This window comes from Sphingobacteriales bacterium, assembly GCA_016700115.1.
Lineage (GTDB): Bacteria > Bacteroidota > Bacteroidia > Chitinophagales > UBA2359 > UBA2359.
The window spans coordinates 4,556,040-4,613,710 of the sequence record CP064999.1 but is presented as its reverse complement, the minus strand read 5'-3'; the positions used below and the strand labels follow the sequence as shown (position 1 = coordinate 4,613,710).

At 36.9% G+C, this 57,671-nt stretch carries 44 protein-coding genes (2 of these 44 cut by a window edge); 31 read left to right on the top strand and 13 right to left on the bottom strand.

All coding sequences use genetic code 11. The features are described 5' to 3' along the window. The 6 genes from IPM47_16525 to IPM47_16500 form a co-directional block, all read left to right on the top strand. On the top strand, positions 1–1,182 hold the 3' portion of the coding sequence (locus IPM47_16525) for a hypothetical protein (GenBank protein QQS28447.1). 387 nt of this gene lie to the left of the window's left edge; the window shows 1,182 of its 1,569 coding nt (coding positions 388–1,569); its start codon lies off the left edge, out of view; the stop codon is at positions 1,180–1,182. Between the two features lie 318 nt (positions 1,183–1,500). Beyond that, entirely contained in the window at positions 1,501–2,301 is an 801-nt protein-coding gene (locus IPM47_16520) for a hypothetical protein (protein ID QQS28446.1), read from the top strand. 211 nt (positions 2,302–2,512) lie between these two features. Beyond that, positions 2,513–6,118, top strand: a complete 3,606-nt coding sequence (locus IPM47_16515) for a T9SS type A sorting domain-containing protein (protein QQS28445.1) — start codon at positions 2,513–2,515, stop codon at positions 6,116–6,118. Between the two features lie 81 nt (positions 6,119–6,199). Beyond that, positions 6,200–7,117, top strand: coding sequence for a hypothetical protein (locus IPM47_16510; GenBank protein ID QQS28444.1), 918 nt, complete (start codon positions 6,200–6,202; stop codon positions 7,115–7,117). Positions 7,118–7,251: 134 nt separating this feature from the next. Continuing rightward, the gene (locus IPM47_16505) at positions 7,252–7,671 is read left to right on the top strand and encodes an SET domain-containing protein-lysine N-methyltransferase (GenBank protein ID QQS28443.1); all 420 of its coding nucleotides are present in this window, start codon (positions 7,252–7,254) and stop codon (positions 7,669–7,671) included. A 32-nt stretch (positions 7,672–7,703) separates the two neighbouring features. Then, positions 7,704–9,101: an alkaline phosphatase family protein gene (locus IPM47_16500; GenBank protein QQS28442.1), complete on the top strand. Its 1,398-nt coding sequence runs from the start codon at positions 7,704–7,706 to the stop codon at positions 9,099–9,101. 51 nt (positions 9,102–9,152) lie between these two features. Here IPM47_16500 and IPM47_16495 read toward each other — a convergent pair whose 3' ends face one another. The 5 genes from IPM47_16495 to pyrF all read right to left on the bottom strand — a co-directional run bounded on the left by IPM47_16495 (position 9,153) and on the right by pyrF (position 12,908). Further along, a complete protein-coding gene (locus IPM47_16495) occupies positions 9,153–9,980 on the bottom strand; it encodes a hypothetical protein (GenBank protein QQS28441.1) in 828 nt (275 codons plus the stop codon). Between the two features lie 251 nt (positions 9,981–10,231). Further along, positions 10,232–10,381: a hypothetical protein gene (locus IPM47_16490; protein ID QQS28440.1), complete on the bottom strand. Its 150-nt coding sequence runs from the start codon at positions 10,379–10,381 to the stop codon at positions 10,232–10,234. A gap of 122 nt (positions 10,382–10,503) precedes the next feature. Further along, positions 10,504–11,007, bottom strand: a complete 504-nt coding sequence (locus tag IPM47_16485; protein ID QQS31507.1) for an FKBP-type peptidyl-prolyl cis-trans isomerase — start codon at positions 11,005–11,007, stop codon at positions 10,504–10,506. A gap of 17 nt (positions 11,008–11,024) precedes the next feature. Next, positions 11,025–11,438 (bottom strand): hypothetical protein, encoded by a 414-nt coding sequence (locus tag IPM47_16480; GenBank protein QQS31554.1) that lies wholly within the window; start codon positions 11,436–11,438, stop codon positions 11,025–11,027. Positions 11,439–11,504: 66 nt separating this feature from the next. Continuing rightward, entirely contained in the window at positions 11,505–12,908 is a 1,404-nt protein-coding gene (gene pyrF / locus IPM47_16475; GenBank protein ID QQS28439.1) for an orotidine-5'-phosphate decarboxylase, read from the bottom strand. A gap of 857 nt (positions 12,909–13,765) precedes the next feature. Here pyrF and IPM47_16470 point away from each other — a divergent pair. Continuing rightward, positions 13,766–14,155, top strand: coding sequence for a VOC family protein (locus IPM47_16470; protein ID QQS28438.1), 390 nt, complete (start codon positions 13,766–13,768; stop codon positions 14,153–14,155). A 288-nt stretch (positions 14,156–14,443) separates the two neighbouring features. Here IPM47_16470 and IPM47_16465 read toward each other — a convergent pair whose 3' ends face one another. Then, complete coding sequence (locus IPM47_16465; GenBank protein ID QQS28437.1) at positions 14,444–16,723, bottom strand: VWA domain-containing protein; 2,280 nt, start codon at positions 16,721–16,723, stop codon at positions 14,444–14,446. A gap of 221 nt (positions 16,724–16,944) precedes the next feature. Between IPM47_16465 and IPM47_16460 the strand changes: the two genes are divergently transcribed. The 8 genes from IPM47_16460 to msrB all read left to right on the top strand — a co-directional run bounded on the left by IPM47_16460 (position 16,945) and on the right by msrB (position 24,978). Then, complete coding sequence (locus IPM47_16460) at positions 16,945–17,613, top strand: Crp/Fnr family transcriptional regulator (protein QQS28436.1); 669 nt, start codon at positions 16,945–16,947, stop codon at positions 17,611–17,613. 59 nt (positions 17,614–17,672) lie between these two features. Next, entirely contained in the window at positions 17,673–18,494 is an 822-nt protein-coding gene (locus IPM47_16455; GenBank protein QQS28435.1) for a sulfite exporter TauE/SafE family protein, read from the top strand. Positions 18,495–18,641: 147 nt separating this feature from the next. Next, positions 18,642–20,057 (top strand): MBL fold metallo-hydrolase, encoded by a 1,416-nt coding sequence (locus IPM47_16450; GenBank protein QQS28434.1) that lies wholly within the window; start codon positions 18,642–18,644, stop codon positions 20,055–20,057. A gap of 112 nt (positions 20,058–20,169) precedes the next feature. Beyond that, the gene (locus tag IPM47_16445; GenBank protein ID QQS28433.1) at positions 20,170–20,502 is read left to right on the top strand and encodes a rhodanese-like domain-containing protein; all 333 of its coding nucleotides are present in this window, start codon (positions 20,170–20,172) and stop codon (positions 20,500–20,502) included. Positions 20,503–20,731: 229 nt separating this feature from the next. Then, on the top strand, positions 20,732–21,832 hold the full coding sequence (locus tag IPM47_16440; GenBank protein QQS28432.1) for a c-type cytochrome: 1,101 nt from the start codon (positions 20,732–20,734) through the stop codon (positions 21,830–21,832). A 56-nt stretch (positions 21,833–21,888) separates the two neighbouring features. Beyond that, positions 21,889–23,661 carry a 5'-nucleotidase C-terminal domain-containing protein gene (locus IPM47_16435; protein ID QQS28431.1) on the top strand — a complete coding sequence of 591 codons (1,773 nt, stop codon included), beginning with the start codon at positions 21,889–21,891 and terminating at the stop codon, positions 23,659–23,661. Positions 23,662–23,700: 39 nt separating this feature from the next. After that, the gene (locus tag IPM47_16430) at positions 23,701–24,147 is read left to right on the top strand and encodes a DsrE family protein (GenBank protein QQS28430.1); all 447 of its coding nucleotides are present in this window, start codon (positions 23,701–23,703) and stop codon (positions 24,145–24,147) included. A 270-nt stretch (positions 24,148–24,417) separates the two neighbouring features. Next, on the top strand, positions 24,418–24,978 hold the full coding sequence (msrB, locus tag IPM47_16425; GenBank protein ID QQS28429.1) for a peptide-methionine (R)-S-oxide reductase MsrB: 561 nt from the start codon (positions 24,418–24,420) through the stop codon (positions 24,976–24,978). Between the two features lie 39 nt (positions 24,979–25,017). On the opposite strand, the gene dapB is transcribed toward msrB, so the two are convergent. Continuing rightward, positions 25,018–25,746, bottom strand: coding sequence for a 4-hydroxy-tetrahydrodipicolinate reductase (gene dapB / locus IPM47_16420; protein QQS28428.1), 729 nt, complete (start codon positions 25,744–25,746; stop codon positions 25,018–25,020). A gap of 180 nt (positions 25,747–25,926) precedes the next feature. Between dapB and IPM47_16415 the strand changes: the two genes are divergently transcribed. The 3 genes from IPM47_16415 (at position 25,927) to IPM47_16405 (ending at position 30,739) form a co-directional block, all read left to right on the top strand. Beyond that, on the top strand, positions 25,927–26,595 hold the full coding sequence (locus IPM47_16415) for a redoxin domain-containing protein (protein QQS28427.1): 669 nt from the start codon (positions 25,927–25,929) through the stop codon (positions 26,593–26,595). Between the two features lie 238 nt (positions 26,596–26,833). After that, positions 26,834–27,715, top strand: a complete 882-nt coding sequence (gene lipA, locus IPM47_16410) for a lipoyl synthase (GenBank protein ID QQS28426.1) — start codon at positions 26,834–26,836, stop codon at positions 27,713–27,715. 183 nt (positions 27,716–27,898) lie between these two features. Continuing rightward, entirely contained in the window at positions 27,899–30,739 is a 2,841-nt protein-coding gene (locus tag IPM47_16405) for a T9SS type A sorting domain-containing protein (protein QQS28425.1), read from the top strand. 64 nt (positions 30,740–30,803) lie between these two features. Here IPM47_16405 and IPM47_16400 read toward each other — a convergent pair whose 3' ends face one another. After that, on the bottom strand, positions 30,804–31,997 hold the full coding sequence (locus IPM47_16400) for a glycosyltransferase family 4 protein (GenBank protein QQS28424.1): 1,194 nt from the start codon (positions 31,995–31,997) through the stop codon (positions 30,804–30,806). 290 nt (positions 31,998–32,287) lie between these two features. On the opposite strand from IPM47_16400, the gene IPM47_16395 reads away from it, so the two are divergent. The 3 genes from IPM47_16395 (at position 32,288) to IPM47_16385 (ending at position 35,634) form a co-directional block, all read left to right on the top strand. After that, on the top strand, positions 32,288–32,770 hold the full coding sequence (locus IPM47_16395) for a hypothetical protein (GenBank protein QQS28423.1): 483 nt from the start codon (positions 32,288–32,290) through the stop codon (positions 32,768–32,770). A gap of 126 nt (positions 32,771–32,896) precedes the next feature. Beyond that, positions 32,897–35,149, top strand: a complete 2,253-nt coding sequence (locus IPM47_16390; GenBank protein ID QQS28422.1) for a TonB-dependent receptor — start codon at positions 32,897–32,899, stop codon at positions 35,147–35,149. Between the two features lie 89 nt (positions 35,150–35,238). After that, a complete protein-coding gene (locus tag IPM47_16385) occupies positions 35,239–35,634 on the top strand; it encodes a heavy-metal-associated domain-containing protein (protein ID QQS28421.1) in 396 nt (131 codons plus the stop codon). A 137-nt stretch (positions 35,635–35,771) separates the two neighbouring features. Here IPM47_16385 and IPM47_16380 read toward each other — a convergent pair whose 3' ends face one another. Beyond that, complete coding sequence (locus IPM47_16380) at positions 35,772–37,865, bottom strand: alpha-galactosidase (GenBank protein ID QQS28420.1); 2,094 nt, start codon at positions 37,863–37,865, stop codon at positions 35,772–35,774. Between the two features lie 967 nt (positions 37,866–38,832). On the opposite strand from IPM47_16380, the gene IPM47_16375 reads away from it, so the two are divergent. The 7 genes from IPM47_16375 to IPM47_16345 all read left to right on the top strand — a co-directional run bounded on the left by IPM47_16375 (position 38,833) and on the right by IPM47_16345 (position 46,585). Then, a complete protein-coding gene (locus tag IPM47_16375) occupies positions 38,833–39,588 on the top strand; it encodes a hypothetical protein (GenBank protein QQS31506.1) in 756 nt (251 codons plus the stop codon). Positions 39,589–40,628: 1,040 nt separating this feature from the next. Continuing rightward, entirely contained in the window at positions 40,629–40,919 is a 291-nt protein-coding gene (locus tag IPM47_16370; GenBank protein ID QQS28419.1) for a hypothetical protein, read from the top strand. A gap of 187 nt (positions 40,920–41,106) precedes the next feature. After that, entirely contained in the window at positions 41,107–41,784 is a 678-nt protein-coding gene (locus tag IPM47_16365) for a restriction endonuclease (protein QQS28418.1), read from the top strand. Beyond that, positions 41,781–43,553 carry a hypothetical protein gene (locus IPM47_16360; GenBank protein ID QQS28417.1) on the top strand — a complete coding sequence of 591 codons (1,773 nt, stop codon included), beginning with the start codon at positions 41,781–41,783 and terminating at the stop codon, positions 43,551–43,553. Before IPM47_16365 ends, IPM47_16360 begins: the two co-directional genes overlap by 4 nt. Before the next feature lie 145 nt (positions 43,554–43,698). After that, positions 43,699–44,661, top strand: a complete 963-nt coding sequence (locus IPM47_16355; protein QQS28416.1) for a hypothetical protein — start codon at positions 43,699–43,701, stop codon at positions 44,659–44,661. 412 nt (positions 44,662–45,073) lie between these two features. Beyond that, positions 45,074–46,291 (top strand): MFS transporter, encoded by a 1,218-nt coding sequence (locus IPM47_16350; protein QQS28415.1) that lies wholly within the window; start codon positions 45,074–45,076, stop codon positions 46,289–46,291. Between the two features lie 12 nt (positions 46,292–46,303). Continuing rightward, positions 46,304–46,585, top strand: coding sequence for a rhodanese-like domain-containing protein (locus IPM47_16345; GenBank protein QQS28414.1), 282 nt, complete (start codon positions 46,304–46,306; stop codon positions 46,583–46,585). A 439-nt stretch (positions 46,586–47,024) separates the two neighbouring features. On the opposite strand, the gene IPM47_16340 is transcribed toward IPM47_16345, so the two are convergent. Genes IPM47_16340 through IPM47_16330 form a run of 3 tightly spaced genes read right to left on the bottom strand, consistent with a single transcriptional unit; the run spans position 47,025 to position 48,822 of the window. Next, a complete protein-coding gene (locus IPM47_16340; GenBank protein QQS28413.1) occupies positions 47,025–47,471 on the bottom strand; it encodes a hypothetical protein in 447 nt (148 codons plus the stop codon). Then, positions 47,468–48,256: a hypothetical protein gene (locus tag IPM47_16335; GenBank protein ID QQS28412.1), complete on the bottom strand. Its 789-nt coding sequence runs from the start codon at positions 48,254–48,256 to the stop codon at positions 47,468–47,470. Before IPM47_16335 ends, IPM47_16340 begins: the two co-directional genes overlap by 4 nt. A 53-nt stretch (positions 48,257–48,309) precedes the next feature. After that, positions 48,310–48,822: an asparaginase gene (locus IPM47_16330; protein ID QQS28411.1), complete on the bottom strand. Its 513-nt coding sequence runs from the start codon at positions 48,820–48,822 to the stop codon at positions 48,310–48,312. A 361-nt stretch (positions 48,823–49,183) separates the two neighbouring features. On the opposite strand from IPM47_16330, the gene IPM47_16325 reads away from it, so the two are divergent. Further along, entirely contained in the window at positions 49,184–53,671 is a 4,488-nt protein-coding gene (locus tag IPM47_16325; protein QQS28410.1) for a choice-of-anchor J domain-containing protein, read from the top strand. 180 nt (positions 53,672–53,851) lie between these two features. Next, positions 53,852–55,540: a PDZ domain-containing protein gene (locus IPM47_16320; protein ID QQS28409.1), complete on the top strand. Its 1,689-nt coding sequence runs from the start codon at positions 53,852–53,854 to the stop codon at positions 55,538–55,540. A 208-nt stretch (positions 55,541–55,748) separates the two neighbouring features. Here the strand turns inward: IPM47_16320 and IPM47_16315 are convergent, their stop codons facing one another. Continuing rightward, positions 55,749–56,999, bottom strand: a complete 1,251-nt coding sequence (locus IPM47_16315) for an aspartyl protease family protein (protein ID QQS28408.1) — start codon at positions 56,997–56,999, stop codon at positions 55,749–55,751. A 200-nt stretch (positions 57,000–57,199) separates the two neighbouring features. On the opposite strand from IPM47_16315, the gene IPM47_16310 reads away from it, so the two are divergent. After that, positions 57,200–57,671 carry the 5' portion of a thioredoxin family protein gene (locus tag IPM47_16310; protein QQS28407.1) on the top strand. Its footprint extends 98 nt past the window's final position, so the window shows 472 of its 570 coding nt (coding positions 1–472); its start codon is at positions 57,200–57,202; the stop codon falls past the right edge of the window.

Sequence of the window (57,671 nt, the reverse complement as noted above, 5' to 3'; positions counted from 1 at the left end):
GCTCAAATGAACGAACAATGGAGTTTGTTTTGTTACCTGCTATTTGAACAACTTAAAAATTCCGATTTTTTTTCTGCTTTGAATGAAATGTTTTTTAACAGCATTGTTCAAAAAAACATGGAAACTACAAATTTAGTCCGGCACGACATGGAGATGGCAATCTTGCTTAGAACCTTTCACACCAAATGGAGGCAATTGGGCACAGTTGCAAGAAGCGAGAAGCAGATTTCAGAGTTTCACGAACTGATGCAACATCCTTTTTTGCAAGACGAGAATTGTGCTTTAACCAATTTCAGCAAATTGTCATACATTAATATTCATGTGTTGTATCAGGGATTTCTTAACAATACACAGGAAATGCACAATTATCTGATTAAAGGCATCCGGTTATTTGAAGACAATCCTTATTTAATAGAAATAAACCTAAAAGACTATCTTTATTTTTTAGATATGCAGCTGGGAATTCTGATGGGGCTAAGCCGATGGAAAGAATTTGATGTTTGCATTCAAAAACTTGGGCATTTATTAGACAACGAAAGCAATAAGCTTAAAACCGAAGATGCAGCTTTATATCAGAGCGGTTATTATATTTTAAGACTGTTAAGGCATTATAAAACTTGGGACTTAGAAGCAGCGTTAGTTTTTGTCGAACCAATAAAATCCCGCCATGCCTTATTCCCTTTATATAAACACATCATTACCGGTAATTTATTTTTTATTGCACGTTCCTATTTTATGGTAGGGATGTTTGAACAAGCGCTGTCTGAAATTAACGAAGCACTTAATATAGACGAGGTGATTAATTTTTCAGATTATTATGCCGGTTTGCGAATTTTGAATTTACTTACTCATCTTGAATTGCGAAATGAAGCATTGCTCGAATATACATTGCGTTCCACTTACCGGTTTCTTCAGGACAGGCAAAGACTGTTTGTTATCGAAAACCTGTTTTTAAAATTTTTAAAAAAACTACTGAATATTCAGGGTAAGGATAAGATTTTGGTTCTTTACCGGGAGTTTTATGAAAATATTCAAACAGCAATTGACAAAGATCCTAAAGAAATTGCTCCTTTGCGATTGTTTGATTTTAGGTTTTGGCTGGAAAGTAAAATCAAGGAAATTCCAATGAAAGAATTAGCTAAAACCTATAAAAATAATTTTGGCAGCAACATTAGTGATTAAATAAAACTCATTTCTTTTTAAAGGCGGGAATGGGTCTAAATTTTTGATAATTTTCCACACTGGTTTTTTAACTGTATTCTTTAATTATTCGGCATTGAAACCCGTTATATTAAAAGGGTTTAGCTGTTTTAGGTTGCCTCCCAACCTTTAAGTTCAGATGGTTTTTGGTTTGTTTTATGGTTTTACCGGCTGTTATCTTTGTCTTACAAATCAAAATTACCACAAACAAAATCTTTAATTATGAATCAGTTAACTTTCGTTATTATGTTACTTGCAATGTTTACTAACTCTTTTAATCAATTAAATGCACAGACTAAGATGCAAATATTAGCTAATCAAAACGGTTATGCTTTAACTGCAGAACACATACAGATTTATATTGGTTATACTGAACTTTTAACTATGGAATTACTATCTGAAACGGAAAAAAAAGAAATAGAAAACAATTTGATTTCGCTGTTTAACCAATATCCTGCTCAAATTGTCAGTTTTGCTTCAGGTCTTCAAAGCGATTTTGCAACTTTCAGACAGTTGACCGACCCTTCACAAATCGGGTTCGCCTGGGGAGTTATTAAAGGGTATTTTTATCAAAACACCTATTCTTATCCGGACGAACAATTGGCCTATTTTGCAAAACTTGCAAAAGATAGCGCCCCTGTATTGGCATATAATCAGGCAAATAAGGCAGCTTTTACAGAAACAGATTTAGAAGGTTTTTCATATTTAACTGGATTGAACCAATATGGAACTAACGGATTTAATAATTCAGAAATAAAAAATTCTCTTCGCAACGATATTATCACTCAGTTTCCAACTTTGAACCAACAGGCAATTGCGTCTGTGATGTATTATGCCTACTTAGGCACTATGTTAAAAAATGTGATGAGTCAGTTAAATCATACTCAACAGAATCAGCTATTAGCTCAGTTATCCTACACCAAACCGACACAAAGTTCAGATTACGGCAACTTAACATCTAGTGAATACAATAGCTTGATGGATCAAATCATCAGGGAAGGAAATCTGGGACGGCATAATACTATTCAGGATATGAGTGTGGGGGGTTACAAAGAATATTGGTATTCTAAATCGAGTCCTTCTTCAATTTTAGGGTGGTAAATTTACTCCGGAATTACCTCTTTATTCTTAAAGATAACTTATCTATATTAATTATTGTCGGCACTTATCTGCAATTCAGGTAAGTGCTTTTTTTGTCTTAACCATCAATATGCCACCTACCAAAAGGTTTGCGTTTATCAGGACACGCATAAACCAAATTATTATGTACCTTTAATTTTTTTTACCTTCTTCACTTAAGTCCTGTCTTGTTATGAATAACTTTTTACACTTATCAATTTTAAGTTCAGCCCGAAAGTCTTTTGTATGGGCAGTGTTTTTAATTGGATTTTCACTCTTTAACTCCAATATTTTTGCTCAGCGTCAGCCCGGAGACACAGTCGTAGTTCAGACATTTACGTTTAACGATCCCAGCCCTATTGGTTGGGGAGCACCTTATGTCGGAACATTTACTTTTCCCGATGGCTCTGAATCTTATGAAAAAGTGTTGATGTATCAAACCCTGAAATGCAGCCCTTTAACCAATGCAGACCAATATCCCTGTGGTGAATGGGATTATCTGACTTATTTTGTCGTAACAAACCACGATGGACTGTATGATTCAACCTATAAAGTTCAGCCAAATTACACCATCAATGGAAATACGCCAAGCCTTTTACAATATACTACTTCACCAACCTATACAATTTATCGCTCCGAACAAACTGAAGTTGTACATAATAATACCATTTCATTAAATACGGCAACTATTGGTGCCGGAACCGAAAATAACGAACAGGTTTTTGGAACAAGTGTGAGCACCCGCAGGGCACAGTTTGTCTGGAGAGCAAGTGAACTAACTGATGCCGGACTTGAAGCCGGCTTAATTACCGGTATGCAACTTAATCTTAGTGCTTTAGGTGCAGATTTAAACCATCTGACTATCCGGATGAAACATTCTTTTAAAAATCAGCTTACGTCTAATGATTATGAAAAAACTGATTTTGTTGAGGTTTATCGTTTAAACACGACTTTTTCCGCTACTGACTGGCAGGATTTGCAGTTTAGCAATCCTTTTAACTGGAATGGCTCTTCAAATTTGGTCCTTGAATTTTCTTACAGCAATGGGCAAAGCGGTGCAGATAATTCGGTGATGTCAGAAGAAACTGCTTTTTCTTCCGGCATTTACAACAACAGAACTGAGTATTGTCTCGATTTTAAAGGGTCCGATTATATTGATGTGCCTGTATCTGCCATCAGTACATTAAACAACGAAGTAACAATTAGTTTTTGGACTTATGGAAATCCAGATGTTCAACCAAAAAACAACTATAATTTTGAAGGAATTGACGCAGCCGGAAACAGGGTTTTAAACGTGCATTTGCCTTGGAGCAACGGCAATATTTATTGGGATGCCGGAAACAGCGGCTCTGCTTCTTATGACCGAATTGAAAAAGCAGCCCTTCCTTTAGAATATGAAGGACAATGGACTCATTGGGCTTTTACCAAAAATTCCACAACCGGTGTGATGAACATTTACCAAAATGGTATTCTTTGGCATACCGGTTCTGCAAAATTCAGGACTATGGGTGGAATTGACAAATTTTTAATTGGTATAGGAGGAAACACGACTAATCCTGCAGATTATTACAACGGCATGATGAAAGAATTTGCAATTTTTAACAAAGCATTAGATGCATCTTCTATCAGTTCCCTGATGTTTAGGTCTATTGACGATACACATCCAGATTTTGCGAACCTGATAGGGTATTATCCGATGAATGATAACATTGGGAACACTTTAACGGACGTGTCTTATTTTGCAAATCACGCCGTCATGCATGGTTATCCTCAATGGAAAAAAATTAACCCTGTTAATAATGTGTGGAATATCAGCACTACAAATCTTCGCCCCAATATTGTTTATGAACAAGGGGTATATGAGTCGGATTTTAACACTGTTTTTGCCGATGAAATGGAAGAAAACGATTTGTCTTTTATTGTTCTTTACGAAAATTCCGGCAGTTCGGGTATCATACAAGACGATGACCCTAATCATCCAAGCCTGGCAACCAGTTCATTTTATGCCTGGCCTGCTAATATTTATACCTATACTTTTTTAAATGGAGTAAAAGTTGATTCAATATTGGTTAATCCGGATGTAACGATTATCAGAAATGATCATGAATATTACAGCAATACAGTTACCTATGAAATTGGGCGATATATAACTCCCTATGGGATAAACTTAGACCTTGGACCGGACGGTAAACGATGGGTTTTTGATGTAACCGATTACGCTCCTTTGTTGAGAGGTACGGTTGATTTACGAGCCGGCAATAACCAGGAATTACTTGACCTTAAATTTGTATTTATTAAAGGAACCCCACCCCGGGAAGTATTGGGCTTGAAGAAAATTTATAACGATGGCAGCTATGACTATTCGGCAATGTTAACCAATGCGCATTTGCCTCCTGTAACCATCAACTTACCCGAAGAAGCATCAACTTTCAAAATTAAAACGCGTTCCAGCGGACATGGTTTTGGAGCAAATTCTGAAAACTGCGCTGAATTTTGCCCCAAATTTCACAGAATAAGAATTGATGGGGTTCAACAGTTTAACTGGTATCTTTGGAATGAGTGTTCAGATAATTTCGTTTACCCTCAGGGAGGCACCTGGGTCTATGACCGCGCAGGATGGTGCCCCGGAGCTGTAGTTAATTCTTATGAACACGAGTTAACCCCTTTTGTAACCCCCGGTCAACCGGTTAGTATTGATTATGAAATACAAGGCTCAACTATGCCTTACGGGAACTATATAATTTCAGCTCATCTTATCAGTTATGGGCAGCCAAGCTATTCGCTTGATGTATCGGTGGAAGATATTATAAATCCCAGCTTGGACGATATGCATAGCCGTAAAAATCCGATATGTACCAATCCCCGGATAAAAATACGGAATACAGGCGCACAAACTATTACAAGTGTCTTGATTACTTATGGTGTGAAACAATACAGCGATATCGCCCCGACCTTTCCTTGCTACTTCAGATGGACCGGACAACTTGCTTTTATGCAGGAAGCAGAAGTTACTTTGCCTTTATTTAACTGGACTAACCTGAATTCAGAAAATCCAGTTTTTTATGTTGAACTTAGTGAACCCAATTATGCAATCGGAGGAGATCAATACCTCAACAACAACTATTTGGAATCTCCCTTTACGCTTCCTCCTCAATATCAAAGCGGGTTAAGTCTTTATTTCCGCACCAATGCTGTGGCCTATCAAAATGCTTATACCCTGACCAATGATTTGGGGCAAATCGTGTATTCCCGTACCGGTTTGACTAACAACACTACTTATGACGATGTATTTAATCTGCCAAACGGTTGTTACACTCTCCGATTTACCGATGGAGGACAAAACGGAGTCAGTTGGTGGGCAGCTCCAAGTGAAGGCAACGGATGGGTACGTCTTAAAAATCCGGCAGGAGGGTATTATGTGGACTTTGAACCTGATTTCGGAATGGATATTGTCCATCATTTTACGGTTGGCTATGATTTGGGAGGAGAATACAATGGGATTGAATGTGAAAATACCACTTCAGTAGAACCGGAGTTAAATCAGGATGAATTGGCTCATGCGGTGAAGGTTTTTCCCAATCCGACTTCCGAAGGGCAGGTATTTTTAGATCTCAATTTTAACGAGTTTAAAACTTTGGATATACGCGTTTACAATGCATTAGGCCAACTTGTAACTAATCAGCAGGCAACTGTACGCAATCAGGTATTGGAATTACAAATGCCAAAGGCAAAAGGCATGTATTTTATCCAGATAGGAGCAGGTAATCAGGTACATACAGTTAAGATAGGTGTTTTGTAAATTTCCTGAACATTTGAATATTCAGTTAGCAGTCAGTTAAACCGTTTTAAACCAATAAATAGTCCATCCATTTGTTAAAGCATGATAAATAAAAAAAGTTGGGTTTATGCCGGTAAGTTGAAACGGCATACAATTGAGTTGGCGCACGACTTAACTCATCAAAAAGTTTATGTGCGGCTAAACGGAATTCTTCTTTATGAAGAATCTTTACCGGCTCAGCAATCTGAAAAGGCCTTTAACTTTTTTATAGATGATGAACTTTGTGTGTTGAGCATTGAAAAAGTGGGAGATAAATACGCTTACCGTTTTACTTCTCCCGAATATTCGAGCAGTTCAACTGCAAAATTGCGCAAGTGGAAAGACCGCCTGTTGATAGTAGCTATTATTTTCGTTTTTAGCTCAATTTTCGGTGGGTTTGGGGTTCCTTTTATTACCAACATCATTCGGACAAATCAGTTAAACAACAATCTGGAAATGGGTGGGATCGTTACTTCAGTAGATATGGTAAAAGGGGGAGTTATCATTGACGGTGAAAAAGTTTCCCTGTCCTATCAATACCTTGCAGGATTGAAACAAATCAAACAACATCTTGAAATTCCCGCAACGGACAGCAGTTATAGGATGTATGCAAGTTTATTACCTGTAACAGATCAAAGCAGTTTTGAAGTTTTGTATTCGGCAAGCAATCCGGATATTCACCGGTTGCTTTTTCAGCCCTCTGAAAAACAGTTGGCTGTTTTGAAGATAACAGCAAGAAACGCATGTCTTAAATTGGGCAATATTCCGGTTCAGGGTACTCAACAGCAAATGGTATATTGTGATTGTTTGATTCGTTATCTGTTTATTCATCACCGTTTAGAGGGATTAGCAAGAATAATCAAGTCAAGCGAAACTCCTGATTCCAGTCCGGTTTATAACAAGGATACGTTTAAACAATTTATGGATAGTGCATTACAAACTGAACTACAACAGATTTGTATTCGTGCTGCCAACGAATAGTATGGAGTTTCATATAGCCTATTGATTTGACAGTTAAAAATCAACAGATTTAATCAAAACATAACGCTGACTTGTTTTGCTAATCTGATTTTTTTAGCTTCCTTTGTTTGTTCATCTTTTTGTTTTAAAATTTTATGTCCGGAATAATCATTGCTCCAAACTCACTGAGACCAAATATCTATATTGCCAATTCGCCGGGTAAAGGTAGGGGTGTTTTTGCAGCACATGCCATCAAAAAAGGAGAAATCATTGAAGTATGTCCAGTCTTGTTGTCATCAGAAGCCGACAAACTATTTATTGATAAAACAGGCTTGTACGACTATTATTTTATTTGGGGGGAAGAACAAAACATGATTGCTTTGGCTATGGGTTATGGTTCTCTGTATAATCATTCTTATACACCAAATGCCTTTTATGAGGCAGACTATGAACACAATATCCTGACTTTTATTTGCCATAAAAATATTGAAGCTAACGAAGAAATAACCGTTAACTACAATTGTGATGCAGAAGACGATTCCCCGGTTTGGTTCGACAAACAAAAAGAAACATAACTTCCGGTAAAACAGCTATAATAAAACCACACATGTATAAATTTGCCAAAAGAAACTATGATTTTAAGACTTTAGGATTGATTTACAGTTTTTTTGTTTTTTTCATTTTTGCCTCTCAAACCTGTAACGGACAAAACAATCATTTGCTGATATCCGGCCCTATGCCGGGTTATACTGAACACCGCGAAGTTTTGATTTGGTTAGAAGTAAGCACGGAGGTTAACAGCATTGCCATCAAATACTGGAAACAGGATTCCCCTTATTATAAAGCATTAACACAAACTTATGGCGGTGTTTTGGGCAATCAGTTTAATCCGGTTAAAATCAAACTGAAGGGATTAGACATAAACACAACTTATCAATATCAACTTATACTAAACGGGGTTGTTCACAATACTCCTTATCCTTTGTTGTTTTCCACGCGAAAACTATGGGAGTGGCGGGAAGATCCACCTGATTTTTCGTTTATTTTTGGTTCTTGTGCCTATATCAACGATGAACCTTATGACAGACCCGGACAACCTTATGGGCAATCTACGGATATTTTCAGAACAATGACTCAACATCGCTCTGAATTCATGCTTTGGGTAGGCGATAATGTTTATTTGCGGGAAGCAGACTGGAGTTCTGAATACGGGATCAAGTACCGATACCAACATGTGAGAAAACTGCCAGAATTGCAGCCCTTTTTATCATCAAGACCTAATTTTGCTATATGGGATGACCATGATTTTGGACCAAATGATTCAAACGTAACTTACAATTTAAAAGATATCAGTCTTCAGGCTTTTACCGATTATTGGGGAAATAAAACTTTTGGTGAAGCCGAAAACAAAGGCATTTACAGCAGTTTCGTCTGGGGAGATGCCGAATTTTTCCTGCTCGACAACCGCTATTATCGTTGGCCGGAAAAATATCCAAACGCATCGGAAAACAAAAACTATTTAGGAAATCAACAAATGGACTGGCTAACCTGTTCATTGTTAACTTCAAATGCCAGATTTAAATTCATAGTTTCCGGAAGCCAAATGCTCAATCCAATCAATGATTATGAATGTTTTGTACATTATGAAAAAGAATACCGGCAATTGATGTCCTTTATCGAGGATAACCAAATAAACGGGGTTTTATTTTTGAGCGGCGACAGACATTTAACCGAAATTATCAAAATTGAACGTTCCAAATCTTATCCGTTGTATGATATTACAAGTTCACCGCTAACTTCCCGGCCATTTGCCACCATAAACAACCATAAAGAAGGCAATAACCCCAACAGAGTTCCCGGCACATTAGTTGCCGAACAAAACTTTGTAGAAATTGCCTTTAAGGGCACACCTGCAGAACGCAAACTGATTATTTCCTGCTATAACGACAAAGCAGAATTAAAATGGACTCAGGAGATTAAGGCTTCTGAATTAATGGCCAAATAGGACAAGTTTTGAAAAGGATCTGATCTGAAAATTCGAAGGGAAAAGAATTTTCTACCAGCGTTTCCCTAAGTTTAAACGCAGATAGAGATTGGTAAACACAAATGAGTTTTGCTCTTCAATCATAATCGGTACCCGGGATACTTTTAAATCTCCGTCATTGTTTTTGACCAAACCGGCATGAATATTTACCATTGCACCGACTTCAATTGACTTTACCATTTCATAAAACTTCGCCCAATCAAAATTAAAACCTCCTTTGAGTTGGATACCGGGGAAAATATTGATTTCATTCCAACCATAGGTAATACCCGATGCTCCATAAATCAAACCGTTGTTTAAAAACCAGGAGGCGTTTTCTTCGGTATATTTTTCGTTACGGGTAATCAAATTACCGACTTCATTTACATCATAAATCAACTCTAAGTAATAAGGTTTGACAATGCCCAATGAAGGCCCGTAAGAATAAAACCAGGAAACCTGCACCCCATTGCGCTGCCCTTTATTGGTAATTGTGTGCATAGTTCCAAAATTGAGATTGATGGTATAAAAGCTATTTTTCTTGCCATAAATATAACCCCTTGCCGAATTACGCCCTGATGCAAAAGGGCTTTGCTGTCGCCGCTCTTTGGGGTGTTTGATATTCATGATTTCTACTTCGATAAATTTTTTCTTGTAAATATTATTGATGCGTACAAAATTTGCAGATGCTCCAAAACCATGAGTATGCGCTTTTAACCCGACACTAAATTCCCTTTTAAATACAATATCGTCCGAAGTAAGCGGAGTCGAGCCGACAATTGGCTCCTGACCATAAACTCGTATTGTGCTAAAGACGGCTACTATTAAAAACAGCTTGAATGACCGGATTACTATTTTCATGGGTAAGGTTTTTATTAGAGGTTGGGTAGAAAATGGCAGAACAATAATAATCATAAATTGCGAAACTGCAACTAAAACGTATGTCAGGTAAACATTGTTTTAAAGAACTTTAATCTTTATCCGGCTAATAATGACCTGCTTTTACCAAATTGAAAGAAACAACATAGGTTTCAAACAATCAAAAAGCGGTCATCTAATTATAGTTGACCGCTTTTTTAAATAGAAATTCGAACGAATGATACTCGAAAGAGTTAGTTCTTATACTCGCGTACTTTACCTTCTTTCTGAACAGGTTCCTGCGTTTTTTGTGCTTTTTTGTTTTTTGAACAACTCACACTACCCACCAACATCATAAACGCTAAAAGAAACGTAAACACCTGTGTAACCTTAATTTTTTTCATGAAAATTGATTGTGTTTGATAAGATAATATAATGAAGAAATAATCTGCCAATTTAAAGTGCAAGCTAATAACGGAAGCTGAAATTCAATAGTATGTCTGCGATTCTATTTTAACAATAAACTTTACTTCACTTCCAACAACTCGACATCAAACCGCAAAATACTGTTTCCTGGAATGGGTCCCATAGTACGGGAACCATAAGCCAAAGCTGCCGGAATAATCAATACGCCCTTACCGCCTTCTTTAAACAGGGGTATTCCTTCCTGCCAACCTTTGATAACACCATTCAGCGGAAAACTAAGGGGTTCATTGCGGTCATAGGAAGAGTCAAAAACTTTTCCATCAAGCAAACAGCCTTTGTAATGAACTTTTACCGTTGAGTTGATATCGGGATTTTTGCCGGTTCCTTCATTTTCTATATAATAATATAGGCCTGATTCGGTTCTCAAAGCTTTGCCTTTAATGTCTGATTTATCCAAATAGGCGAGTATCGCAGCTTCCTGTTCTCGTTTATCTGCAGGTTGAGTTTCTTCGGCCTTTTTGGCAACAGGTTGAGGATTATCCATCAACTCCAACAATTCAAGGTCAAATCGCAAAACAGAATTTGCCGGAATATTATCTCCCATAGCCCGTTGTCCGTAAGCTAATTCAGATGGAATAAGTAAAGTGCCTTTAGTGCCTTCATTAAAAAACATAAGGCCTTCACGCCATCCTTTGACAACCATGGAAAGTGTAAATTCGATGGCTCGTCCCCGGTCATACGACGAGTCGAAAACTGTTCCATCCAACAATGAGCCTTTGTAATGAACTTTGAATTTTTATCGGCATCTGCCGGCTTACCTTCGCCTTTTTGTTCTATATGATAGTACAATCCGGTTTCAGTTTTAGTGAACTTTTTTGTAAGTTTGTTTTTTTTGAGATAATTTTTTATAAGATCATTGTCAATTTCTGCTTGAGTTTTTTCTTTGCCTTTTTGAGCAAAAACCTGTTGCGGTGAAAAAGTGGCTAATAACATGAAAATTGCAAGCAAAAAACTCAATAACTGTTCAGATTTCATTGGTTTGAAGATTTAATTAGTTTTAAACTGAAAAAAATAAGCAAAATAACGGTGATAGCTGCAAATTTATTCTGCAATCTGTTGTAAATACGCCTGCCATCCTGCCTCTTTATATAAAACAGCGGCTTGTTCGGGATTGGTATGTTTATAGATTCCCCTGCCTACAATTATAAAATCGGCACCTCGCTGAGTAAATGCTACTCTGGGACTATTATAAGTTTGACCAAGATGGTCATCTTTGGCTGCAAGGTGAACGCCCGGGGTAAACTGAAGTAATCCCGCATCGGTACTGATTGGTTGTTGAGCTACATAGCCGATAACAATATCTTTATTGGCCTCTCCAATCTTGGTGGCTTTTTGAATATAATTCTCGTCCGTCAATGTGTCGGCGGTTGACATTTGCGCAATGATAACCAAACCTTTGTCTTCCATCAACCCGGTTTCTTTGAGAGCTATTATACTGCTTCCTCCGGCAACAACATGAACCGTCAATACGTCAGCCCATAACGGAAGATTAAACAAACCGGCAGCAAACTGTTTTTGTACTGTATTGCCAATATCGGCAAATTTCCGGTCTTCAAACAAAAGGAAATCATGTTCCTTTGCAATTTGTTTCAGTTCATTAATGGTAGCTTGTGTAAAATCGGGCAATATGTCCACATGTGTTTTTAACATGCAAATATGCGGACCTGTCTGACGGGCAATGTTAATTAACTCCTCTGCGGTGTCCACATCTGCAGACAAAATCAGGTTGCTTTGCTTGGATTCCGCTATTTGCAACAACCGTTTGCTGACCGGTAGCCGGCAAAGTTCAATGCGTTTCTTGTAAGAGATAGACTTTCGGGGTATTTCTTTTTTGACCGGTAAATCGGTGGTTACATTTTCTTTCACAAAATTGAGAGAGCTTTCATAGGCATCCTTATCAATTTTCCCTGCTTGGAGCAAAACGTCAAAAATTTCCTGAATATTAAACAAAGTGTGTACCGTATAACCCATTCTTGCTAAAATATCGGTTCCTCCTTGTTTTCTGTCAACAATCGCAATAGCATGTTGAACTACCAAGCCCTCATTTTCTAACGCTTCAATTGTTTCAAGTATGCTGATACCACTTGTAACGATGTCTTCAACAACCACACAAGTTGCGCCTGTCTTAAAATCTCCTTCTACTATTTTTTTTGTACCATGTTCTTTGCGGTCTTTTCTTTTTACCACCAAAGGCGCATCATGAGTGATGGCAACCCCGGTTGCAAAAGACAAAGCTGCATAAGGAACCCCGCATAAATAATCAAATGCAATATCCTCTAATAAATGAGAAAGTTTAGCACAAATTACCCTCATCAGGCTTGGGTAAGAAACAATTTTTCTAAAATCGAGATAAAAGGGCGACATAATACCTGTGCGAAGTTGAAACTGACCAAACTGCACCGCATTGATGTCATACAATCGCAAAATGAGATTCCGGTTGTTCATAAATTTTTATAGAAGTGGTTTTGATTGGGCAAAAATAGTTAAAATAACCAACCTATGGGTTGATACAGCGGCCAATTCATCCTTTATATACCCAATAGTTTTATAAACAACCAAAGGCAAAAGCGTAATTTGAGTTTTTTTTGTTGATTTTCACGTACTATTTTCTTTATTTTACACGGCTGAAAATTTTTCAAGCATAAGTTCCTGAACTGTTTTAGTTTTTTCGATGGGGTTCGTTTTTATCCCAACATTCCTTAAATTGTAACACTGGAATTAAGAGTAAAAATGGAAAAAAGTACGCCAAAAAGTTTCCATTGAAAAGGTTTTTAAAACAGGTTTTTTCTTTAAACCTCAATTTTTATTCCAAAATTTGAGGTTCTTCTTATTGAAATTTTGATTTCAAAGTTTTTTTTGCAATTTTTCCGGGGGAAATGTATTTTTTACTGATTTAGATTGACTTTCTCCTCAAAACAACTTTAATTTCATTAACTTTAATTGTGATTTTAAACCTGCAAAAATTTATTTTCTCTTTTAAAAAGACAATTTATTTGGCTAAGCTTAACTTTTTTCTCTTTTCATTATTAAACTATTTTTAGAGCGAATTGGCATTAGCAGGGCTAAAAGCTCGAATTGGTCGTTGTTTTTTAATTTACCCCCCTTTTTTTTATTTGAGGGTGGTGTCTTTTAGATTACCTACCTAAATAAGTGATGAAAAAACTAACCGGAGTTTTTAAAAAACAACTGAAACACACTTTGTTTATAAATAAAATTCAAGGACAATGTATAAAATTAATTTCTTTGTTCTGATTTGGTTGTTTTTAGTTTAAATTGTTTTATAATTGTCAATAAATAAGATAATGAACGGGCAACTTCACCATGTAGAAATCTATGTTTCTGACCTTAACAAATCTAAGAAATTTTGGGCTTGGCTGTTGACCCAAAAGTTAAACTATGTTCTTTATCAGGAATGGGATCAAGGCGTTAGTTTCAGGCAAAATGACACTTATCTTGTTTTTGTTCAGACAGAAGATCAATACCAGGATATTCACTACCACAGAAAACGCACCGGACTAAATCATCTCGCTTTTTATGGTGAATCAAAACAGTTTGTGGATCAATTGACTGATGAATTAAGAGAGAGAGGGGTAACAATTTTATATGCTGACAGACATCCTCATGCTGAACAATACTACGCTGTTTTTTTTGAAGACCCCGATAGAATAAAAGTAGAAGTTGTTGCTGAATGAAGGACTGTATTTTAATGGCATGAATAGAATTGCGATTTAAGAAACCTAAATATTATATTATTCCGGCAAACCAAATTTTGTAAGTTGATTTATACGGCTAAATAATATTTTTGTCATTGCTTACATACATATTCTGAACCAAATCTTTTAAACTGCTATCCCGATTTTTTTTAGCAATGTTTAGGGGAAAAACCAAACCTGCCCTGAGTAAAAAATCAAGGGCAGGTTTTGTTGTTTAATTTTCAAAAAAGTCAATCTTTAACATTACTGAAATCTATGACATTCGGGTTATTCATAAACATCATAGACAACACCATTGTTATAAAACTGAACATTTCTTCCTAAGGCCATAAATTCAGATGTTTCAGGTTGGTTTTTAAGTAAATCAAAATATTCTTTAGAACCGAACTGAATACGGGTTACTTTTGCTTTAGAATGAATATAAACATCTGAATCGATCCATTGGTTAAGTTCCGTCTGATAGATGGCCCTTCCCTGAATATTCCGGTATTGATTGGCAACGCTTGTGTTGTAGTCATCTTCAGAGGTTTGTTGATTCATCCGGCTTTGACCTTGCCGGGTTTGGTCTATATTGTCAGCTTTTGATAGGTTTTGAACTTCCTGACTTGAACGAACACTTCCGGCACCTTCACTTTGTTGCATATCGGAGTATTCTTTTTTAGACTCACCGTTTTGAAATGATTTAGGAACCTTTCTTAAATGAGGCATAGGATCTTCGGGTCTTGGAGGACGAATGGTTTGGGCATTGTCTTCTAAAATTAAATAGCTGGTATAAGGAGTAACAATACCGTATTTTTTGGCAAGTTCAACAACTTCACCAATAAGTTCTTTGTCTTCACCATGCAATCTGATTTGGTCTAATAAGTAACCAACAGCACGGGCAGCCCAAAGAGGGGGTATAAATTCGTGGTCAGTATGATTTTCGGGAAGGACAATGTCATACGTAAAAGATTGCGTTTCACCATTCACCTTACCCTTGATAGTAACCGAAGACTTTTGGTTGGCTATTAACTTATAGCGTCCCATCACAGTAAGCGAGGTCCCTTTAAATAAATCTCCCAAATCTTTTGGGTAAGTATCGTAAACAGAAAGATTTCTGCCAAAAGTAAGTTGAAGGTCAGTCAGAACAGGTGAACTGATTTTTGTGTAAAAATTCGAAATTTTAACTTCTATATCTTCCGAAGGCAGAATATAACTGCGATATGCATGGGTGGCTTCCGTTATTTTATCGAGTAGGTGGGTATTGAGGTCTTCACCAATTCCAAAAGTGAAAATTCTGGTATTTGCAGCATTTGTTTTTTGCACTTTTTTTAATAATTCATCTTCATTGGTGATGCCAACGGTAGGTTTTCCGTCTGTAATAAATACAATAAAATATGGCCGGTTGTCTTTAGTTTTAACACTCAAAGCTTTTTCAAGTGCTTCATCAATATTGGTCCCACCAATGGGTTTCAGGTTTTCGATAAATTTTAGTGCATCAGAAATATTGTTTTTGTTGGCAGTTTCCAGGTCATCAAACAAACTTCGGGCTTCGGTCGAAAATCGAACTATATTAAAACGGTCGTCAGAATTTAGGTTGTTAACACAAAAAGATAAGGCTTCTTTTGCTTTATCGAGTTTTTCACCTGCCATACTTCCGGAAACATCCAACACAAAACTAATGTCTTTAGGGATTACTTTTTCATCATTTGTTTCAACTCCCGGACTAATATTGAGCAGGAAAAAGCCATCATCACGGCTGTTTTTATAGGTCAGGGCTGTTATTCCGATATCGTCTGTAGCTTCGCTGAAATAGAGTTTAAAATCAGTATTGGGACTCAGGTTTTTTGCTTCGTATCCAATCCTGGCTTCTTTGTTTCCTTTTCGGATAATTTCAGTTTCGTGGGTCGGACAATATATTGTTTTTAGATCTTCATCCGTTTTCAATGTTACTTCTAAACCGAGGTTATGAATAGGTTTAGCTGCATGTTTTGAGGTATTTAAGGGGTAAGTATATTCTGTAGTTCCATCTTCTTTTTTTAGAATTTCAGAGTAAGAAATTTTAATCCTTAGTTCGCTATTGGGTTCAACAGGAAACACACGAACTTTGAACAAATCGTGTCTGCTATATTCGAGAAGTGCAGGATCTCGCATACTTCGGACAATATCTTCGTAAATTTGAAGGGCTTTTTTAGCATCGAGCAATTCGGCATGAGTTTCTTTTCCATTGATAAACATCGAAAAATCGGCAATAACACCGGCTGAAGGAATAGGAAATAAAAAATAGCCCTCTAACCGGTTTCCTGATGGATTGTAAAAAACCTGATCTATAAAAGTCAATGCAGTTTGACCGGTTATTTTTATTTCTGCATTTTCCGATTTTACCTCTAATTGAAAAGGTGTAAAGTTGATGGGTGGTAAAGGTCGGGGTCTCGGCATAATTTCAGGATTGCCATTGATAAAAGGTTGCCATTGACTTCCTTCAGGCGCTACAATCATAAATCCACCGGCAAAAACTCCAACAGTGGATAAAAGACAAAGTACTAAAACATGAATTGTGAGTTTCATAAAGAAGAGATTTTGGAATTTAGAATGATTGAGGAGGCAAAGCAAAAATTTCTGATTGAGGTATCTTGCTTTATTCAGCTAAAGTTGATTTTATGGATGCTGATATGAACAAACAGGGTGTCTGACCTATTTTGTTTTTAAAAGTTTATTTTTATATTTTGTAAAATATTTCTTAAATTGTAGCATATTTAAGTGTTTTCAAATTAAAACAATTTTATACAATGACAAGTAACTTAAACTCCATAAACATTAAGGAAAATTTGAAAAATCTTTTTCCTGAGTTTGACGAACAACTACTCGACTTTATTTCTAAAAATGCAATGATACGTTCTGTTGAAACAGGAAAACAATTGATTCAACCGGGACAGTATTTCCGGTCTGTAATTCTTGTATTGTCTGGAAAGGTAAAAGTTTACAGACATGACGACGAAGGGAATGAGTTTTTCATGTATTACATCGAACCGGGTTCTGCTTGTGCATTGTCTATGGTATGTGCTGCCCGAAATTTGATGAGTGATGTGGAAGCTGTTGCGACCGATGAAACACAATTAGCCATGATACCTATTGAACTTATGGATAGTCTGGTAAAAAACTATAAGACTTGGTATTATTTTGTATTAGAAACCTATCGCAATCGTTTTGGCGAATTGCTTCAGGTTATTGATAGCATTGCCTTTAAGGCTATGGACGAAAGGGTAGAATTTTATCTAAAACGCCAACTGAGCAGCACCCGATCTTATACCTTAAACATTACCCATGAACAGATTGCAACCGACCTGAATTCTTCGAGAGTGGTAATTTCTCGGTTACTAAAAAAAATGGAACAGGATAAAAAACTGCAATTGTTCAGAAATTCAATCGAAATGAGCAGCAAGTTTTACCCTCTGTAACTATTGCTACATAAATGCCATAGATAGCTTCCTAACTTTGCGCTCTAATTTGTAAACTTATGGAAATTTTAGGCTATCTGGCTTCTGCCATCATCGGCATTTCTTTAGGGCTTATCGGAGGGGGTGGTTCTATTCTAACGGTTCCTGTTTTGGTATATTTGTTACATGTAGATACCGTACTTGCAACTGCATATTCCTTATTTATAGTTGGTACTACCAGTTTAGTGGGGGTAATTCCAAAATATAGACAAGGCTTGGTTAGTATCCGAACAGCCGCAATTTTCGGTATTCCGTCTATTGCATCCGTCTATGCCACCAGAAAATTCTTAGTTCCGGCAATTCCCGATAGTTTATTCCAAATCGGGGGGTTAGAAATTACGAAAGCCATTTTTATCATGGTTCTGTTTGCTGTCTTAATGGTCGTTGCTTCAATTACCATGATCCGTGAAAAAAGGAAAAAAGACGAAAACGGAAACAACATTCCGGTTAACGACACAGTTGCCAATTTACAGTTCAACTATCCGGTCATTATATTAGAAGGCATCGTTGTTGGTGTTTTAACCGGAATGGTTGGTGCAGGGGGTGGATTTTTAATTATACCTGCTTTGGTCTTACTGACCAAACTCCCTATGAAAACTGCGGTTGGCACCTCGCTACTTATCATTGCCGCAAAATCGTTGATAGGTTTTACCGGTGATTTGGGACATTATGCCATAGATTGGAAAATGCTATTGATAGTTACTGCTATTGCGGTTATCGGGATTTTTATCGGCAGTTCATTGTCCAAAAAAATAGATGGCACAAAACTGAAAAAATCATTCGGTTGGTTTGTACTCGTCATGGGTTTTTACATTCTGGTGAAAGAGATTTTTTTCGGGTAAATTTCTATATGTAACTAAAGTAACCGATTGAAACTCTCAACTGTCGTAATTTTGTATCGTGATGTTGAAGACAACAAAATATCCTTCCCTCACAACCATTTTCAAATTTAACCAAATTTATTATTTAATTCTCAAAGCATTTTATTCATGAAAGTTGAACAAATTTATACGGGTTGCCTTGCTCAGGGAGCATATTATGTGGAGTCTGATGGCGAAGCCATTATCATAGATCCATTACGCGAGGTAAAACCTTATATTGAACGGGCAGAAAAAAATGGGGCAAAAATTAAGTATGTATTAGAAACTCATTTTCACGCTGATTTTGTTTCAGGCCATATTGACTTAGCCAAACAAACCGGTGCCACAATCGTGTACGGACCAACAGCAAAACCAAATTTTAAAGCGCATATAGCCTCAGACGGTGAGGTTTTAAAAGTCGGTAAAGTTTCGGTAAAAGTATTACATACTCCCGGACATACTATGGAATCGAGTTGCTTTTTGTTAATAGATGAAAACGGAAAAGAACATGCCGTTTTTACGGGCGATACTTTATTTATCAATGATGTTGGAAGACCTGACCTGGCTCAAAAAGGAGAAATCACTCAAGAAGTACTTGCAGGGTATTTGTTTGACTCTCTTCGTTCAAAAATTATGACCTTGCCTGACCATGTAATCATTTATCCCGGTCACGGAGCCGGTTCAGCCTGTGGAAAAAACATGAGCAAAGAAACTGAAGATATTATCGGAAGACAAAAAATGGTAAATTATGCCCTTCGTGCCGATATGACCAAAGATGAATTTGTAAATGAAGTAATCACCGGTTTGATGCCGCCTCCCGGCTATTTCCCGCTTAACGCCAAAATGAACAAAGAAGGTTATGACAGTATAGACGAAGTATTGCAGAGAGGATGTCAGGCCTTAAGTCCGGATGCTTTTGAAGCGGCAGCCAACGAAACGGAAGCCTTATTACTCGATACAAGATTGCCACAGGATTTTGCAAAAGGATTTATTCCCAACAGTATTAATATTGGAATTGATGGAAATTTTGCCCCTTGGGTTGGTGCATTAATTCCGGATATTAAACAGCAAATTCTCATTATTGCTGAATCGGGTAGGGAAGAAGAAGTGGTTACCCGTCTTGCCCGTGTGGGATATGATTATACGATTGGTTATTTGGAAGGTGGCTATGAAGCATGGGAAAAAGCAGGTAAAGAAACTGACCATATCAGAACAATTTCAGTGGATGAGTTCGCAAAAGAACACAAGGCTAACCCTAATATCAATGTCCTTGATGTTCGGAAATACAGTGAATTTGAATCTGAACATATCGTAGGTGCTGTAAATACTCCACTCGATTTTGTGAATGATGCCATGTATGCCGTTAACAGGGACAAAACTTATTATGTACATTGTGCAGGTGGTTACAGGTCTATGATTTTCAATTCAATACTACGGGCCAGAGGTTATGACAATCTAATTGACGTACAGGGTGGCATGAAAGCCATTCGTGAAAGTGGAGAATTTGTAGTAACAGACTATGTGGAACCTGTTACCATGTTGTGATTTATTGATTTAATCATCTCTTTTAATTGCAAAAGCACTTAATTCTGATTTTAGTTGGATAACGTGCTTTTGCTTTTTTAACTCAATTTTTCAACCTGAAATTTAAATATACATGTTAGACTTTTTTAAACATATCTTCGCTAAAGCCGAATATGACTTAGATGGTGAAGATTTTTATAAAAAATTTTTGGAAGATGGCGGGAATGCCGTGCTTTTAGATGTTCGCACACAAAACGAATATGCAATGGGCACAATTAAGGGCTCTAAAAACATTGATTTTTATTCCAACACCTTTCAGGACAAAATCAACGCTTTGGATAAAAACAAAACTTACTATGTTTTTTGCAGAAGCGGAAACAGAAGCGGAAAAGCATGTCAACTGATGACAGACAAAGGTATGAAAGCCTTTAACTTAGACGGAGGTATCGGTGCTTGGCCGGGATAATTCTTTAAAGAAGAAATTTTGACATAGTTAAAAAGATTGGAGTGTCCCCGGGGTTATAGTCTTATTATTAACAATAGTTAGATTATTTATTCCGGGGATTTTTTTGAAAATTGAGATTGTATTATTTTGTGCAAAATTTTTATTTAAAGACTTTATTTGGTGTGAATTTTACTGATTCATACATTTCATTTTCGGAAAATTAACATCAAATAACATTTAAATACCGGTCATGAGAAACAGCCAAAAAACAGAAAAAACGCTTTTGGACATTATAGAAAGCATTCAAACGCTGGCTGTTTGGGTGACAGTTACACTTTTATTTATAGTTGTTTTCCTGTTGTCAGGAGCAGTTACCGGAGATTTTTGGATGCTTAAATCTGTTCCAAAACTCACTGCTTCAAATAAAATTGATTCACAGGTTAGTTTACCACCAATCCCCCCTATAAAGGTAAAAAATAAGTGGGTAGCTCCTGATTTCAGTACTGTTCCCAATACAGAAAAAGGCCGCTTGATTGCTTACGGAAGATGTTTGATTTGTAACACTTCAGAATATCTTGGACCTCAGGGAAGCGTGAGTCAAATGTCAAACGGAATGAATTGCCAAAACTGCCATTTAGAGGCAGGCACCAAAATTTTAGGGAATAATTACAGCGGTGTTGCTTCAACGTATCCGAAATTCCGGCCACGATCCGGAACTATAGAAAATATTGAAAAAAGGGTGAACGATTGTTTTGAACGAAGTCTGAACGGTAAAGCCCTTGATAGTTTAAACCGGGAAATGCGGGCAATTGTTGCTTATATTGAATGGGTCGGAAAAGAAGTACCTGTCGATTCACTTCCCGGTGGAGTTGGATTATATAATGTTCCTTATTTAGACCGTCCGGCAAGTCCTGAAAAAGGTCAGTTAGTGTATATTCAAAAATGCCAGATTTGTCATCAACCTGATGGAGAGGGACAGTTAAATCCGGATGGTCGCACCTATCTTTACCCTCCTTTATGGGGAAAGAATAGTTATAATATCGGGGCAGGATTGTTCAGGCTTTCCCGGTTTGCAGGCTATGTTAAAGTCAATATGCCACTGGGTGCAACCTACTCTGCGCCTCAACTCTCAGATGAAGAAGCCTGGGATGTTGCAGCTTTTGTCAATTCTCAGCCCAGACCTGATAGAGATTTAAGTCAGGATTGGCCAAAAATATCAGCAAAACCAATTGATCATCCATTTGGCCCATTTGATGACGGATTTTCTGAAAAACAACATAAATACGGCCCTTATCAACAAATAGCCGATGCCCGAAAAAACAAAAAAGAACTTAATTCAACTAAAAAGTAATTGCGAATCCGATTTTTTAACCAAGCCGATTGATTGGCTAATTTCTATTAATAAAAATGTTACATAATCCTAATTCTTCGTGTTCATGCCGGAACTGTACCAATGAAAACTCCGAAAGTTATTCTGATTTTAAAATACATCGCCGAAATTTCCTGAGAACTTCTGTTATTAGTGGTTTGGGTTTGATAGCTTCTCCTTTGATTGCTTCTGCCGGTACGGGTGATGCTTCTCATCTTGCTGAAATTACCCGAAATAATGCAGTTAAAAGAGCCAAAGCACAGCATATCACCATTTTGAATACTTCTGATATTCACGCCCAACTGTTTACCCACGATGAGTTTTTTTGGGAAAATGGAAAACCCGTTTACAGAAAACGAGGCGGGATGGATGTGTTAAAAACTATGATTGACACACTTCGAAATGAAAACCCGGCCAATACCATCGTCATTGATGGTGGCGATTGTTTTCAGGGTGGCGGAGTAGCAGCCCTTTCTGAAGGACAGGCAATTGTTCCTCTAATCAACCATATTGGCTATGACCTTATGCTGCCCGGCAACTGGGAAGTTGTCTATGGAAAAGAAATGATGCGCAAAGATTTGGGGGGGTATCATGCAGATAAAATTTGTGCCAATATGTATCATGATACCAATGATGATTTGAACGGAGACCTGATTTTCCCTCCATATTGGACTAAAATGGTCGGAGGTGTTAAAATAGGTTTTATAGGCTATAACGACCCTTTGACACCTAAGCGTCAATCTCCCGCTTATAGTGCAGGTATCCGTTTTACCAAACCCGAAACCAATGTTGCCAAATATATCAAAATACTCCGTGATTATGAGCGATGCACAATGGTGTTTTTAGTAACTCACATGGGGCTAGCTCAACAAGTTGACTTGGCTAATAAACCCGAAGTAGAAGGTGCCGCCTATATTTTAGGTGCAGACACACATGAACGAGTGAGAAATCCTATTCAGGGGAAATATTCAAAAGTTACCGAACCCGGAGCTTTTGGTTCTTTCATTGCACGGCTGGATGTAGTCATTGAAGAGGGTATTGTCAAAGACCACAATTACCAATTGTTAGATGTTGATCCAGAAAGGTACAAACCCGATGAATCAATGACTCGATTGATGAATCAGGTCAGCGAACCATATCGAAAAGAACTTGAAACAGTAATTGGTCAAACTAAAACTACATTAGTGCGCTATTATGTTGTTGAAACTAACATGGATAATCTCATCACAGATGCCATTGCTTGGAAATTCAAACCGGATATAGCTGTTTCCAATGGGTTCCGTTTTTGCCCCCCTTTGGTTCCCGATTCTAAAACAGGAAAGGCGGATATTACGAATGATTATCTTTGGAGTATGTTACCGGTTAATTCCGAGGTGAAAAAGGGTATGGCAACCGGCAAACAAATCTGGGATTGGTTGGAAAAAGAATTACATAACGTTTTTGCCAAAGATCCTGCTAAACGTTTCGGGGGTTGGGTTGTACGATTTAAGGGGATGGAAGTAAATTTTACCATGTATAATGAATTTGGAAAACGGTTGAATTGGGTTAAAATAGGTGGGAAGTCCCTAAACCTCGAAAAATCTTATTCTATTGTTGCTTGCGAGCGTGAGGGAGATCCGGACGATACGCTATGCAGGCTTGAAAAAGTGCAAAATCCACAAAAATTAAATACTTTTCTGCACGATGTTATAAGGGAGTATTTAAAAAAGTATTCGCCGGTTTCTCCCAAAATCGAAAACCGGTGTACTGTTACTGATGCACCTAACAATGTGTTGTCGCAATTAGAAGGTTACGATTATGAATTCAGATAATCAGGCACTGAATATTTACTAACTTCAAATACATTGGTTATGAGACAAGTCTTTTTTTTGGTCGCAAGTCTTTTTTTTACTTTGGTTAAGTTTTCTGAACCGGTTTATGCTCAGGAAAAATCACAGGCAATTGATAAAACAAAATACAAAATAGTTTTTCAGGTTACCAGCGACGACACATTGGTGCATAAAATGGTGGTCCGTCAAGTTAACAACACTCTACAAGCAGCACCCAACACACAAATTGAAGTTGTCTGTTTTGGACCGGGAATAAGTATATTGGTAGCTTCAAAAACAAAGTTTGAAGAGAAAATCAATGAGCTTGTCAAAAAGGATGTTAAGTTTATGGCCTGCGAAAACACGATGAAAGAACGAAAGATCGAAAAAAAAGACATCATTAAATCAGCGGGTTTTGTGCCGGTAGCGATACTATATATAGTTAAAAAGCAGAAACAAGGATGGGGATATATCAAAGCAGGTTTTTAGATGATTCGTTTAATTCATGGTTCAAGATTATTTGTTTGGTTAGTTTTCATGAAATATAGCTAATCACAGAAAAATATACACTTCCGTTAATATTAAAGTGTGCAGTATTTTACTTACACTAAGCAAATAATAATTCAGGGAAGTCGTTTGAATCAAATAATGTGTCTGGAATTACGATGAGTTTGTCGGTAGAATTATTGTATTCCACATATTTATGAAATCCTGTTTCTGAATAGATTGTTAAATTTTGCCCACAAAAACTTTAATTCCATGAGTCTTACCAAAAAACTGCCGATATGGGTGATTTCCGGCATTATAATTTTAAATGTTTTTAGTTGTACTTCGAATAAAAGCATCAATAATCAGAATGAATCTAAAATTGAGACTAAATCAGATTCAACAACCGCCCAACGAAAACTACCATTTGAAAAGGTAGTGAAATCTGATGCTGAATGGAAAGCGCAACTTACAGATATGCAGTATTATGTAACCTGTCAAAGAGGGACTGAGCCTGCATTCAAAAACGAATTTTACGACCATAAAGAAGAAGGCACTTATTATTGCATAAAGTGTAATCTTCCTTTGTTTTCTTCTTCTCAAAAATATGACTCAGGAACCGGTTGGCCGAGTTTTTGGAAACCCCTTGAATCTGTTCATATTACCAACGTTGAGGATAACACAATGGGGATTGCAATGACGGAGGTAATTTGTTCACGATGTAATGCACATTTAGGACATCTGTTTAGCGATGGTCCTGAACCCACAGGATTGAGATACTGCATCAACTCGGCTTCATTAAAATTTGAAAAAGTGCCCCAATCAAACCGTTAGATTCTTTTAGCTTTCTAATCAATGCAGGCATTGTCAATCTCATAAATCCAAAACATCCCGCATAGTAAAAACTCCTTTTTTACCCATAGACCATTCAGCAGCCTTTATTGCTCCAATGGCAAAACCATAACGACTGTGGGCAGTATGTTTTAATTCAATACTATCTACTTCAGAATGATATGCAACAAGATGAGTCCCTTTTACCTCATCTTTCCGGTATGAAACAACAGGCAATTCTTCCGGTTTTTCTGTATCATGATTAATCCATTTTTTAAAACTTGGAATTGCTTCTAATATGGCTTCAGCCAACGTTATTGCCGTACCGCTTGGCGAATCTATTTTGTGAATATGATGGGTTTCTTCAATTCCTGGCCTGTATTGGATATGATTGGACATCAGTTTTGCAAGAATACGGTTGACTTCAAAAAAAATGTTGACACCCACACTAAAATTTGAAGCATAAACCAAAGTTCCCTTATAAACTTCGCACTGTTTTTTTACCGCTTCCAATTTATCTAACCAGCCGGTAGTTCCAATGATGACCGGTATGCCTGCTTCAAAACAACTTAAAATGTTTTCAGTTGCTGCTGAGGGTACACTAAAATCAATAGCAACATCCATTTTTTTCAGGTTATTGTAATAATCCGGAGTTTTTCTGTTAGATTGTGTAATCCTCATTCCGATTTCGTGTTGGCCGGCAAACTCTTTCTCGATAATTTCATCAATAGCTTTTCCCATTTTTCCATAACCTAACAGTGCTATTTTCATGTTTTTGAATTATTAAAATGTAGATAAACAGAAATTCAGACAAAACTAAAAAATCTGTTTTGATGATTACAGCATCACAAGTTATAAAAGGTTAAAAAACAAGAACTGTAAACCATTTTTACCTGAAACTGTTTTTAAATCAATTGCACAAAAATTTTTACATCTTTCAATCCTTTAACTATGAGATTTTTATTTGTTCCAGTGTTCAGTTTCTTGTTTGTTTTACTCACATCTTGTATGGGAAATGCTCAAAATGCCACTGATGTAATAGAACAACCCAAGCCGCCTGTTGCTGCTACTATTACATCATTACAAATAGGCGATCAGGCTCCATTGCAAGAACATAACATGACTGATGTGTCGGGAGCCGACGTGTCAATCAAAAGCTCAAAATTAGAAAATGGACTTTTAGTTATTTTTTCCTGCAATACTTGTCCTTATGTAGTTGCTTGGGAAGACCGTTACCCGTTAATTGCTGAATTTTGTAAAGCCAATAATATTGGATTGTTGGTAGTCAATCCCAATGAAGCTCAAAGAGAAGGTGTAGATTCTTACGAAGCGATGCGTCAACATGCCATTGATAACGATTATCAATTTACTTATGCTATGGATAAAAACCATGATTTGGCAGATGCTTTCGGAGCAACACGAACACCTGAACTATTTCTTTTTGATCAAAACTTATCCTTGACTTACAAAGGCTGTATTGATGACAACATGAAAGAACCAGAAAATGTACAGCAGTTTTACATTAAAAATGCAGCCCTTAACATGGTAGGAGGACAAACTATAGATCCCAATATTACCAAATCTGTAGGTTGTAGCATTAAAAGAATAAGTAAAATATAGTTAAGCCAAAGAAATGGCTTATTTTCATTTACTATTGTGATATTTAGTTCAAAAAACGGGTTAGCATCTATTTAGCTAATCCGTTTTTTTGAATCAGATACATTTGTAATAAATGGGGATTGTTAAGGCTTTAAGCAAACAGACAGATATAGTACATTTTCTTTTTTCACAAAAAAAATACTTCACCATTCCGAGAAGTTGAGATAAAGTTGTAATTTAGTGTAATTTTTAGTAACAAATGATAGAATTAACAGTTATTTCACATCCTGCGGTTGAACCGCGCAAAAAAAAACCCGATTGGTTAAGGGTAAAATTGCCGGTAGGTCAAACTTATAAAAGCGTCCGGAATATTGTTGATGAGTATAAATTACATACAATTTGTGAAAGCGGGAGTTGTCCAAATATGGGAGAGTGTTGGGGTGCCGGAACCGCTACTTTTATGATTTTAGGAAATGTATGTACTCGTTCCTGTTCTTTTTGTGCAGTAGCAACCGGTCGTCCAACAGAGTTGGATTTAGACGAACCCAAAAGAGTTGCTGAAGCGGTGAAGTTGATGGGGGTAAAACATTGCGTGATTACTTCTGTAAACCGAGATGAGTTAAAAGATGGCGGCTCCTTTGTATGGGCAGAAACAATCAGGCAAGTTAGGTTTTACAGCCCACAAACTACCTTGGAAACATTAATCCCGGATTTTAAAGCTAAATGGGAAAATTTATACACGGTTTTAGCCGAACGCCCGGAGGTTGTTTCTCACAACATGGAAACTGTCAGCAGGTTATATAAATATGTCAGACCACAAGCAAAATATGAAAGAAGTCTGGAACAAATAAAACGGACCAAAGCAGAAGGACTGAGAACAAAATCGGGTTTTATGGTGGGTTTGGGTGAAACGGACGAAGAAGTTTACCAACTCATGGATGACCTATTGACAAACGATTGTGAAGTTCTAACAATAGGCCAATATTTGCAACCAACAAAACATCATTTGGATGTGGCAACCTTTGTTCATCCTGATACGTTTAGGAAATATCAGGAAATTGGGTTGGCCAAAGGATTCAAATATGTTGAAAGTGCGCCTTTGGTCAGAAGTTCGTATCATGCAGAAAGGCATTTATTCTGATTTAGAAAGACTAATATAATTCATTCAGAATAATGCCTGAAAGATATATAACTAAACACGAGACAGAAGCAGTTGTGAGTAAAACAAAAAATCGTCCTATGTAAGGACTTATTTATTGCTAAAGCCAAGTAATTCCATTATTTTGCAAAAAATTTAAGTTTCATCCAGTTATAAGCGAGTATTATGAAAAAGAAATTACCAATTTTTGCTTTATTGACAGTTTTTGTTTTGTTCGTTTTTGCATATAAGAATAACACAATAAATTTAAACGAACAATCTGCCAATTCTACTTCTCAAACGGAAGCCGGTGAAAAGAAAATTAAAAAACGCGGGATTGCCAGAGCTTTAGATTTTTGGTATAAAATGCGGGTTAATCCGGAAACTGGGGAAGTTTCATTGAATGATGTTTTGCGAGCAAGAAAACAAGCAGACCATCAAAAAGCGCTTAAAGATGCCTCTTTAATTCAGTGGAACTTTATGGGACCCAATGATGTAGGAGGACGGACACGCGCTATATTAATTGATCCTACAAATCCACATAAAATGATTGCAGGAGCAGTTTCCGGCGGTATTTGGACCTCTGATGACGGTGGATTAAATTGGTCCGAGCATCCTCAAAATCTCGAATTGCCTTGCCTTACAATATCTTGTATTGCTCGTTCTGCAAACGGCCATATATATGTCGGAACCGGTGAAAAAATCTGGGGTGGCGTAACTCCGGGAAATGGAGATAGTGGTTTTGCAGGTTGCGGTATTTACAAATCAACGGATGGTGGTACAACTTACAACCTTTTGGAAAGTGCCATACCAACAACAAACAGCGGTACTCACCGATGGGCTTATATTGTTGCTTTAGCCACTCATCCTACAAATGCCGATTGGATATATGCAGCAACAGATGTTTCTATGTATATGAGCAAAGACGGAGGTGAAACCTGGATTTCTCCAAATGGAATCCCCGATTTAAGTGGTAGCGCATGGAGTGTTATCGCTGCATCTAACGGAACTATACATGCCCTCGTAGGTTCACAATATTTTAAATCTACAGATGGTGAAAACTTTGTTCAAAAAAGTGGTCCTGCTCTTGGTAATTTCCCGTCTTATGGAAACAACAAAAAATTAGCAGTTTCACCAACTGACCCCAATTATGTTTATGCTATTACAACCAATGGCTCACCAAACTTTGGATGTCTCCGTCAAGTATTACAATCTTCAGATGGCGGCGAAACCTGGATTGAAATAGGCGCAGGAGGAAGTGAATTTTTTGAGCCTTTAGGAAATGCAACGCAATGTCAGGGATGGTATGATTTATGTATTGCGGTTGATCCTGCTAACAAAGAAAGAATTTTTGTAGGTGGAGTGGATATGTGGTCATGGTCTGTGAATGACAACTGGCAACAAGTTGCCAATTGGTTTCCTGAAACACCTTCCTATCCGTATTATGTTCACGCAGATAAACATACTTTAGTTTTTCATCCCACAAATCCAAATATATTGTATATCGGCAATGATGGTGGCATCGCCCGTTCTATAAATGCGGGCAATTTAGCACCTACGTTTACAACTCTGAACCGCAATTACAATGTAACTCAATTTTATTCAATTGGAGCTAGTGATGATGGAAGAGTTTTAGGCGGAACCCAGGACAACGGCACTCAGTTTGTAACTCTGAGTGGCGATTCCTATTTAGCCGGTACCGAAGTTATCGGTGGTGACGGGGGTTATGTAGATATTTCAAAAATTAACCCAAATGTAGTATTTGGCGCTTATGTTCAGGGGGCTTTATATCGTTCGTCCAATGGTGGACAATCTTTTGCCGGCGGATTTTTAGATCAAAATATTGACTGTCAGCCTCTCAATACTGAAGGAAATTGTGCCGGAGATGGCTCGGTGGACGGAAGTCCTGAGTTTATTACGCCCACCTTATTATGGGAAGACGTGAATGCCAATTTATCTGTTTTTGTAACTGGTAACGGTATTGGTCAAGTCTTTGTAACTTTGGAAGGACTGAATGTAAGTACAGTTCCAGAATGGCGCAATATTGGTAGTTTCGGAGGATCCGGAAGTGGTCGAACAGTTACTTGTGTCAATGTTTCAAGAGATGTGGCAGGCAGAGTAATGGTAGTAGCCGGATCGGCAGATGGACGGGTTTTGATTTTGAGAAACTTCATCGTGGATGAATCAGTTGCCGAACCACAATTAGCGACCTTAGCCCAAGTTTTAAAAAAGGAAATTTCCGCAGCAACAGTAACAGCCGGTTTGGATAATGCCCGATATGTTACATCAGTAACACCGGACCCATACAATCCTACATCTTTGACAGTTACTATGGGAAATTATGGTCGTGAGGTTTATGTTTTCCGAACTCTAAACGCAACTAATACCACTCCTGTTTTCTTTTCAATGCAGGGAACAGGCGATAATGCATTACCTCCTATGCCTGTTTATGATTTGGTGATAGATATCGGAGACCCCAATCGCATTTTTGCAGCAACTGAAATGGGCGTATGGATGTGTGAAATCATACAAACAGGAGCAACAACCTTTGATTATATCTGGTCAGAACAAAATGACGGCATTGGAAGGGTTCCGGCATTCAGAATTCGACAGGAACCTATTAAATCCAGTGATCAGGTAGGATGTTATGTTTTATATGTAGGTACACATGGAAAAGGTTTATACCGAAGCACTACTTTTACTTTCCCAACCTGTGATACTGAACTTCCTGATTATGGTAGTCCTGTTGGAATTGAAACCCCAACCGGAAAAGATTTGGCAATTCAGGTTATCCCCAACCCATTGGTTAACCAAGGAATCTTTAAACTGACAATTAACAAACCAACAGAACAGGCAACAGTTTCTGTTTTCAATACCAATGGACAATTGGTTTGTCGTCAGATTGTTAACGGAACTGCAGGAAGCCAAACAATAGATGTAAATGCTTCTGACTATTCAGCCGGTGTATATATCGCCATTTTTGAAAATGGAAGCGACAAAACAGCTACAAAATTTATTGTTAAATAATTTTATTCTGTTTTAAGCTATAAAAGCCTCTTCTGATTGTTTGTATCAGAGGAGGCTTTTTGCATTAGTCAAATAGTCCATATACTTTTATCGTTGCTAATGAGGTAGGTTCAGCCTTAAATTGTTGTGCAAATTCCCATCCCTGCATAATCATTTCCATCTGTTGTGCTCCATCTGTGAGAACTTTCTCTATGGCATTTGCCATTTCTTCAACATCCAAAGGATTTACGTAAATCGTACCCGGACCACCGGCCTCCGAAAAACAAGAGCCTTTTGAGGTAATTACTGGAGTTCTGCTAAACAGACTTTCTACAATAGGAAGCCCAAAACCTTCAAATTCAGAAGGATAGACCATTAAACGGGCACAACGATAGATTGCTTTTAATTCGCTGACAGGTAAATAAGGTATAAAAATTATCTGATTTGCAAGATGATGTTCTTGTATATATTGCCAAACCTTGTACTCATAATCTTTTCCTTTCCCGATAACAACTAAGGGAACTTGTAATCGTGATTTTAAAAGCTCTATCGCTTTTACCAATGACAGCAGATTTTTGCGCTCGGTAATTGAACCGACATATAAAATATATTCTTTCGGAATTTGAGGGGGTAATTTATAATCTAAGGGAACGAATAAACCGTGATTTAAGAAAAGACGATCGTTATAGTCGTTGTAATATCTGCTGTCAACAGCTTGATAGACCACTTGAATTTTGTCTGGAGATACTCCAAGAAATTCAACTAAATCTTCTTTGGTTTGCTTGCTTATGGCAATAATGACATCAGCCTGATTGCAACTATGTTTCCATTTTCTCAAATACATCCACCGGTCAAATGTTGGGTAATAGGATGGATATCTCAAAAAAATCAAATCGTGTATGGTTACAATTTTCCGGGATTTAACTTTTTGGATGTTTAATGGCAATTCGTTGCTTAAACCATGGTAAATATCAGGTTTGTCTTTGTTTATTGCATTTCCTAAAAACATGCTGCGCCATATATTCCCTCCAATTTTTATTTTCCAAATTCCTTTTGGACTTCGGATAGCTGTATTTATCCGCGGCTTAAAAGCATCATCTCTTGCCTGAGTTAAATCTTCGAGGCTAAAACTAAAATGAGGGGTATATAATAAATACCGGTTAGCCGGGTATAGCTCAGATAAATTACTCACCAATGTCCGGCTGTAGTTACCTAATCCTGTTGAATTGAAAAACATTCGTTTGGCATCAAAAGCAATAGTCGCATTTTTTATCTGCATAATCTAATCAACTAAAATCTGCTGAAAAGTACTAAAAGTATGGATGATGTTTGGAAGTGGGTTGTTGTCAGAAGCTACAAACTTTTTAAAAAGAATAGGCCAGTATTGCTGAGTTAAGGACAAAAATAATTTTAAAATTTGAAATCAGTCTGTATGGATTTGTCTTAAACAATATAAACAACTTTAGCAGTCTGCAATCATCTAAATTGAATGTTTCTGATTATTTGAGTAAAACTTTCGTGAATTTTTTTGATAGAACTTATTCATCATTAACTTTGTATTTTAAAACGATGGCAAAGAAATTACAGGACATAGCTATTGTGTTGTTGGCAATACTAATATTGATAACCTCTGTGGGAATATCAGTAAATCAGCATGTTTGCCTCAGCAAAGATATGTATGAAGTTTCTTTGTTTCCAATCGAAAAATGCGAATCCATTCCTGTTGCACCTCATTCCTGTTGTGCTGCTTCTAAAAATGGGGCATGTTTTTCTGATTTTTCAAATGATGGAACGAAACACACAAAAGAAAAGAAGTCGTGTTGTAGTTATGATTCGGAATATGTGGTATTAACTACTGATTTGGTTCCGCCAACCGTTTCATTAAAATTGGCACAACAATTTTATTTCCACATAGCCCCTTTATTAGGGTTTATTAAATCTTCTTTAGATTTTTATTCTGCCAATAGCATTCTTCCTAAATTTGCATTAAAGCCCCCTCTTCCTGCAACTGAACAGCATTATTGCAGTTTCTTGCAGGTTTTTATTTGTTAGGTTATATATTTTCAGATGTACTACAATTTGTTTTTCAACAAGTTGTATTATATAATATTTTTACATTGAAAATATTGTTTGGATCTGACTGTAAAGTCTTCAATATTACCTGATTAATAAATTATCATGCAAAACTATCAAATCAACTTTGCAAGAGAGGCAGGTTTAAAAATTACTCTTTTTTTAGCCTTACTGCTTGTTTATCAAATAGGAAATTCTCAAAACCGGATTACCGGTAAAGTAGTAGCACCAAATCAAGATGCCATCATAGGAGCCAATATATATTGGTCGGATACTGAAATCGGAACTACAACTGATGAAAATGGCAATTTTGAGTTAACTCGTGAAAACAACTATTCTGTTTTGGTAGCCAGTTTCGTTGGCTATTTAAACGATACTATTCGTTTAGCCGAAAATCAAAACCATGTTTTATTTGCCCTGACTGTTGGATTATTATTAGATCAGGTCAGCATTACCGAAAAACAAGGATCCACCTTTATTTCAAACCTTAAAACCATCAAGACAGAGATGGTAACGGTTAAGGAACTTCGAAAAGCAGCCTGCTGTAATTTGTCAGAAAGTTTTCAAACCAATACTTCTGTCGAAATTGGTGAGGCAGATGCTGTCAGCGGGGCTAAAAATGTGAGGATGCTGGGATTGGACGGTGCTTATGTGCAAATGCTGACGGAGGGCATCCCAACTTTAAGAGGTTTAGCATCCACGTATGGATTGAACTATATTCCCGGACCATGGATGGATGCAATTGCAATTACAAAGGGAAGCGGATCGGTAACAAATGGATATGAGCCTATAACCGGACAAATCAATGTGGAATATATGAAGCCTGAAAAAGCAGACCGGCTTTATCTGAATTTCTATGCCAATCACATGGGAAGGTTAGAAGGCAATTTAAATCTCGCACATCGGTTTACAGATCAATGGAGTACTATGGCTTTGTTGCATGTTTCAGGACTAAATAACAAAGTTGACCACAATGACGACCATTTTTTAGATATGCCAAAATATAAGCAGTTTAGCTGTATTCAGAGGTGGAAATATCATGGTGAGAAGTTAGAGTCCATGTTTGGCGTAAAACTCTTGTCAGAAAACAAAATTGGAGGGCAACTTGCCTATAATCCGGACATTCCAAGGACTATTGATAATGGTTATGGAATAGGAATAAATACTAAACGGATAGAAGCATTTGCCAAAACAGGTTTCTTTTTACCGGAACCCAATAGCAGTATTGGCACAATGGTTTCAGGAATTTATCATCAGCAAAACGCTTTTTTCGGTTTAAAGGAATATGAAGGGATTCAAAAAAATCTCTACATCAACCTGCTATATCAAACTATAATTGGAAGTACAGATCATCAGATTACTTCAGGTTTTAGTTTTATGCACGATGATTATGACGAAACTTTTAATCAGGTTCAATATCAGCGTACAGAGAATGTACCCGGAATTTTTACGGAATATTCCTATAATTTAGCCGATAAAATGAGTTTAGTCAGTGGATTGCGTGCCGATTACCATAACCTTTATGGATTTATGTTAAACCCGCGCATACATTGGCGATACGACCTGTTTGAACAAGGAACGATACGCGCTTCGGTAGGAAGGGGAATGAGAGTTGCCAATATATTTGCACAAAATATGAGTATTTTTGCTTCGTCTAGAGAACTTGTCATACAGGAAGCATTAAACCCTGAAGTGGCTTGGAATTACGGATTAAACTACACTCAAAACTTTACCCTCTTTGACAGAGATGGTTTTGTAACCTTTGATGCTTATCGTACCGATTTTACCAATCAGGTTATTGCAGACGCTTATAGTACCAGTAATCTGTTGCAGATTTACAATCTGAATGGAAAATCTTTTGCCAATAGTTTTCAGATTGAAATGAGTCATGAGGTACTTAAAAAAGTGGATGTTAAAATGGCTTATAAATTTGACGATGCCCGTTCAACTTTTGGTGGACAACTGTTGCAAGTTCCTTTACAGGCGCAGCATAAAGCATTGTTCAATATTGCTTACGAAACGCTGAATAGTCATTGGAGATTTGATTTTACCACACAATGGCATGGCCCGCGTTATTTGTTTAATACTCTATTAGACAATGGCACTCAAAATCTTAAGCCCGAAAAATCCCCATCTTATTTTATCCTTCACACTCAGGCTACTTATATTTTGCGCAATTTTGAAATTTATTTAGGAGGAGAAAACCTAACCGGATTTACTCAACACCATCCCATATTAGCACATCATCAACCTTTTGGTGAAGAATTTGATGCGACTAATATTTGGGGACCAATAGTTGGAAGGATGTTTTATACCGGAATTCGATTTAAATTGCCTTATCCGGAAAACCAAAACTAACTTTTTCAGTTATTTATCATCTATACAATTGGAATTTTAATTCCTTTATTTCTACTTAAAACATTTACAAACTTTAAAAAGCATATAACATGAAATCTTTTAAAACCTCTATTTTTAATTTTGCTCTTGCAATTGTTTTAATAGCCGGATTTATTGTAAATCAGCCTCCTGTTCAGGCAGGAGGGAAATCTGAAACTGTTGAAATTCTGACCTCTGCAATCTGTGATATGTGTGAAGAAAGAATTGAAAAAGCGGTTTACAATACTAAAGGGGTGAAAGCAGTAAATCTCGATTTGGATACTAAAATCGCCACTGTTAAATTCAACCCAAAAAAAGTATCAGCAGATGAAATTAGAACAGTAATCAGCAATGCAGGTTATCGGGCCGATGAATTGCCCGCAAACGAAACTGCTTACAATAAACTACCGGGCTGTTGCAAAGCTCCCGGTGCATGCAGCAAATCTGAAAGCAACAACAAACATTGAGGAAAATAACATCCTGATTTTGCCTAATCTTTTTAAAAAAGAGATTTCAGGCAACTTCTTCGATTTTAGGCAATCAATTCGTAAAACCAATTGGTACAAACCCGTCTTATGTAAATATAAGACGGGTTTTGTTTTTTTTACTTTGATTCGTAATGATACAAAAACCCTTCTTTGTAAGGCATTTCGAGCAATAGTTTTCCGTTAGCTATTTCCGGTTTTCCCGATTTTGAATACACCCAGAAATTGAATTTCCGGTTCAAAGTTTGAGATTCTGCAATAAAACTTCCATTCGATAGCCCGTTTAAGACAATATCTGAACAAGGGAAAAGATGAGAGTTTCCGCCTGCTAAAGAAACATCATTATTGGTGTTTACAGCTAAAAGGCAAATTGTCTGAAAAGGCAAAATTGAGATGATTTCTTCAGGCTCGATATGTTTTGATAAACGGTTATGGTAAAAACATTTTCTGAAATTCTCAGGTAAAAACCGGATTTCATCAGACATTTGTAAATTTATTGATTTTGCGGTCAAATTACTGAATAAAAGATAGTGCAATTCACCTATACTAAAACCAATCCGGTAAACCTCATTTTCCTGTGCAACTCTGTAAATGTTTTTTTGTTGAAGCGGAAACTGAGAAAGGTAAAGGTGCAGCATGTCAGGGGTATATTCATTGATGTTGTCCGAAACAAACTGGAGTGAACCAAACAATTGATTGATGATGAAGAGGGTATATTGTTGTTCAGGTAGCAGATTGTGGTTGTGCAGTCTCAAAATACTGACATCGGGGTCATTGAAAAAAGCCCTGCCATTTAACTGATGCCGGTTAATGGTATTTTTAATGGCATTTATGGTTGATACCCCTTCGCGGCTTCCCAACCAGTTTAACAAAGGAAAGTCCCATTTCAGATGAATATCTGGCCCAATCCGGCAAAAATCTGTTTGCCCCATTGCAGCGCTTAAAGGCACTCCACAACCCAAAATCAACTTGTCTCCAACTGTTTTTCGCAACCAATCCATGGCTTCATACATGACTTGTCCCCTTGTTTTTCCGGGAGGTGGCTGCAGGGCTACGGCATATAAAAAATCGAGTTTTACCATGTCAAACCCCCATTGATTTAAAATGGTGTCAAACACCTTTTTGAGATAATCCTGAACACGAGGATTGTAGAAATTCAAGGGATACATAAAGCTGCGCCAAAGAAAATTATAGGCTGCTTTTACCGGATTTCCGTTTTTCTGACGCAACAGAAATTCGGAATGTTTTTGATACAGTTCGGATTGAGACTGGCAAATAAAAGGTGCGAGCCATAAACCAGATTGGTAACCTTGTTTGTGAATCGATTCCGAAATTAATTTTAATCCATTCGGAAATTTTTGGTTTACCTGCATCCAATCGCCAACTGCCTGCTGCCATCCGTCGTCAATCTGAAAAAAATTTATGGGAACCTGATGTTTTTTAAAAGCTTCAAGGTTGTCTAAAATTACCTTTTCGTTGATTTTGGTATAATAATGATACCACGAAGTAAAACCTGCTCCTCCTGCCGGATTTGTTTTACCCGAACCGGGAAAACTGGAATGCGCTGCTTTTTCCGGCAAATTAGTTTTCATAAGTTCGAAAAAAGAATCAAAAACCTCATTTTCACTTCCACAGGCAATATAAAGAGAAAAGGCATTGAATATCCTGCCTTTGTTAACTTGTAAACTCTCGCAGTCTTTAGAAATGGTGATTTTGCCATTTGGTTTGTTAGAATCAAATTCAATCAGTGTATATGCGCTTCGCTCGTCAGTTGAACCGATAAAAAAAATGGGAAGCCTGTCCTTAGAGCGGATAAATGCATAAGTCCAACTATGCAAGATGCCTGTTTTTTCTGTGTAAGGGTAAATTTGATAATCACCAAAGGCACTAATCAAATTTTTGGCAAAAAACCTTACTTTCTTAAACCGGTGATTAACCGGATATTCCTCACTTAAGGTCCATGATTGAAATCCATTGCAAAACAACCGCTCATTATTTTGAAAAGTATAAGGGAGGTTAATTGCCAACTTATCTAAAACAAGATCCTGCCAAATCTGCAGCTCAATTTTTACCCATTTCCCCAACATCAGTTCCTGAGTAGAAATTTGTGCCGTCAACCCTTCGATAATTTGTTGTTGAATATCAACATGAAGTGTAGCGCGTTTGGTTTTTTTACCAAGACGATATTGGATGTCAAGGGTTAAATCTTGCATTTTTTGGGTAAAAATACAATTTGAACTTTAAAATTTTCGGATGAATAAGCAATCAGAAAAGGCTGAACAATTCTTAACATAATAGTAACCTTACGGTAATCGGCAGGAAACATGGTCTTCGTTATTTTGCACCGCAAACCAAACATACTCTTAAAGAGCGTTTAACTTGATTTCTAAATAGGCATAGTTATTTAATAACATACACCCATTTTTGCGCTGTCAGACTTCCGACTATCTGGATTTAACTCCATTTACCGGAAGTCTTTTATTTTAATGAGGTATTAATTAGAATTAAACATAAGAATTAGGTCCTTCAAAACTCTAAATCTCTAATTTTTAGGTGGCGCGCATCGTATTTTGTGGGCAAAATCAAAATGATTTGTTGTTAGAAATGCCTTTGAAAACTTGTTTACAACAACAACTCGAAACTGTTCTTCCAATTTCAGGCACAAAGATTGAACTTAGTACAGGAGTTAAACAGGATAACATCATATTCTGACTGAAAGATGAAAAACAAAAACGTCACATTTCCTGATACAAAAAAAACAAAATGAAATAAAAAACGGAAGATTTCAAACTTGATATTTTATAGATAAAACATGGTTGAGTTTATTTGTAATATTAAAAAACAAGAATGAAACAAGAAGCCGGCTAATTTTTGTTTCTTTGAGTTAAAATGAGGTTTGAAACAGTACTATACTACTTCAAAAATTATAAATGATGGAAGAAATGGGCGCAAGTTTGTTTAACAGTTTTTCCTAAATCAATTTTGTTTCTGCAAATCAATTCATTCAGAGTTGATTAGATAGAAATTGAAAGATATAAAATGTAATTATCCAATAACACTCCGATTATGAGAAAACATAGCATATTCGCATTTTTATTTTGTTTCACCTTTTTGGGTTGTAACTCTCAGAAAAGTGAGAACATTAAAGTTGAAGAGACTACAAAATATATCAGTGAAAATATTGAGAATGAAAACAAGAGCATTGCAAACAAAAATATAACTCAATTTGATTCGAAAACTAAGACAATACATATTTTTGTAGCACTATGCGATAACAGATTTCAGGGCATAGTACCGGTTCCTGAAATGATTGGCAACGGGCAAGACCCCGATAACAACTTGTATTGGGGATGTGCTTTTGGGGTAAGGACCTATTTTAGAAAAAGTAATGAGTGGAAATTGCTCAAGACTCAAAAAGTAGATTCTGTCAGACTTGAGCGGTTAATTTTTAAGCATACAACAAAAAGTTATTATTTAGTCGCAGACGCTTATGACGGACAACACATTAAGCAATGTACAAAGGACTTTCTGAATAGTAGTGCGGGACTACTAAATGACACATTACATATTAATGACGCAATAATTGGAATTGCAGGGAACTCAAAGTTGGTAGCCTATATTGGGCACGACGGACTTATGGACTTTCAGTTGTCAGAAAACTACCAAAATACTGACAATAAGAAAAGAGATGTAATTATCCTGGCTTGTTACAGCAAAAGATATTTCTCCCCTTTATTAAATTCAGCTAATATTAATCCAATTTTATGGACATCAGGATTGATGGCTCCCGAAGCATACACAATACATGATGCAATTACGGGCTATCTTAACAACGAAACAAACGAGCAGATAAGAAGCAGAGCAGCTATGGCATATTCTAAATACCAAAAATGTAGCGTTAAAGCGGCTAAAAATTTATTGGTAACAGGGTGGTAAAATGAAATACTGCCAATAACACTAACTGTTATTCAACTACACAGTGTTTCTTTTTGGTGTTGCATAAAATTTCCCGTGGTTTACCATTGCTTTAAAAAAGTATAGGGTGCTTCTGGGATTGGTTATTTTTCAAAGACTGTTTTTTGGTTGGAACCCCCCAAAGTAAAGACTTAGGATTCCCGTTTACTTTCTCAAATTTAAGGGAAAGTTCTGTTTTAGTCAGCGACAATTTTGTAAATGACGGTTATAACAATCACCTGCCAGCCTTAAATCATTCAATCCTTTCAATGAGTTTTTTAGCTGAATTTTTGCTCAGATTAGCAACCTGTCGGGTTGTTCAATTTAAGGCTATTCTCCAGAATTGTGTTGTTTCAAATCTTTAAAACCATCGGGTTATGGAAAAAACTCTGGTGGAATTTTTAAAAACACTTGTGGAATGAAAAAAAACACCGGTGGAAATTTAAAAAACACAGGTGGAATTTTTAAAAACACTGGTGGAATGAAAAAAAACACTTGTGGAATGAAAAAAAACACAAGTGGAAAATAAAAAAACACAAGTGGAAAATAAAAAAACACAAGTGGAAAATAAAAAAACACAAGTGGAAAATAAAAAAACACTGGTGGAATTTCAAAAAACACCGGTGGAAATTTAAAAAACACCGGTGGAAAATTATAAAACACTTGTGGAATGAAAAAAAACACTTGTGGAAATTTAAAAAACACTTGTGGAATGAAAAAAAACACCGGTGGAATTTGTAGAATAATGGAGAGAAAGCAGTAAAGAAACTCAAAAAACGTAGAATTATACAATGTATTATCGCTTGAAAATCAGATAACAAACTACAAAAAGATACTTTTCCCTAAATATGTGAGTTTGTCATTAAATTTACCTGCCTTATAAAGGGTTTACTATTTTTAACCTTCTAAAAGCACAACAAAGAAGGGACACATTATCGGTTATACCCGCAAAAAGAAATTAAAAAAGAAAAAAAATATTCATAGATGTGAAAAAAATAGTTTAACATTGCAATACAATATCTATGAATGTAATAAGCATGATGTCTTTGCTGATTTTTCCGGGTTTGGACAGAAACGACTATTTTCCTGCTACTTCAAACACTAACCAAAAAAGTCTGTTTGAGGAACAGTTTGACGACCAATATAGTATAAGGAGTATTCAGGCTATATTTAAAGCTGTAAAACATAAAACAGTTACAGATATAAGTATCATTCTGGAATTATTGGAACATAACAAATCTAAAGCCACCGAACGATATACCCATGTAAGCAATCGAATTATCCTAAGGGTGCTAAGCCCCTTTGATACGTGATTAAAGTAAAAAACTAAAAATGGGCAGGTATTTGGGTATAAATACATGTTATGCCAAATGCTATGATGACAGAGCAATAGACAAACTTAATAGCTTGACACAAAACTTTTGTTTAAAACTTGATGACCTAACAGGACAGTTTTAAACGTTAAAAACAATAACTTAGCGACATACTTTTAAGACGAGAATGAAGCAAAAATTAACAATAGAGAATTTAATAAAAGAAGCCCAAATTTTCTGTGCTGAACAATCAAAATTTCAACATAAAGAACTGTTTGGAGTAACTGACGGCAAAGCTGTTGGGACAGTTATTGAACAGAAATTTCAAAAATACTTAAATGACAAATACGAAGTTACAATTGGTTCTTCTGCAAGCGGTGTGGACCTACCTGCTGACGACATTTTAACTGACATCAAAGTAACTTCGATAAAACAGCCCCAATCATCTTGCCCTTTCAAAGACGCAAAACAAAAGATTTTCGGACTTGGTTATAACCTACTTGTTTTTGTTTACGACAAAGCTGACGACCCTAAAAGTAAAACAGCAACTTTGAATTTTGTAAGTTGTTCATTTGTAGCAAAAGAGAGAACGGCTGACTATACAACAACTTACCGTTTAAGAGAAATGATTAAGGATAAAGCCATTCAAGCCGACATCATTGCTTACCTGCAAGACAAAAATATACCAGCAGACGAAATAACATTATCAAAATTAGCGGAGCAAATCTTAAAAACTCCACCTGAACAAGGTTACTTGACTATTTCAAATGCTTTACAATGGAGACTACAATATCAACGAATTGTAACTCTTGCAGATGAAGTAAAAGGAATAACCAAAATTGTAAGCTATAACAAACCTCAATGATGAAAGTATTTGAAGCAAATATTACTCGTCAAGTTTCAGATTTCTTAAATGACAATCTTAAAAAGATTATATCCTTTGAAAAGGCAAATCAAAAAATGTATGATGCTTTCGGCATTATACATTTTTTTGATAATGATGACGAATTACAAATTCTTAAAGAAGTTCTTTCATTTACTAATAATACCATTAAAGAACCCAACAGAGAAGAATATGGCGACTTCCAAACTAATTCTGATTTAGCAAATAAAATAACTTTATATTTGGCTTCAAAAAACATTTCACCAGAAGTTGTAATTGAGCCGACCTGTGGAAAGGGGAATTTTATTATTGCTTCTCTTCGCAACTTCTATAACATTAAAAATGTTTTCGGTGTTGAAATTTACAAACCATACGTCTGGGAAACTAAATTCAGCATTGTAGATTATTTTCTTTCTAATCCAAGTCCAAACAAGCCTGAAATTTCAATAGTTCATTGTAATGTTTTTGATTTTGATTTTAAAGCAATAGCTAAGAAACATTCAACAAGTGATATTTTAGTTATCGGTAATCCACCTTGGGTAACTAATTCAAAATTGGGTAGTTTAAATTCAATTAACCTTCCGAAAAAAACGAATTTCAAAAATCATAGCGGTTTAGATGCAATGACAGGCAAAAGCAATTTTGACATTGCTGAATTTATTACACTTACTATGATTGAAACCTTTCAAAACCTGAAAGGTGATTTATTATTATTGTTAAAAAATTCTGTTATCAAAAACATCGTCTTTGACCAAAACAAAAATCGTTACGAGATTTCAGCTATTGAAAAACATTGTATTGATAGCAAAAAGGAGTTTAATGTTTCAGTTGAAGCAGCTTTGTTTTATTGTAAACTAAATTCAAAACCGACATTTGATTGCAAAGAATTTGATTTTTACGACAATCAAAAATCTCAATTCCAATTCGGTTGGTTGAATGACAAATTTGTTTCAAACATTAATACTTATATTCACACGAAAGAAATTGACGGAGAATGCCCTTTTGTTTGGCGACAAGGGTTAAAACACGATTGTTCGACTGTAATGGAATTAGACAAAGTGAACGGGTTTTATGTTAATGGACTGAAAGAAGAAGTTAAATTAGAAGACGGTTTGGTTTACGGCATTCTCAAAAGCTCTGACCTTAAAAACACTGTAATTAATCAAACACGAAAGTTTACGATTGTTACACAAAAGAAAGTTGGACAAGAAACAAAATACATTAAAACCGAATATCCTAAAACGTATCAATACCTGACACAGCATCAAGCAAATTTTGATGCAAGAAAATCAAGTATCTATATCAACAAACCATTGTTTTCAATATTTGGTATCGGCGACTATTCTTTCAAACCTTTCAAAGTAGCCATATCAGGACTATACAAGACGTTCCATTTCACCCTTATTCTGCCCCAGGACAACAAACCTATAATGCTTGACGACACTTGTTATTTAATCGGTTTTGACAAAATAGAATTTGCCGTTTACACTTTAATTCTTTTGAACTCTGACACGACAGTTCAGTTTTTACAATCAGTAACTTTCCCGGACGCTAAAAGGACTTTTACAAAAGACGTTTTAATGAGAATTGACCTTTTAGAATTAGCAAAACTAATTACCAAAGCCGACCTGCAAACAGAACTTGAATCGCTTAACGAAAAGTATAAATTCAATTTGACACTTGACTTGTGGGACAGTTTTATTAGCGAAATGACACCTGTAAACAATGGACAAATGACAATGTTTGCATAGACTTAAAAGAAGCACTGTGAATAACAAGTGTTTGGCTCAATGGCGGGCAAAAGTGCTAAATTGAACTTTTGTGCTTTCTATGCGCTTTTTTTTGTGTTGAATCGATAGTGCTACTAACCCCGCCCTTCGCAAACATTTTTCCGTAATGGTGCATATTAAAAGACGACAAGACAACCAAAAGATGAATGAGATTCTAGATTTGTGTAATACATTAAACAAGATTATTCAAGAGCCTTTGTACCATAATTTCTATAACTTAACAAACAAATTAAAATGCAATCAAACATTTGCTTCAATCGACTTAATTGAAGACAGCCAAATAGCGATAGACGAATTTGAAAGTGCTGAACCATTAGGCAAACAAGGAAGAAGTACGTTACTTATTTATGGACTTCTACAATCTCTTTTTCTTCAACAAGATGGACTTTATCATTTATACAAATGTGTTGTGGATGAAAATATTAATCAAAAAGACTTCTTTGACTTATTTTCCTTTGATAAGGATATAAGAGAAGTCCGTAACGACATTGCCGGACACCCAACAAACAGAAAGAATTCAGAATTCTATTTTATCGCAAAAGGGCCTATTTCAAAAGACAGATTTACCTACGCAGGATATACACCAACTTTCAGAACAGTTGAAGTTGATTTAAAGACTTTTATAATAAAACAATTAGAATTCACTAGAAATGTTCTTCAAAAAGTGCAGGAAGACATTTCCAAAAAAATAGAAATGAAAAAAGGTGAACACAAAAGCAAACTACTCAAAGAAATGATAGTTGGTGCGGATAGAAATATTCTATTCATTTATCGTGGAATTAGAGATGAAGACCGGAATTTTCAAGGGGAGTTGGGTATTTCAGGACTAAAAAGTGCTATTGATGAGATACGTGAAGAATTAAACAAGAGATATAATCAAAAATTACATATTGAAATATCTGAATCATTTAGACTGATCGATTATATCATTCACCGTTTCAACCATTGGTGGAATGAAAAAACTCTTCTAGGAAATGATGATGCAGAAATTTTCCTTGACAGTTTGGAGAATCAACTTAATAGACTTAAAGAAATGTTATTAGAAGTTGACAAAGAATTTAATGAATAAAAAACGCACCATAACATCGGTAACCGTTTCACAACTACTCAAAAACCACTAATTACCCGATTTTGAAAACGTTACCTTCAAATAAAGGCTTATGTTGATTTGTACTTTCTCTGAGTTTTTGATAACTCAAGTCTCTCAACAAAAGCATCAATAAACCGCACAGGGTTATGACCTCCGATGCTGATCTACAAACAGATTATTTCCATCTGCCGGTGGGGTGTTCCTTGAAGATTTTGCCTGCCATAAGATTATTCATTTTTTGCTTCTATTTAATATATTCTTGTATTTTTGTTAATGTTATTTTCACAAACTGACGTTAGGTGCAAGGATAGAACGATAGACAATCACTGAAACAAAGTAACATTTGTAACAGACTGAAAGAATAAATAAACTGAAATTTGCAGGAAAAGGAATGACTGAAAATATAAAACTCGGACTTAAAGCAAACTGGAAGCAGTTTACCATTTTGGTAATTGTTAACTCCTTTGTAGGTGGAATGATAGGAATGGAACGGACTATTTTTCCACAATTTGCAGAATTGGAGTTTGGTGTGGCTTCTAAAACGGCGATACTTTCTTTTATAACAGCTTTCGGTATTACAAAAGCAATAGCGAACTATTATACAGGGCGACTTGCCAATAAATTCGGACGCAGAAATTTACTTCTGTTTGGTTGGTTGCTCGCAATTCCAATTCCTTTTATGCTCATATATGCTTCCAGTTGGAGTTGGGTTATTTTTGCCAATGTTCTTTTGGGAATTAGTCAAGGATTGACCTGGAGTAGCACGGTTGTAATGAAAATAGATCTTGTTGGAGAGAAAGACCGTGGCTTTGCAATGGGCTTAAATGAATTTGCGGGATATTTTGCAGTGGGTTTAGTTGCCTTTCTAACAGGGTATGTGGCTAACAAATATGGGGTAACACCGTATCCATTTTACATAGGAATTTTCATTTCAATTATAGGTTTCATTCTGACTTTGTTATGGGTAAAAGACACAAGAGTTTTTGTTCACAAAGAGAGTGTAACCGACAATACTGCACATCTTAAAAATGTGTTTTTAGAAACAACTTTAAGAAACAAAACTTTGAGTTCAGTTACACAGGCAGGACTTGTAAACAATTTAAATGACGGAATGATTTGGGGCTTACTTCCAATTGTTCTGTTTTCGTTAAACTTCGACAACGAAAATATTGGAGTAATCACAGCTATTTACCCCACAGTTTGGGGTATCGGACAACTTTTTACAGGTAAAATGTCTGACCACTACTCAAAAAAAACAATGCTGTTTTGGGGTATGCTTTTGCAAGGGTTAGCCATTTTACTTATTCCATTCAGCAGTAACTTTTATGTTTTGGCTTCCATTTCGGCAATTTTAGGATTAGGAACTGCATTGGTTTATCCTACTTTCTTATCCACTATTGCTCAGGCAACAAGCCCAAAACAACGAGCAGAAAGTATTGGCACATTCCGGCTTTGGAGAGATTTGGGGTATGCTATCGGTGCTGTAATTTCAGGAGTTACAGCGGACTTATTTGGTATTGATTATGCCGTTTTACTAATAGGCGGACTAACCATTATTTCTTCTTTCATAATCAAATACCGAATGCCCGAGCAAATTAAATCAATTTAAGATTGTATTGAAGTGGACGAAGTAAAACATGCACTTCAAACAAACAAAAAAATTCAAATCATTGATGTTAGAAGTAAAGAAGAATATGAACAAGCACATATACCGAATGCCGTGAACATTTCGCTTCAGGATTTGAAAGACAACATTTCCAAACTTGACCAAAGTTTTCAATTTGTTACAGCTTGTGGAAAAGGTGGTGGACGGTCAGCAGATGGAGCAAAACTTTTAAAAGAGTTCGGACTGAACGCAATTTGGCTTTGTGGCGGGACAAATAAATGGTTGAACGCAAACTGATAACAAGAACGCCTGCACCTAATAGCGGGTACTGTTTCACAACTACTCAAGAACCACTAAATACACGATTTAAAAGTGGTGGAATTGGACCACTTTAAAACACAAGCAGGTTTGCCAAATTTTGTGTTAAGTGTTTCAGAATGGATTGAAAAAACAAATGTGTAATTCAATTGAATTAACAGCTTTTAAAACGGGTATTTGTTGAATAACTAATAAAAATAACCAATATCCAAACATTAAACAAAAAAGCGTTTAATTATAAACGTTCACTGACTCATTGTTTATTCAATTTTAGATTAAAAGTTTGAAGCAGAGATTTCTGTATATGTGCAGCTTTCAGTTTAGGATATACTTAAACAAGCATAAAAGCAAATTCCATAAGCAACAACCGGTAAATTGATCTTCACATTCCAAATTGACTATTTCAATCCGGATGGTTTTAGAGTTGTCCGTTTCGCACTGCCCTCATCAGAGCGGCCCCAATTAAAATACATAGTGCACAAAGTAGGTTAAGACCTGACCAATAAGCCCGGTGTCTTTGCATTCCTTTTAACCGTTCGTTGGGCAACGCAAGCAGAAAGGTTATTGAGAAAAGTCCGGCTGCGCCAATCATTTTGAAGGCGAACGCGAGCAGGTACTTAGATTTTTCGATGACATCAGGATAGACATCTAACCATTGTACTATTCCGGTCAATGCGACAACAATAACTCCGGCCCATTTAATATAGCCAAAACGTTTGATCATTATATCGAGATATTCATCTCTTGCTTCATCCGGAACATATTTCATGTTTGGCAGCAAAACCATTCTTGAGTAAAACAGCCCGCCAAGTGATGTGCAAGTGGCTGCGATGTGTAAAATATGGCAGATGAGTTGTAAGATCATAGTTCACCCTTTGCTTCTTTGCCTGCTAATTGTCGTCCACGGACAAAGGTCATCAGATAGGTTAAAATGCCTCCTGTGATGCCATGAATGAGGTTACTCGCGTAAAGTTGGTCTGTATAGGTTCTGAACAGAAGTCCGGTTAAATAGCCTTGAATGCACCCTGTGCTGACAATAATCAGGAGTAGCAAAACAATAGATTGTTTCCATTTATCGGGAGAGAAATGACTTGCTCCGGCAGCAAACACTCCGCTCATTGCTCCGACTATAAAAACATTGACTGTCAGGTCGAAATGGGAAAAAGGGAAAAATGCAATCAGATAGGCAATAGCTCCAAAACCAAAAGGTTCGAGCCAATGAGCATCTCTTCCATAATTAGTATCCTCACTTTGTCCGCCGGCAGCGTCGAATATTTTTTTGTCGTCAATGTAAAAATAGGATAAAAAAGCTCCTACCGGCGCTCCGATATAAGCGTAAATGATGAGCCAGTAAAGTGGATGATCTTTCAGGTTGGGGTAGAAAATGGCGGACACAAAATAAATTCCGATGGAAGTAACCAATCCCCAAAATGCACCGATCAAAATATGTTTTTGCATTTGCAGGATAAAAAATGCCAATCGCAAAAAAATTACCTGTGCTAAAGCAGCCCCTGTTGCAAGTATAAATAAAGTGACTGCCGAAACCTTAAAGCCAAATATCAGTGCGCCAATGAAAATAAAACCAATCCAACCAATTAGTCCGGTCAAAATGCTTGACGGAAAAGAACTTCTTTGTTTAAATGGATTCATGGTTGGAGTTTTTGGTTTATTTTCTTTTTTTGGATCTGATTACAATATTTTACCTACTTAACAGGAAGCTTTTTCAATTCTTCAAAAACTCCGGTATCGCGGTTTTTACGAACATTGTTCCAGTCGAAATACCTGCCGTTCATTGCAATATAAACGCCGGGGGGTAAGCTTTGAACAAAGGCTAAAGCACTGCCGAGGTTAAAGAATCCGTCAGAGCTTCCAAATTTATAAGGAATCATGGCACCTGTCAAAACAATAGTTTTACCGGTGATTTCGGATGCTGCCAATACTTTTGCAGTTTCAACCATCGTATCAGTTCCATGAGTAATGACAATATGATTTTCGGAGATATTGAGGCAATTATTGGCTATGACTTCTCTGTCCATATCCGTCATTTCAATACTGTCAATCATCATTAAGGTTCGGATATTGATTTCTATGGTGCAACGGCTTAGCTTGAATATTTCAGGCAAGTGGGTATCTTTAAAATAGAGTTGCCCTTTGATCATGTCGTATTCTTTGTCGAATGTTCCTCCTGTTACAAATATTCGAATGGGTTCTTGCATATTTTTGGTTGGTAAATGATAAACGGAAGTGTGCTGCTTGAAATGTTGAGTGGATATTGATAAAAGTCAATCCATGAACTTAAAATTGGTCAATGAAAGGATTTCGTCAGTTTTTTGAATATAAGTTATGCAATAGCGGCATAAAGTTAGCACAATTTAGGTAGGTACCAAATATACCAAAGCAGGGAGGGTGATTTGATTTCTTTACCAAAAAAGTTAGAATTTCATTGCACAACCCTTTTTTTTAAGTTGATGTAAAACATTCTTAATTTTGTGTAGTTTTAACTTTGCAGCGTTAGATATTCACAGTTGTTATCAATTTATTACCTAATCATCTACTCCAAATCTATAATTTTTTACTATGTTAAAATATTACACAGATCGGGTTTTTCTTTGTTTTTTGGTTTCAATATTGTTTGGGTATTCTTTAGTAGCCCAACCCGGCGATAATTCTGATCGAAATTTAGTTTTTAAAGAGAAGCTTGTTATAGATCTTCCGGAGTTGGTGAAACTTCCCAACCAATATCGTTCCTTTTCTTTTGATATAGATCGGTTAAAAAAAACTTTGGAACTTGCTCCATTAGAATTTACAGAAGAGGCTAAAAACACAGCGGGTTTGCCGGTATTGACTTTGCCGATGCCCTGGGATCAGAATTTAGCTTTCAATATGGTTGAGTCTCCGGTAATGGAACCGGGTTTAGCGGAACAAATGCCGGAGACCAAAACCTATTTCGGGTGGGCAGCAAACGGTATTGATGTCTCTATGCGATTGACAGTAACAAGTTCAGGAATTTACGCACTTATTCATACCTATAAAGGGCTTGTGGCTATTGAGCCGCTACGCAACAGCGTAACAAAAAACATGCACCTTGTCTTTGCAGATTTTGATTTGTTAATCCCAGATTTTGTTTGTAACACTGCACAGCCTTCACATGGTCAGCTTCCCGGCTATGAAGATGTTCGGGGCAATTGTGGAAATATGGGCAGTGCACTTCGTCAGTTTAGAATAGCTATTGCAGCAACCGGGGAACTGACCACTCAATATGGAGGCGTATCAGGTGCTTCAGATTTTATTGTAGCTACATTGAATGGTATTAATCTTGTTTTTGAAAGAGAAATGAGTGTCAGGATGACTTTAATTGCCGAAAATAATAGTGTGATTTTTAGTAATGCTGCAACAGATCCTTTCGACCCTTCGGCGGCAAGTTTACCCATCAATGCCCATGCAGGAATAGTTACGGTTCTCAATACTTCACAATTCGACATGGGGCATGTGATTCATTTTGGGGCTTCTAATTCAGGAATAGCAGGATTTGGAGTGGTTTGTACCAATTCTGCCAAAGGTAGGGGGTGGAGCACGTATTTCAATCTGTTTTTCTCGCGGTGGGTGCTGCTTGTTGCTCATGAATTCGGTCATCAGTTTGGGGCCACACATTCCTTTTATGGAACAGAATCAAATTGTTCGGCAAGAACAGCGAGTGGTGCCTATGAACCGGGTAGTGGCACTACAATTATGAGTTATCAGGGAATTTGTGGTTCGCAGAATATAGGTTCTGTCAGGGAAGATTATTTCCATGCCATCAGCCTTCAGCAAATGAGAGTTTTCATTAACGGTATTTCCTGCAACACGACAATTGCAACCGGAAATACTATACCCGTATCAAACGCCAATCCTTTGGGCGGAACCTATACAATTCCCATTCAAAAGCCATTTGAAATGACCGGTACCGGAACTGATGCTGACGGAAATGCCATTACCTATTGCTGGGAGGAATTTGACAGCGACGGCACAGCAGGGGGGGCTCCAAACGATGCCGCCAACAGTACAACTGCCCCGTTGTTTCGATCTTTTTACCCAACAACAAACCCAAACCGCACCTTCCCTCAATTGAGTGATTTGCTGAACAACACACAAACAATCGGTGAAATCCTGCCAAATGTGAGCAGAACCATTAATATGCGATTAACAGTCAGGGACAATAATCCCTTAGGTGGAGCATTTGACTGCGATGCAACATCTGTAACGGTTAGCAATACGAGCGGCCCATTTACCGTAACCTCTCAAAACAGTCCGACAACCTGGAATGCAAATGGAACAAATACGGCAACCGTAACCTGGGATGTAGCAAATACTACATCTGCACCGGTCAGTTGTGCCAATGTTGATATTTTGTTTTCGACCAATGCCGGGCAAACTTTTCCATATTCATTGGCAACAAATACACCCAATGATGGAACTCAAACATTTGTCATTCCGAGTTTTCCCACAACAGTTGGAAGGGTGAAGGTAAAATGTGCTAATAATATCTTTTTTGATATCAATAATGCACCAATCACTATAAGTTCTCCTTGTGCTGCCAATGCAGCATCTGTTACACCTACAACCTCTGTTACTTCACCTGCCGGTACACCCGCCTTAGATTTAAGTCTTACTCCAACGTATGGAAGCGCGTACCCAAATTTTAGTGGTAATTTGTCAACTTCTGATTCTCAGTCATATTTACCTGCCAATAATGGGAGTGGAGTTTGTACTTCATTTCCCGGAAATGCCACCCGTTTTGATTCCTATCCATTTATGGTAAGTGTGAGCGGCAATTACACCTTTACCCGCGCAGGAGGAACAAGTTCTTTTATAGTGATGCACGTTTACAATGGAGCTTATAACCCACAATCTCCCTGTACCAACTGGATTGCATCGAGTTATAATACCTCGACTACAATAAATTCTTCGACATTAAACGTTGCTTTAGCTGCTAACATTAATTATACCTTTGTATTAAGCACTTTTAATGCTTCCTTACCGGCAACCCTTCCTTCAAATTACACCATTAATTTTACTCCTCCGGGTGGGGGAGGGGTTTATAACGGAATTCCTTCACCTCCGGCAGGATATGCCTATACTTATATCATGGTTAACAACGGAACCGGATTGATAACAGGCATCAATGGCAGTTCTGATTTGTCGGATTCCAATACATTTACTCCTGCAAACTACCATGTTTATGGGTTTTCATATCAAACAGCCACTATTCCAAATCTGAACGTATTGATAGGGATGTCTCAACAAACCCTTCAAAACAATTTGGACTTTTTGGTTTATTGTGGTCAACTAAGCTCAAATTTTGTGCTTGTAACAGTTGAACCGGGAGCATCTTGTGCTTTACCACCGGCTCCAACAATAACCCCGCCTTCCAACACAAACTTATGTATGGGCAATATTCAGTTGACAGCATCAGCGCTTCCCGGAGGATTTCCGGGCTATGGTTATCAATGGTATCAAAACAGCAATCCGGTTTTTGGTGCAATCAATCAGAGTTTTTATCCTGAATCCGGAGGCAATTTTACGGTTGTTTTGGTGAATGGAGAATGTGTTACTGCTCAATCCAACACAATCAGCCTTACAGAAACGCCACCTTCAGCTTTAAGCATTGTGCCTGAAACAATAACACTATGCGAAGGCAATTCTGCTTTACTGACAGCATCAGCTTTAAATCCGATGTTTCCGTTTCATAGTTACAGATGGTTAAAAAACGGAGTAACTATTCCGGGACAAAACAATGCTACACTTATGGTTACTGAAACCGGCAATTATACGGTTCAGGCATATTTTAACAATGCCTGTGCATCTGCACCATCCAATATTTCTGCCGTAACTGTTATTCCACAGGTTGGTTTGCCTTATAATCACGACTTTAGCGCAGGTTTCCCTCCAACCGGATGGACACTTCAAAATCCTGATGGAAATCTTACCTGGGGGCTTCAAACCACGCCCTGTTATTTACACGCCGCATTTCTCAATTTTTTTAATTACCCCAATCAAGGTCAGCAGGATTATTTGGTTACTCCGCTCATCAACCTGAATGGGGTAGGTAGTGCCGGATTATCTTTCGATGTGGCTTATGCACGGTATAATGATTCCTTTTTTGATGGGCTTCAAGTGCAAATATCTACCGATTGCGGGCAAAACTATACGACAATTTACAACAAAAGTGGAAACACATTAGCCACTGCTCCGGACATATCCACTTCTTTTAGCCCAACTGATTGTTCACAATGGCGAAATGAAATTGTTGACCTAAGTGCTTATGTTGGAAATTCTGTTCTATTGCGTTTTGTTGGATTGAATGGGTATGGTAATAATCTGTTTGTAGATAATGTCAACATTAGTGGAAGTATATCGGCAGGAGTTAGAGTTGAAGCGATATTACTGCTCGAAGGGGCTTTTAACAATGTGAATCAAAACATGAACACCATTTTGAATTCAAATAACTTGCTTCCTTTTAACCAACCTTTTAATGCGAGTCCATGGAATTATAGCGGAACGGAAAGTATAGTTAGTTTTCCGTCTGACGTGGTGGATTGGGTGTTGATTTACGTACTTGATCCTTCCGATAATTTGATAGCTCGAAAAGCAGCGCTTTTGCAAAACGATGGAGTAATTCTGAATACGGACGGATCGAATGGTATTGTATTTACATCCGGTCTTTCTGCCGGCAATTCTTATCGCCTTTTGGTCAGGCATCGAAATCATGTCGCAGTTGTCGGAAATAATACTATTGTTTTGCCCAACACAAATACTCCCTATAATTTCACAATTCCGGCAAATGTTCGCAATGGAGCAGATCAGTTGGCAAATTTGGGTAACGGACTCTATGGACTTCGCGCTTCCGATGCAAATTCAAATGGGGTAGTGAATTATCAGGATTATAATATCTTCATCATTCAAAATGGACAAAATAACGGGTATTTTAATGCTGACTTTAATCTGGATGGGCAGGTTGAAATAAACGATTTTATCTTGTATAACCTACGGGCCGGATCAATCGGACTTTCATTAGTTAGATATTAAAGTTGAAAATAGAATCAAAAACACGGGATTTGAAGAGAAATTCAAAACCTTAACATGTTTGGAACTTATTTCAACTAAAAGGGCTGACATTTAATGGCTATAAAATTAAGAAACTGAAATAGAACCTAAAGACGGGTAAAAGTATTATTAAGACTATTATTTTGATACAATCAGTATTTTATGAACTCTTCTAAAAGTCGTTGGAATGTTTATATGCCCATAGTTTATTCCCTGATATTAATATTAGGGATGCAACTTGGATTTAAACTCTACGAAAACTTGAAAGGGAAGCCCCGTATGTCAGTTGTAAAAGGTGGTCAACTGTCTGAATTGCAGGAAGTTCTTAGTTTGATTGACAGCCGCTATGTAGATACAATTGACAGTCAGGCTTTTATTCAAAGATTGATTGAGCAAGCACTTCAGGATTTAGACCCTCATTCAAACTATATTGCTGCCGATAATATGCAGGAAGTTACAGAATCGCTCGAAGGCAATTTTGTTGGCATCGGCATTGAATTTTCAATTGTAGATGATACAATTGTAGTTGTTACTCCAGTTGCCGGAGGTCCATCAGATAAACTCGGAATATTATCGGGCGATAAAATTGTAGCAATCAATGACACCAATGTAGCAGGTATTGGCATTACCAATAAAATGGTACTCGAAAAACTAAGAGGTGAACTCAACAGTAAGGTTAACGTGAGAATTGTCAGGTTTGGAGAACAAAGATGGATTGACTATTCCATTACCCGGCAAGACATCCCTTTGGTTAGTGTTGATGCCGCTTTTATGTTGGATAAAGAAGTTGGATATATCAAAATAAACCGGTTCAGTGCCAATACCTATAATGAGTTTATGGATAATCTCATTGCATTACAAGACAAAGGAATGGGCAAACTGATTATAGATCTTCGTCAAAATCCGGGCGGCTATCTTCATTCTGCTGTAGCTATTGCAGATGAATTGATTGACGGAGATAAATTGTTGGTTTACACAGAAGGCCGTACTTATCCGCGTAAAGAATATCGCGCAACCGCTCGCCGTACCGGAAAGTTTGAATCGGGACAAGTAGTCTTGTTAATAGATGAAGGCTCAGCTTCAGCCAGTGAAATTCTTGCGGGTGCAGTTCAGGATTGGGATCGTGGTACAGTTATAGGCAGAAGAACTTTCGGCAAAGGATTGGTACAGGAACAATACGATTTGTCGAGCGGTAGCGGTTTAAGATTGACTATTGCCAGATACTATACACCAACTGGACGCAGTATTCAAAAACCTTACAATTACGGGTACCGGCATTATAATGAAGAATTAGAAACCCGCTACACCGAAGGAGAACTAACCGGTAAAGATAGTCTGTCTGATTTGTCTTACCGAACTGATACTATCGCTTACAACACGTTGGTAGAAGGCAGAACTGTCTATGGAGGAGGGGGTATTTCTCCTGATATTTTTATTGCTTTAGATACGGTTGGTTTAGATCCTTTTTCTTTGAGTGTACGCAGGGTAATTCCCGAATTTACTTATCATTATTACAGCAATCATACTGCCGAATTCAGCAAATATAATAATCTGCAGGATTTTAGGAACAACTACAACATTGACCCGGATTTATACCGACAATTCAGAAATTTTGTGAAGAACAAATTGGGCTTCTTAGATGAAAGACAACTTCTGAAAAATGAACACGAATTCAAAAATTATATAAAATCCTATATTGCCAAGCAGAAATGGAATTACGAAGGTTTTTACTTTGTTTCACAAGACATTGACAAAACACTTCAAAAAGCGCATGAATTTATTTTATTGCAAACAACTTCATCTTCTCAACCAAACGGAGTTGCCAACCATAAACAACAAGGTCAGCGTTGAGCTGTTTTCCTCTGTTTCTTCTTCATTTCGTTTGCTCCAATTCAGTTTATTTTCCTTCAAACTGAAAACTAACCTCAGGCAGACATGAATATTTAAAATAGCGATACCTGCATTGTTTTACTTTTTAACCCGACACAAGTATCTAAACTACCTGTTGCAAATAACCGTAAAAAATTATGGACTATTTTGAATGAATGCTCTGTATTATTTATAAAATATCCTCAACTAAAAATACGATGGTCTGAAACTTTCCATTGCGTCTGATTCGTATTTTTACCTTTTCATTGCTTTTACGATTTAAATTATGGTATAACTCACCCAAGGTAGCAGATGCAACAGGTTCTCCGTTTATACTGATAACTTCGTCTCCAATCATTATTCCGGCCCTTTCAGCAGGCGAATTCGGGCGGATATAATTGACAAATATATGTTTGAACTCAGGAGCTCTTGCTTCTAATTGTACTCCACAAAGGTCGTATTCAAAGGGCTTGTTAAAATTTTTGTTTTTTACCAAATACAATTCCTCATTCGGATAGTTTATTGTTACTTTAAATCTGCTCAAAGCATCAGCACCAAGGTTGCCGTCCCAAAGATGAATCTGATTAACTGCAAACTGCAATGATGCATCATCGGGAAACCCTGTAATCACATTTCGCAACTCATAATTTCCAAGCCTGAGCAGATCTATTCGTCCGAGTTTTCCCATAATATCCCCGCTTAGTCCTCTTCCAAGGTAGGCTTCAATTTGTTTCTCAGGTGAGGAGAGTTTTTGATAAAAAATGGTGAGTGCCTGAGTTGCTCCCGTATCTAAAAGCAATTGAAGAGAAGTGGTATCCGTACTATTTGAGGATAAAGCTACTTGTAAATAAGGCTTTCCTTTTCTAAAACTTAATTTAACGGCCTCTCCATTTCCTTTGTTTCTGTAGTGTTTGGGATCGTAGAGTCTGATGTATTTTTGCCTGTAATCAATTTCTACAACAAAACGGCTGAATAAGTCATACCCAATTATTCCATAGACCGGTTTGCCAAAAATTTCAGAAAATGAAATCAGGTTTGACGGCAGAACTACTAATTGCATGTTTTGCCCTTCAACACCTGTCATACTCATCTTTACTCCTTCCAACATCTGTGCTGTAATAGATTCACCCTGCCCAAGTCCTTGTATTTGAATGTTACGTCCCTGATTTGAAATTCCGGCCAAATTGAGCAGCAAAGGCTCGGTTAAAATTGTGGTTCGTGAGCCTGTATCTACAATGAAGTTAACATCAATAGAATTGTTCAGCCTGATAGGCAACAGGATTAAATTGTGATGAATTTCAATTGGAATCCTAACTGATTTGCGATGTTTTGCATTAAATCGAAAACCGGAATTAGATGTCTGAGCAATCAAACTATTACCGCTATCCTGATAAAAGGCAGCGAAACAAAAACAAATTAATACGAATTGTTTAAATGTCATTTGAACAACCTAATGGGTTTACTGTTTTACTGGAACTATGAGTAGCTAAATTTAATGCCGGAATAATCCTTTAATGTTAAAAATTGTTGGATTCGGTTTCCGGGAATCCAATTCCTTTCAAATTTGAAAACAAAAGTATTACTTAAAGAGTTTGTATTTATGAAGCGATCAATTTACACCTAATTTAAAAATAAATATAAATGCCTGCCTTAGAAACCATAGAATTAGAGTTAGGGTTTGTAGCACCTGATTTTAATCTTCCCGATACAGTAAGTGAAGAAAAATTATCTTTGGAAGAATTAAAAGGAGAAGTAGCAACTGTGGTCATGTTCATCTGCAATCATTGTCCTTATGTCGTACATGTAAATCCTGAATTGGTTAGACTTGCCGGTGAATATATCCCGTTAGGTGTTTCATTCATAGCCATTAACAGCAATGATGTAGAAAAATATCCAGCAGATAGTCCGGAAAATATGCGTCAGAGAGCATTAGAATTAAAGTATCCATTTCCTTATTTATTTGATGAAACCCAACAAACAGCGAAAGACTACCACGCGGTATGTACTCCTGACTTCAGTATATTTGATCATAATTTAACCTGTGTTTATCGCGGACGTTTGGATGGTTCAAGACCCGGAAATAATATCCCATTAACCGGAGAAGATATCAGAA

Excerpts from the sequence above, each read along its gene's own strand:
- IPM47_16520 (QQS28446.1), top strand. The coding sequence starts at position 1,501 with ATGCAAATATTAGCTAATCAAAACGGTTATGCTTTAACTGCAGAACAC.
- IPM47_16515 (QQS28445.1), top strand. The coding sequence starts at position 2,513 with ATGAATAACTTTTTACACTTATCAATTTTAAGTTCAGCCCGAAAGTCT.
- IPM47_16510 (QQS28444.1), top strand. The coding sequence starts at position 6,200 with ATGATAAATAAAAAAAGTTGGGTTTATGCCGGTAAGTTGAAACGGCAT.
- IPM47_16505 (QQS28443.1), top strand. The coding sequence starts at position 7,252 with ATGTCCGGAATAATCATTGCTCCAAACTCACTGAGACCAAATATCTAT.
- IPM47_16500 (QQS28442.1), top strand. The coding sequence starts at position 7,704 with ATGTATAAATTTGCCAAAAGAAACTATGATTTTAAGACTTTAGGATTG.
- IPM47_16495 (QQS28441.1), bottom strand. The coding sequence starts at position 9,980 with ATGAAAATAGTAATCCGGTCATTCAAGCTGTTTTTAATAGTAGCCGTC.
- IPM47_16490 (QQS28440.1), bottom strand. The coding sequence starts at position 10,381 with ATGAAAAAAATTAAGGTTACACAGGTGTTTACGTTTCTTTTAGCGTTT.
- IPM47_16485 (QQS31507.1), bottom strand. The coding sequence starts at position 11,007 with ATGGGAGATAATATTCCGGCAAATTCTGTTTTGCGATTTGACCTTGAA.
- IPM47_16480 (QQS31554.1), bottom strand. The coding sequence starts at position 11,438 with ATGAAATCTGAACAGTTATTGAGTTTTTTGCTTGCAATTTTCATGTTA.
- pyrF (QQS28439.1), bottom strand. The coding sequence starts at position 12,908 with ATGAACAACCGGAATCTCATTTTGCGATTGTATGACATCAATGCGGTG.
- IPM47_16470 (QQS28438.1), top strand. The coding sequence starts at position 13,766 with ATGAACGGGCAACTTCACCATGTAGAAATCTATGTTTCTGACCTTAAC.
- IPM47_16465 (QQS28437.1), bottom strand. The coding sequence starts at position 16,723 with ATGAAACTCACAATTCATGTTTTAGTACTTTGTCTTTTATCCACTGTT.
- IPM47_16460 (QQS28436.1), top strand. The coding sequence starts at position 16,945 with ATGACAAGTAACTTAAACTCCATAAACATTAAGGAAAATTTGAAAAAT.
- IPM47_16455 (QQS28435.1), top strand. The coding sequence starts at position 17,673 with ATGGAAATTTTAGGCTATCTGGCTTCTGCCATCATCGGCATTTCTTTA.
- IPM47_16450 (QQS28434.1), top strand. The coding sequence starts at position 18,642 with ATGAAAGTTGAACAAATTTATACGGGTTGCCTTGCTCAGGGAGCATAT.
- IPM47_16445 (QQS28433.1), top strand. The coding sequence starts at position 20,170 with ATGTTAGACTTTTTTAAACATATCTTCGCTAAAGCCGAATATGACTTA.
- IPM47_16440 (QQS28432.1), top strand. The coding sequence starts at position 20,732 with ATGAGAAACAGCCAAAAAACAGAAAAAACGCTTTTGGACATTATAGAA.
- IPM47_16435 (QQS28431.1), top strand. The coding sequence starts at position 21,889 with ATGTTACATAATCCTAATTCTTCGTGTTCATGCCGGAACTGTACCAAT.
- IPM47_16430 (QQS28430.1), top strand. The coding sequence starts at position 23,701 with ATGAGACAAGTCTTTTTTTTGGTCGCAAGTCTTTTTTTTACTTTGGTT.
- msrB (QQS28429.1), top strand. The coding sequence starts at position 24,418 with ATGAGTCTTACCAAAAAACTGCCGATATGGGTGATTTCCGGCATTATA.
- dapB (QQS28428.1), bottom strand. The coding sequence starts at position 25,746 with ATGAAAATAGCACTGTTAGGTTATGGAAAAATGGGAAAAGCTATTGAT.
- IPM47_16415 (QQS28427.1), top strand. The coding sequence starts at position 25,927 with ATGAGATTTTTATTTGTTCCAGTGTTCAGTTTCTTGTTTGTTTTACTC.
- lipA (QQS28426.1), top strand. The coding sequence starts at position 26,834 with ATGATAGAATTAACAGTTATTTCACATCCTGCGGTTGAACCGCGCAAA.
- IPM47_16405 (QQS28425.1), top strand. The coding sequence starts at position 27,899 with ATGAAAAAGAAATTACCAATTTTTGCTTTATTGACAGTTTTTGTTTTG.
- IPM47_16400 (QQS28424.1), bottom strand. The coding sequence starts at position 31,997 with ATGCAGATAAAAAATGCGACTATTGCTTTTGATGCCAAACGAATGTTT.
- IPM47_16395 (QQS28423.1), top strand. The coding sequence starts at position 32,288 with ATGGCAAAGAAATTACAGGACATAGCTATTGTGTTGTTGGCAATACTA.
- IPM47_16390 (QQS28422.1), top strand. The coding sequence starts at position 32,897 with ATGCAAAACTATCAAATCAACTTTGCAAGAGAGGCAGGTTTAAAAATT.
- IPM47_16385 (QQS28421.1), top strand. The coding sequence starts at position 35,239 with ATGAAATCTTTTAAAACCTCTATTTTTAATTTTGCTCTTGCAATTGTT.
- IPM47_16380 (QQS28420.1), bottom strand. The coding sequence starts at position 37,865 with ATGCAAGATTTAACCCTTGACATCCAATATCGTCTTGGTAAAAAAACC.
- IPM47_16370 (QQS28419.1), top strand. The coding sequence starts at position 40,629 with ATGAATGTAATAAGCATGATGTCTTTGCTGATTTTTCCGGGTTTGGAC.
- IPM47_16365 (QQS28418.1), top strand. The coding sequence starts at position 41,107 with ATGAAGCAAAAATTAACAATAGAGAATTTAATAAAAGAAGCCCAAATT.
- IPM47_16360 (QQS28417.1), top strand. The coding sequence starts at position 41,781 with ATGATGAAAGTATTTGAAGCAAATATTACTCGTCAAGTTTCAGATTTC.
- IPM47_16355 (QQS28416.1), top strand. The coding sequence starts at position 43,699 with ATGGTGCATATTAAAAGACGACAAGACAACCAAAAGATGAATGAGATT.
- IPM47_16350 (QQS28415.1), top strand. The coding sequence starts at position 45,074 with ATGACTGAAAATATAAAACTCGGACTTAAAGCAAACTGGAAGCAGTTT.
- IPM47_16340 (QQS28413.1), bottom strand. The coding sequence starts at position 47,471 with ATGATCTTACAACTCATCTGCCATATTTTACACATCGCAGCCACTTGC.
- IPM47_16335 (QQS28412.1), bottom strand. The coding sequence starts at position 48,256 with ATGAATCCATTTAAACAAAGAAGTTCTTTTCCGTCAAGCATTTTGACC.
- IPM47_16330 (QQS28411.1), bottom strand. The coding sequence starts at position 48,822 with ATGCAAGAACCCATTCGAATATTTGTAACAGGAGGAACATTCGACAAA.
- IPM47_16325 (QQS28410.1), top strand. The coding sequence starts at position 49,184 with ATGTTAAAATATTACACAGATCGGGTTTTTCTTTGTTTTTTGGTTTCA.
- IPM47_16320 (QQS28409.1), top strand. The coding sequence starts at position 53,852 with ATGAACTCTTCTAAAAGTCGTTGGAATGTTTATATGCCCATAGTTTAT.
- IPM47_16315 (QQS28408.1), bottom strand. The coding sequence starts at position 56,999 with ATGACATTTAAACAATTCGTATTAATTTGTTTTTGTTTCGCTGCCTTT.